39 protein-coding genes, 2 pseudogenes and 1 other annotated feature (1 of these 42 cut by a window edge) are annotated in these 57,671 nt (G+C 54.6%); of the genes and pseudogenes, 33 read left to right on the forward strand and 8 right to left on the reverse strand.

Annotation, left to right across the window (positions count from 1 at the left end; genetic code table 11):
- Positions 1 to 357: 357 nt before the first annotated feature.
- Positions 358 to 657: pseudogene (locus AC6RNO_RS06165) on the forward strand (GMC oxidoreductase); the annotation flags it as partial.
- A 329-nt stretch (positions 658 to 986) separates the two neighbouring features.
- Here the strand turns inward: AC6RNO_RS06165 and AC6RNO_RS06170 are convergent.
- From AC6RNO_RS06170 to AC6RNO_RS06180, 3 genes and pseudogenes are all read right to left on the reverse strand, one after another.
- Complete coding sequence (locus tag AC6RNO_RS06170; protein ID WP_497104955.1) at positions 987 to 1,442, reverse strand: hypothetical protein; 456 nt, start codon at positions 1,440 to 1,442, stop codon at positions 987 to 989.
- A 270-nt stretch (positions 1,443 to 1,712) separates the two neighbouring features.
- Positions 1,713 to 1,835 (reverse strand): annotated as a pseudogene (locus AC6RNO_RS06175) (SDR family oxidoreductase); the annotation flags it as partial.
- A gap of 318 nt (positions 1,836 to 2,153) precedes the next feature.
- On the reverse strand, positions 2,154 to 2,453 hold the full coding sequence (locus tag AC6RNO_RS06180; protein ID WP_488436578.1) for a hypothetical protein: 300 nt from the start codon (positions 2,451 to 2,453) through the stop codon (positions 2,154 to 2,156).
- A gap of 329 nt (positions 2,454 to 2,782) precedes the next feature.
- Here AC6RNO_RS06180 and AC6RNO_RS06185 point away from each other — a divergent pair, with 329 nt between their 5' ends.
- A complete protein-coding gene (locus AC6RNO_RS06185) occupies positions 2,783 to 3,103 on the forward strand; it encodes a reverse transcriptase domain-containing protein (protein WP_497105018.1) in 321 nt (106 codons plus the stop codon).
- On the opposite strand, the gene AC6RNO_RS06190 is transcribed toward AC6RNO_RS06185, so the two are convergent.
- Positions 3,086 to 4,441 (reverse strand): S-layer homology domain-containing protein, encoded by a 1,356-nt coding sequence (locus AC6RNO_RS06190; RefSeq protein ID WP_497104956.1) that lies wholly within the window; start codon positions 4,439 to 4,441, stop codon positions 3,086 to 3,088. The two genes, AC6RNO_RS06185 and AC6RNO_RS06190, sit on opposite strands and share 18 nt — an antisense overlap.
- A gap of 255 nt (positions 4,442 to 4,696) precedes the next feature.
- Here AC6RNO_RS06190 and coaD point away from each other — a divergent pair, with 255 nt between their 5' ends.
- The 3 genes from coaD (at position 4,697) to AC6RNO_RS06205 (ending at position 6,909) form a co-directional block, all read left to right on the forward strand.
- A complete protein-coding gene (gene coaD / locus AC6RNO_RS06195; protein ID WP_474681670.1) occupies positions 4,697 to 5,185 on the forward strand; it encodes a pantetheine-phosphate adenylyltransferase in 489 nt (162 codons plus the stop codon).
- Positions 5,186 to 5,187: 2 nt separating this feature from the next.
- Positions 5,188 to 5,940 (forward strand): MBL fold metallo-hydrolase, encoded by a 753-nt coding sequence (locus tag AC6RNO_RS06200; protein ID WP_497104957.1) that lies wholly within the window; start codon positions 5,188 to 5,190, stop codon positions 5,938 to 5,940.
- Between the two features lie 87 nt (positions 5,941 to 6,027).
- On the forward strand, positions 6,028 to 6,909 hold the full coding sequence (locus AC6RNO_RS06205) for an SPASM domain-containing protein (protein WP_497104958.1): 882 nt from the start codon (positions 6,028 to 6,030) through the stop codon (positions 6,907 to 6,909).
- A gap of 111 nt (positions 6,910 to 7,020) precedes the next feature.
- Here the strand turns inward: AC6RNO_RS06205 and AC6RNO_RS06210 are convergent, their stop codons facing one another.
- Positions 7,021 to 7,464 (reverse strand): MarR family winged helix-turn-helix transcriptional regulator, encoded by a 444-nt coding sequence (locus AC6RNO_RS06210; protein ID WP_474681667.1) that lies wholly within the window; start codon positions 7,462 to 7,464, stop codon positions 7,021 to 7,023.
- Between the two features lie 215 nt (positions 7,465 to 7,679).
- On the opposite strand from AC6RNO_RS06210, the gene AC6RNO_RS06215 reads away from it, so the two are divergent.
- A complete protein-coding gene (locus tag AC6RNO_RS06215; RefSeq protein WP_497104959.1) occupies positions 7,680 to 9,446 on the forward strand; it encodes an ABC transporter transmembrane domain-containing protein in 1,767 nt (588 codons plus the stop codon).
- Positions 9,424 to 11,208 carry an ABC transporter transmembrane domain-containing protein gene (locus AC6RNO_RS06220; protein ID WP_497104960.1) on the forward strand — a complete coding sequence of 595 codons (1,785 nt, stop codon included), beginning with the start codon at positions 9,424 to 9,426 and terminating at the stop codon, positions 11,206 to 11,208. The genes AC6RNO_RS06215 and AC6RNO_RS06220 overlap by 23 nt, the downstream gene beginning before the upstream one ends.
- 868 nt (positions 11,209 to 12,076) lie before the next feature.
- Here the strand turns inward: AC6RNO_RS06220 and AC6RNO_RS06225 are convergent.
- Positions 12,077 to 12,478, reverse strand: coding sequence for a VOC family protein (locus AC6RNO_RS06225; RefSeq protein WP_497104961.1), 402 nt, complete (start codon positions 12,476 to 12,478; stop codon positions 12,077 to 12,079).
- 536 nt (positions 12,479 to 13,014) lie between these two features.
- On the reverse strand, positions 13,015 to 14,469 hold the full coding sequence (locus tag AC6RNO_RS06230) for a DNA/RNA non-specific endonuclease (protein WP_488436584.1): 1,455 nt from the start codon (positions 14,467 to 14,469) through the stop codon (positions 13,015 to 13,017).
- A gap of 311 nt (positions 14,470 to 14,780) precedes the next feature.
- Between AC6RNO_RS06230 and AC6RNO_RS06235 the strand changes: the two genes are divergently transcribed.
- From AC6RNO_RS06235 to AC6RNO_RS06260, 6 genes are all read left to right on the forward strand, one after another.
- A complete protein-coding gene (locus AC6RNO_RS06235) occupies positions 14,781 to 15,059 on the forward strand; it encodes a heterocycloanthracin/sonorensin family bacteriocin (protein WP_474681665.1) in 279 nt (92 codons plus the stop codon).
- Between the two features lie 171 nt (positions 15,060 to 15,230).
- The gene (locus AC6RNO_RS06240; protein WP_497104962.1) at positions 15,231 to 17,192 is read left to right on the forward strand and encodes a putative thiazole-containing bacteriocin maturation protein; all 1,962 of its coding nucleotides are present in this window, start codon (positions 15,231 to 15,233) and stop codon (positions 17,190 to 17,192) included.
- Positions 17,193 to 17,203: 11 nt separating this feature from the next.
- A complete protein-coding gene (locus AC6RNO_RS06245; RefSeq protein ID WP_497105019.1) occupies positions 17,204 to 19,132 on the forward strand; it encodes a TOMM precursor leader peptide-binding protein in 1,929 nt (642 codons plus the stop codon).
- Between the two features lie 71 nt (positions 19,133 to 19,203).
- The gene (locus tag AC6RNO_RS06250; RefSeq protein ID WP_497104963.1) at positions 19,204 to 20,784 is read left to right on the forward strand and encodes a SagB family peptide dehydrogenase; all 1,581 of its coding nucleotides are present in this window, start codon (positions 19,204 to 19,206) and stop codon (positions 20,782 to 20,784) included.
- Between the two features lie 408 nt (positions 20,785 to 21,192).
- Complete coding sequence (locus AC6RNO_RS06255; RefSeq protein ID WP_497105020.1) at positions 21,193 to 27,630, forward strand: rhamnogalacturonan lyase family protein; 6,438 nt, start codon at positions 21,193 to 21,195, stop codon at positions 27,628 to 27,630.
- A 343-nt stretch (positions 27,631 to 27,973) separates the two neighbouring features.
- Entirely contained in the window at positions 27,974 to 28,258 is a 285-nt protein-coding gene (locus tag AC6RNO_RS06260; RefSeq protein ID WP_497104964.1) for a hypothetical protein, read from the forward strand.
- Positions 28,259 to 28,570: 312 nt separating this feature from the next.
- Here AC6RNO_RS06260 and AC6RNO_RS06265 read toward each other — a convergent pair whose 3' ends face one another.
- On the reverse strand, positions 28,571 to 28,987 hold the full coding sequence (locus tag AC6RNO_RS06265; RefSeq protein WP_497104965.1) for an exosporium protein C: 417 nt from the start codon (positions 28,985 to 28,987) through the stop codon (positions 28,571 to 28,573).
- 210 nt (positions 28,988 to 29,197) lie between these two features.
- Between AC6RNO_RS06265 and AC6RNO_RS06270 the strand changes: the two genes are divergently transcribed.
- The 20 genes from AC6RNO_RS06270 to AC6RNO_RS06365 all read left to right on the forward strand — a co-directional run.
- On the forward strand, positions 29,198 to 30,064 hold the full coding sequence (locus AC6RNO_RS06270; RefSeq protein ID WP_497104966.1) for an EamA family transporter: 867 nt from the start codon (positions 29,198 to 29,200) through the stop codon (positions 30,062 to 30,064).
- 122 nt (positions 30,065 to 30,186) lie between these two features.
- Positions 30,187 to 30,423: a binding site (T-box leader), on the forward strand.
- Positions 30,424 to 30,473: 50 nt separating this feature from the next.
- The gene (gene argS, locus AC6RNO_RS06275) at positions 30,474 to 31,151 is read left to right on the forward strand and encodes an arginine--tRNA ligase domain-containing protein (RefSeq protein WP_497104967.1); all 678 of its coding nucleotides are present in this window, start codon (positions 30,474 to 30,476) and stop codon (positions 31,149 to 31,151) included.
- Entirely contained in the window at positions 31,144 to 32,421 is a 1,278-nt protein-coding gene (locus AC6RNO_RS06280) for a DALR anticodon-binding domain-containing protein (protein ID WP_497104968.1), read from the forward strand. Before argS ends, AC6RNO_RS06280 begins: the two co-directional genes overlap by 8 nt.
- 191 nt (positions 32,422 to 32,612) lie before the next feature.
- Positions 32,613 to 33,602: an ABC transporter ATP-binding protein gene (locus tag AC6RNO_RS06285; RefSeq protein ID WP_474681658.1), complete on the forward strand. Its 990-nt coding sequence runs from the start codon at positions 32,613 to 32,615 to the stop codon at positions 33,600 to 33,602.
- Positions 33,599 to 34,693, forward strand: coding sequence for an ABC transporter permease (locus AC6RNO_RS06290; protein WP_497104969.1), 1,095 nt, complete (start codon positions 33,599 to 33,601; stop codon positions 34,691 to 34,693). The genes AC6RNO_RS06285 and AC6RNO_RS06290 overlap by 4 nt, the downstream gene beginning before the upstream one ends.
- 439 nt (positions 34,694 to 35,132) lie before the next feature.
- Entirely contained in the window at positions 35,133 to 36,215 is a 1,083-nt protein-coding gene (locus tag AC6RNO_RS06295; RefSeq protein ID WP_474681656.1) for an ABC transporter substrate-binding protein, read from the forward strand.
- Positions 36,216 to 36,242: 27 nt separating this feature from the next.
- Complete coding sequence (locus AC6RNO_RS06300; RefSeq protein WP_497104970.1) at positions 36,243 to 37,613, forward strand: amidohydrolase family protein; 1,371 nt, start codon at positions 36,243 to 36,245, stop codon at positions 37,611 to 37,613.
- Positions 37,614 to 37,637: 24 nt separating this feature from the next.
- The gene (gene wrbA, locus AC6RNO_RS06305) at positions 37,638 to 38,348 is read left to right on the forward strand and encodes an NAD(P)H:quinone oxidoreductase type IV (protein ID WP_474681654.1); all 711 of its coding nucleotides are present in this window, start codon (positions 37,638 to 37,640) and stop codon (positions 38,346 to 38,348) included.
- Between the two features lie 1,550 nt (positions 38,349 to 39,898).
- Positions 39,899 to 40,720, forward strand: coding sequence for a creatininase family protein (locus AC6RNO_RS06310; RefSeq protein WP_474681653.1), 822 nt, complete (start codon positions 39,899 to 39,901; stop codon positions 40,718 to 40,720).
- 6 nt (positions 40,721 to 40,726) lie between these two features.
- Positions 40,727 to 41,533 carry an ATP-binding cassette domain-containing protein gene (locus AC6RNO_RS06315; protein ID WP_497104971.1) on the forward strand — a complete coding sequence of 269 codons (807 nt, stop codon included), beginning with the start codon at positions 40,727 to 40,729 and terminating at the stop codon, positions 41,531 to 41,533.
- Between the two features lie 22 nt (positions 41,534 to 41,555).
- Complete coding sequence (locus AC6RNO_RS06320) at positions 41,556 to 42,893, forward strand: FAD-binding protein (RefSeq protein ID WP_497104972.1); 1,338 nt, start codon at positions 41,556 to 41,558, stop codon at positions 42,891 to 42,893.
- A gap of 110 nt (positions 42,894 to 43,003) precedes the next feature.
- Positions 43,004 to 43,807 (forward strand): ABC transporter permease, encoded by an 804-nt coding sequence (locus tag AC6RNO_RS06325; RefSeq protein WP_474681689.1) that lies wholly within the window; start codon positions 43,004 to 43,006, stop codon positions 43,805 to 43,807.
- A 30-nt stretch (positions 43,808 to 43,837) separates the two neighbouring features.
- Positions 43,838 to 45,091, forward strand: coding sequence for an amidohydrolase family protein (locus AC6RNO_RS06330; protein WP_497104973.1), 1,254 nt, complete (start codon positions 43,838 to 43,840; stop codon positions 45,089 to 45,091).
- 106 nt (positions 45,092 to 45,197) lie between these two features.
- Positions 45,198 to 45,830, forward strand: coding sequence for a hypothetical protein (locus AC6RNO_RS06335; protein ID WP_488436597.1), 633 nt, complete (start codon positions 45,198 to 45,200; stop codon positions 45,828 to 45,830).
- Positions 45,831 to 45,865: 35 nt separating this feature from the next.
- Positions 45,866 to 46,177 (forward strand): hypothetical protein, encoded by a 312-nt coding sequence (locus tag AC6RNO_RS06340; protein WP_488436598.1) that lies wholly within the window; start codon positions 45,866 to 45,868, stop codon positions 46,175 to 46,177.
- Positions 46,178 to 47,088: 911 nt separating this feature from the next.
- Positions 47,089 to 49,086, forward strand: coding sequence for an efflux RND transporter periplasmic adaptor subunit (locus tag AC6RNO_RS06345; RefSeq protein ID WP_497104974.1), 1,998 nt, complete (start codon positions 47,089 to 47,091; stop codon positions 49,084 to 49,086).
- Positions 49,083 to 52,235 carry an efflux RND transporter permease subunit gene (locus tag AC6RNO_RS06350; RefSeq protein WP_474681647.1) on the forward strand — a complete coding sequence of 1,051 codons (3,153 nt, stop codon included), beginning with the start codon at positions 49,083 to 49,085 and terminating at the stop codon, positions 52,233 to 52,235. Before AC6RNO_RS06345 ends, AC6RNO_RS06350 begins: the two co-directional genes overlap by 4 nt.
- A 26-nt stretch (positions 52,236 to 52,261) precedes the next feature.
- Positions 52,262 to 55,126: an RCC1 domain-containing protein gene (locus tag AC6RNO_RS06355; RefSeq protein WP_497104975.1), complete on the forward strand. Its 2,865-nt coding sequence runs from the start codon at positions 52,262 to 52,264 to the stop codon at positions 55,124 to 55,126.
- Positions 55,127 to 56,450: 1,324 nt separating this feature from the next.
- A complete protein-coding gene (locus tag AC6RNO_RS06360) occupies positions 56,451 to 57,089 on the forward strand; it encodes an ATP-binding cassette domain-containing protein (protein ID WP_497105021.1) in 639 nt (212 codons plus the stop codon).
- Positions 57,077 to 57,671, forward strand: partial view of an ABC transporter permease gene (locus AC6RNO_RS06365; protein ID WP_474681644.1) — the 5' portion only. Its footprint extends 161 nt past the window's final position; the window shows 595 of its 756 coding nt (coding positions 1-595); it begins with the start codon at positions 57,077 to 57,079; its stop codon lies beyond the right edge, outside the window. The genes AC6RNO_RS06360 and AC6RNO_RS06365 overlap by 13 nt, the downstream gene beginning before the upstream one ends.

Below are 57,671 nucleotides of genomic sequence, written 5' to 3' on the forward strand. Positions count from 1 at the left end.
GCGAATCCCGGGCGCGCGTTGTGCCGCCGGGCACATGGCGGCGGCACAACGCGCGACGGTAGAAAGCCTGCACTTTCGCAGGCTATGGAGAAACCCGCGCGCCAGAGCCGGCCGGTCGCACCATCCGCCTGGTTGCGTGAAGAAAACCTGCAAAAGTACAGTTTTTGCTCGACGGATGCGCCGGCCACGGCATATTCCTGCAAATGTGCAGGCTTTTCGCCGCGAACATGGGCTCAGGTTCATTTTTGGCGAAAATTCCTGCACTTTCGCAGGCTTTTCGCTAAAATGAACCACTTTCCTGGAGAAAACCTGCACTTTCGCAGGCTTTTTCCCCGGGGAGCCGCCTTATCCCCCCAGTTCAGATACGGAGATAATGACCGGAAACTCATCGACCATGCGGTAGGTAAAATGAGAGAAATACTCGCGGCTGCGGGAGGCACAGTTGAATTCGTCATTCCTGACACCGCTCATATGATGGGGGGCTGCCGGATGGGGAATGATCCCAAATCCTCAGTCGTTAATTCGTTTGGACAAACTCACGATATTCCCAACCTTTTTATTTGCGATGCGAGCATTTTTGTCACGTCAGGTGCCGGAACTCTTACGAATACGGTCATGTCGCTAGCGCTCCGAACGGCAGACTATATCAAAGGAGAAAGCGAAGATGCATACGAGCGGAGTTTTTTTCCATCATGGTTACTCAAGTGGCGTGAAGCATCCAAGAGATGGAAATATTCATGAAAGAAAATAAAATAGGGCAGGACATTTGCCGTAATTGAATATCGGGACATTTCCGATCTATAATGACGGCCCCGCCATAAAACGGCCCTGACGAAACACGCAGCGTGCAGGGTATGGCGGGCGAAAACCGGAGAGTGATCAGCTGTAATTGTCGGAGCAGTCTTTTTTCCCAAACGAGAATCCGCAGTTAAAATACAGGAAGCTGCACAACTGCAGGCCTTGTGGGCCGCCGCATCGCCGCGAACCTAGATGCCGAAACCTTTCATCAGCGGCATAACGAATTTAAGCACGCCCATGCCTATTTTCATAAAACTGCCGATTGATCCGAAAAAGTTTCCGCCCCCCAAACCGCCTAATCCTCCGGCTCCCCCAAGACCGCCCAAAAGCCCGCCTAAATCGCCTAAACCTCCGGATTTGCCGAGCAGATTGCCCAGACCGCCTAACGCGCCCAATCCGCCCAGCGACGAAATTTGCGCTTTCGCTCTGGCCGGATTTCGGGACAGCTTCCGCTTGCCTTTTACGCCTTCGATCAGCAGTTCCCCGTCCTGCGCTTCCCGGACAATTCCGCAATAGCAGCTTCCGTCTTTCGTTACAATTAGAACAGGCACTCTGTTCATAACCGCCTGAATTTGCGCCATCGTTTGCGGTTCCGGGCGGCTCCCGGCCCTTTTATGGTTGGATGTTCCCGCTCTTTTTTTCATAAATGCTTGCACGCCCTCTCGAATGTCTCGTCCTCTATTATTTATGTTATGACGAGCGTGCCGCCTTTGACTGCGCAAGTATGGAGAAATGCGCCCCATTTATTTCCGCTTAGGGGGGGCTAAACGGAAATAAATTCACAGGGGGCACCTCACGAAACGGAAAAATCGTACGCTAAGCAATTCATTGCATGAAAAACCGGCCCCTTTATTCAAAAAGGAATCCGGTTTTTGGAATCGTCGCAACAACAATTGCTGTAATAATGCGTGACTTTACAAATGAGAGCCCCCACTGGCATCAATCAATTGCCCGGTTACCCAACGGCTGTCGGGAGAAGCTAGAAAAGCAGCTATATCCGCGACATCTTCTGGTTGACCCCACCTTCCAAAGGTAGCATCAATGGGGAAAAAATCAGGACAACAGCCACTAAAGTATTCTTCTATTTTAATTTTAAAAGGAGAATATAAAATTAATTGTTCTACCCACCCAAGTACGCCAAAGCCAATAACCAAAAAAATGACTATCCGTAACAGTTCCAATAAGAATAAAAAAGGTTTAGACAGACTAATCAACCTCCCCCTGGTTGAAGATTGTTGAAGCAGGGATTATCACCTATATATTACCATTCGACGGATCCGAAAGCACTCGACATCCTTGCGATTGAAGATTTGCTTCTGCTTTGGCAAGCCGATTCAAATCGTTCTCGGCTAGGTTCACAGTAGTTTTTCCTTGCCTATTTGTTGAAGATCCTCTTCAAGAAGAAGATTTGCCCTATCCAAAATGTCATTTGCAAATTCACGCAAATCACGCAATTCTGAGGAAAACACTATTTTTTTCTTGAAATCCAAATTGACTATTTCTTGAATTCTCAGCGAAGACTCATTTTTGGCAATAATGGCCCATGATCCGCTTTTGGTTATCTGATTGGTTTCCCATAATTGTGACGAAACATGTATGATCTGACGGTATAACTCCTGCAGCTCCAGGATTAATTCTTGTTTATCTTTATTCATATTATTTGTCGTCCTTTTCAATCAATATATCAGCTCCGTAGTCTCCAGAAGTGGCAGTTCCTTTCACTCTACGTAACACTTATCGTAAAAGTCAAATCTATACTTGACCGGTGGATAATGCCGAAGATGAAACTGCTCTTTAAATAGCGGTTGAAAGCTATATTTTTGAATAACTTCGTTCACATCATATTTAAGCTTTCTGACTCAATTATACCATCAATGTATAGAGAAAACTTGCAGAATATGGGTTCGTATTGAATTGGGAACGGTGCGTACTCTCCGGAACCTAAAACCCTAAAGGGTAAGATCTGAATGAGCTGGATTGGGAGCTGGAAAAAGAAAAAGTACGATTCGTCCGCTATGCGGACGATTTCGTACTCTTTGGACGAGAGGAAGATGAGGTACGACGTGGGGAAGATATCGTTCAATCGACCATGATGAAATTGCGATTGGAACTTTCCCCCGAAAAAACCATGACGCTTCACCTGATCGAGAAGACTACGCCCGAGGGAAGGATTATTCCTGAGCTGGAATATCTCGGCGTAGCTATCCAAGGCTGGTTTCGAAAGCGAGATGGGGCATGGAGCTTTGGATTGAGATGTACCTCGGAAGCGCTGAAGAATTACCGCGACTTACTTGTAGCCGCCTAACAAGTAGTTGTAAAACGGCTCGTCCACCCAAAATTTATAGCTGTCCACCTGCAGGCTCGAATCGATCTTGTTGATGCCTGCCGCGAGATCGGCGGATTTGTCGTTCAAGGTAAAGGATTGCGCGTAATAATGGCCTTTAGTAATTTTGTTGTTGGAAATTTGTTTATAATCCGGAAGCTCGGTCAAAGAATAGTAGAGCGGCTGCCACCAGGAGGCGTAAATCAGGCCTTTCGCATCCTCGCTGTTCTTTTTGGCATATTGGAAAATGACGGATTGGAACTTATTCTTTTGCTCGGCATTGTCAAACTCGAACTCGATATCGTATTCTTTGGAATAAGCGATATAATTGCCGTTCTCGATCTGCACCACCTGGTAATCGTCCGTTTGCGTCGGCTCGCCCCATTCCTTCAAATAAATGAAGGCCGACGTCTTGGGCTCCAGCTGCACTTTGGCCTGAATGCCTTCGCTGCGCAGCAAGCCGATCAGCTGAACGGCATGCGTAATGTCGGAATGCCCGTAGGTGAGCGACAGCTTCGGATCGAAATTCGCGTCATACCGGGTATCCTTCAAGTTGTAGCCGGTCACGAGATTTTGCCTCAAAGCTTTGTCAAAAACGGCGCGCAGCTCCTTGGCGGAAATAAGATCCTCCGTCTTCCAGGCTTCCTGCACTTTGCCGAAAATGTCATCGTCCGTCGTCAAGCCGAGATAATGCTTGTAATGGCCCTGGAAATCGAGGATTTTGACTAGCAAATCGCTCGTAAAACGCTTATCGGCAGCTGCTTCAGGCTTGAAATCGGCGTACCGCTCTTTGGCGAGGAGCCCCGTATCTACAGCGGCAGCCAGCTCTTGCGCAGCTTGCTCGGTGAGCGCCCCGGTCTGCCCGGCGTCCAGCTTAAGCTTGGCCAGCGCGGTTTTGATTTTGTCCTGGGGATATGTATAAGCCAGTTCCTTCAAACCGGCCGCTTTGACCGCGATAAAAGTCGCTTGCAGCTCGGTAAGCGGCAGCTCGCCCTGCAGCTGTTTTTCCGTAATGATTCCGTTCTCGTACAGCGCCCGGGCCGCGTCATAATAAGGGCTGCTCTTTTGCACATCGGTAAAAGGATTGGACTGATCTTTGGGCTGCAGCTTCAAAATGCTGTTGACCGCATTGACGAAGTCGCCTTTGGTTAAGGAAGCAGCCAGGCTGACGTTGTAATGATCTTTCAAAAATTGCTTGTATTCCGCGTTCGCTTGACCGGATTGCGCAGCGAATGCCGCCTGATGAACCGTACCGAACGATAATAGAGCGGCGGATAATGCGATGGCGCGTATGGTTTGGGCAGATTTCAATAGTTTCATAGATGACGTGCACCTCCGTTTATTAATTCACATGGGAATAGTATGAATTTGACGCATAATATATCATTATTCGGCGGGACTGTCAATGCGATTTTCGCTCGTTCCTTCTTCTTTTCTCAAAAGGAATCCGCCGACCGACCGCGAATTCATACATAGGAGTCTGTCCGATGAACCACGTATCTCCGTCGGACAGACTCATAGATGCCGGAAAACCGTACATGCAACGAGACTGGATTCGAAAAGGAAGGTGTTGTCATGAAAGCCGTATACGCCGGGAGTTTTGATCCGATTACGCTGGGTCATTTATCCGTTATTGAGAGGGCGCTGAAAATGTTCGACGAAGTCCACGTCGTCATCGCCAACAACCGTTCGAAGAAGCACCTGTTTACGATCGAACAAAGGACCGAGCTGGTCGGGGTATCCATTTCCCCCAGGCAGCAGGAGCGGACGAAGATCGTGCCTTATGAAGGAATCGTCGCGGATTACATTAATGCCCACGGCATTCATGTCGTCATTCGCGGCATCCGCAATGCGACAGATCTCGATTACGAGCTCCAGATGGAGCAGTACATAAGAAATACGACCGATGCGGATACGGTATACTTGTCGCCTTTTACTCCTAACATGCAAACGAGCAGTTCGCTTGTGCGCATGTTTTTGCTCTCGAATAAAGCGGAATTCGCCAGAAATTATATGGCGCCCGCAGCCTTTGAAAAAATCCAAACCTATAAGAAAGAGGGATAGCGATGAAATTTACGGTGATCGGCCAATGGGGCGCCTATCCGAAAGCGGGAGAAGCTACGGCAGGCTATTTGCTGGAGCATGGGCAGGAGCGCATCCTGATCGATTGCGGGAGCGGCGTGCTGTCCTGCCTGCAAAAGTATGCCAAGCTCGATCAGCTTACCGCCGCGATCATTACGCATACGCATCACGATCATATCGCCGATTTCGGCTGCCTGCAGTACGCCTGTCTGATCGACACCGATTTGCAAATAAGGACGGCGGATCTGCCGGTTTATATAGCTCGCGACCCGAAGCCGGCGGAGCAGGGCGGATACGCCTCGATGAAAGGCACAGCCGTCCGCGCTGTGTCCGCGGCGGATACGCTGCGTTTCGGCGACATGGAGCTGTCTTTTTTCCAAACGTTTCATGAAGTGTACTGCCTGGCGGTGAAAGTGAAAGTCGGCGGCCAAGTGCTGGTCTATACCGCCGACACGTACTACGACGATTCGTTGATCGAATTTTGCCGCGGGGCGGACGTGCTGATCGCCGAAGCTTCCTTTTACGCCGGATTCGATCAAGCGCGGAAATACGGGCACATGAACGCGCACGAAGCGGGGCGTCTGGCCGAGCAGGCGAGTGTAAAAAAGCTGGCGCTGACGCATTTGCCGCATTTTGGAGACGTAAGCAGGCTGCCTGTAGAGGCGGGCGAAATGTACCGGGGCGAGATCGTTTTGGCCGCGCAGGGGACGGTTTTTACGTTTGCCGCCGAAGGTTGAGCAGGATCTGACATTGACATGCATGCCCGGCCATGTGTAAGTTTAAAGTAAAGGAACATGTCTGATCAGAACTGGAGTATCCGCATAATGAAGAAGTTTAAAAAATTTTATATTGAAATTACGAGCGTCTGCAATTTGGCCTGCACGTTTTGCCCTCCGACGCAGCGAAAGGCCAACTTCATTGCCGTCGACGATTTTGCCAAGACGCTCGATCAAATCAAGCCGCATACGGACTATATTTATTTTCACGTAAAAGGGGAGCCGCTGCTGCATCCCAAAATCGACGAGCTGCTGGACCTGAGCCACGAACGCGGCCTTAAAGTCAATATTACGTCCAACGGCACGCTCATTGCCAAAAACAGGCACAAGCTGCTGAACAAGCCGGCGCTCAGACAGATGAATTTTTCGCTGCACAGCTTTGACGGGCACGAAGGTTCCAAAGACAAGGCGGGATATTTGGCCGGCATTCTCGGCTTTATCAAGGAAGCCGCCGCCACCTCGTCCGACATCATCTTTTCGCTGCGCCTGTGGAATCTGAACCGGGACAACGCGACGAATCAGGAGCGGCAGCGAAACCGCGAGCTGCTCGGCATGATCGAGCAGGAGTTTAATCTCGACTACAAAATCGAGGAGCAAGTCGTGCGCGGGAAAGGAACCCAAATTGCCGACCGCATCTATATCAATCAGGATTACGAGTTCGTATGGCCTGCTCTGAAAGAAGAGGAGGACGAGGGCAAAGGGTTCTGCCACGGCTTGCGCAACCAGGCCGGCATTCTTGTGGACGGTACCGTTATTCCTTGTTGTCTGGACGGAGAAGGGGTTATCAATCTGGGCAATATTCATCAAAAGCATTTCTCGGACATCATCGAGGGCGAGCGCGCGACCCGGTTGTACGACGGCTTCTCCCGAAGGGAAGTCGTTGAAGAGTTGTGCCGCAAATGCGACTATCGGCGAAGATTCAGCCTGTGACCCAAAGGCGCGGCCAAAGCTTGGGGGCATGGTCCGCGGTCGCGGCGGCTCCGAACCGAAGCCGGCGCCCGGTCGCTAACGCCGCGGCTCGGGCAATCCCTGCGAATCTGCTTACTGCAGGTCGGAGGGATTTTTCTTTTCGATATTTGCGTTGATTTGATCGAGCGCTTTGCGCAAAACCGCAACCTCATCCTTCGGAATGTCCTGAAGGACGCTTTGCACGAGCTCGGCCTCGATCGGCGCCAGCAGTTCGCTTAGCGCGCGGCCGCTGTCCGTTGCATAAGTCAAAAAGGAGCGGCGGTCTTCCTCGTTCGCGACCCTTTTGACCATACCCTTGCGTTCCAGTTGGTCGAGAATGCGGGTAACGTTCGTCGGGTCTTTTTCAATTCGGATCGACAGCTCTTTTTGGGAAATTCCATCGTCTTCGGCCAGTTTGTTCAGAACCGACCACTGTTCGGGGGTAATCTCGTAGGGTTGGAATCGAAGGGTAAGCAGTTGATTCAGTTTCCTTGCCGTTTTGCTGATGATGAAGCCCATGGAATCGTTTACAGTCACTTGAAGTTTTCACCTTCTTATTTATGAAAATGGGAACGGATCGAACCTGCCGATCACTTTATTATCGCCTTCCGGGCGGTCCGATGTCAATGAATCCCGGACGATCCAAGTTCCAGGAGGACACAATTTCCCTGCGATATCGCCTATTTTAAAACGAATACCGTATAATGACAGTAAAGGGCAACGTGATCACAAGCATAGGAAGTGACTCTCTTTTGAACTCTACACGGTTATTAAGCGATTATCTCAAAGAGAAATGGTTGATGTATGCTGCCGCGGCGCTAATGATTTCGGTGGGAAATATCGTGTACTCGTACTACCCCAAGATGCTCGGACAGTTCACGGATCATCTGCAGCAGGGCGACTTGACCCGTTCGCGCATCATCGAATACAGCCTGGGGCTGCTCGCGATCGGCGTTACGTACGGGTTACTGATCGCCATCGGACAGTATATGATCATGCGGTTCGGCAGGCGGTTCGAATATGTTGCGCGGAATCGCCTGTTCGAGCATTTTACGAAGCTGAGCGCAAGCTTTTACTCGAAGCATGGCGTCGGGAAGCTTCTCAGCTATGTGGTCAACGATGTGACCGCCGTAAGGGAATCGATATCGATGGGCATCAACCAGATCGTGAACTCCACGATTTTGATCGGGGCCGTCATCGTTTCGATGCTGTTCAGCTCGATTCCCTATTACCTGATCGCGGTTTGCGTCGCGCCGATGGTCTTGATCCCGTTCATCGTCGTCCGGTTCAGCCCCGTGATCCGAAAGCGGTCGCTGCTCGTGCAGGAGGCGCTGAGCAAAATGACGGAATCGGCGGAAGAGCAATTCGGCGGCATCCGGGTCGCCAAAAAGTTCGCCGTCGAATCGATTATGAACCGCAGGTTCGGCGATACGGTCGACCGCATTCGCGACAGCCAGCTCCGCCTCGTCCGGCTGTCCTCGCTGTTTGAGGCGCTGATTCCGTTTCTCGGCGCACTGTCGCTGATCGTCACGCTGGCGTATGGCGGCTATTTGACGATTCATCAGCGGATTACGTTGGGCCATTTTGTATCGTTGACGCTGTACATCCGCATGATGGTTAACCCGCTTCAGCAAATCGGCCGGGTCATCAATACAATGCAGCGGTCAAGAGCGTCGCTGGAGCGGATCAACGATTTGCTCGATCTGAAATCGGACATTCAGGAGCTTGAAGAGCCCGAGGAAGCGGATTTCGAGCATTCGGCCATACGCATCGAGCACCTGTCGTTCGCATATCCCGGCGAGGAAGACGAAGTGCTGCACGATATCAGCCTGCGGATTGAACCGGGTAAGTCGCTAGGCATTATCGGCAAAACGGGCAGCGGCAAAACGACGCTCGTCAAGCTGCTGCTGCGCATTTACGATCCGCCGGAAGGCACGGTCTGGATCGGCGACAAAGATATCCGCGAGCATACGCTGGAAAGCTTGCGCAGCCAGATCGCCTACGTGCCGCAGGAAGGCTTCCTGTTTAGCACGACGATCCGCGACAACATCGCGTTTTACCGCAGGGATACGCCGCTCGATCAGGTGGAGCACGCCGCGCGCAAAGCGGAAATATTCGCCAGCATCGCGTCGTTCCCCGAGCGGTTCGAGACGAAGTTGGGCGAGCGGGGCGTCACGCTGTCCGGCGGTCAGCGCCAGCGAACGAGTCTGGCGAGAGGCATCATCAAAGATTCGCCGCTGATGATTTTGGACGACAGCGTCAGCGCCGTGGATTCGGTGACGGAGAAGCATATCATCGATACGATCCGCCGGGAGCGCTCGGCGAAAACGACGATCTGGATCGCGCACCGGATCAGCGCCCTGAAGCACACGGACGAGATTATCGTGCTGGACGAAGGGCGGATCGTGCAGCGCGGGACGCACCGGGAGCTGCTTGAGCAGAACGGCTTGTATGCCAAGCTGCACGCCATCCAGGAAGGAAGGAGGATGGCGGACGATGACGAAACCTCCTTCGAATAAAGCCGGCATGTCGGCATTCCGCATGTTATCCTATTATGCCAAGCCGCATAAATATACGTTCCTGCTCGTGCTCTGCTGCACGCTGCTGGGCATTGCGGCGGATTTGCTTCAGCCGTATTTGGTCAAAATCGCCATCGACGACAATCTGATGAGCGGCCGCAACGATTACCGCTCGCTCGTGGTCATCTGTCTGTTTTACCTTGGCTTGTCCGTCGGCAGCCTGTTTTTCACCTATGTGCAGAACAATTTGCTGCAGTTTGCCGGCCAAAGCGTCGTCGCCCGCATACGCAAAGATTTGTTCGCGCATATTTTCCGCATGTCAATGTCCTACTACGACCGCACGCCGAGCGGAAGCCTGATTACGCACGTATCGAGCGATACGGAGACGCTGAATCAATTTTTCACGCAGGTGTTGCTCAGTTTGATGCGCGACGGCATGACACTGGTCTTTATTATTGTGCTGATGTTCCATCTCGATCCGCAGCTTACTTTATACAGCATGATCGTAATCCCCGTAATAGCGGTTATCGCGATCGGGTTTCGCACATATATGCGCAAAACATACCAGCTGTCGAGATCGCAACTGTCCCAGCTAATTGGCTTCGCCGCCGAAAATTTGTCCGGCATGCACCTGATTCAAGCGTTTCACCAGGAACGCGAGCAGAACGGCCGGTTTTCCGAGCGCAATTTGGGGTATTTTCGCGCCAACCTGCGGGAAGTCCGGACGAACGTGCTGTTCAACCGCTCTTTTGATATGCTGGGCAATCTCTCGGTAGCGTTCATTACCTGGCTGGGCGGCATGGCGGTCTTTCATAAAACGATCGAGTTCGGCGTGCTGTATGCCTTCATCACTTATATTCGGCAATTTTTCCAGCCGATCAACAGCATCACGCAGCAGTGGAACACGCTGCAATCCGCAACCGTATCCGTGAACCGGATCTGGAACGTCTTTTCGACGCAGCCGGACATTACCGACGCGGAGCGCCCGGCGAAAGTGGATCTAGCGCAGGTGAAAGGGGCCATCGATTTTAACGGCGTCAGCTTCGGCTACCGGGAAGACGCGACGGTGATCGATCATTTGAACCTGTCGATCCGGCCGGGGGAAATGATCGGCATCGTCGGCACGACGGGCGCGGGAAAAAGCTCGCTCATCAGCCTGCTGTGCAGGTTCTACGATGTGCGGGAGGGAAGCATCGAAATCGACGGCACCGATATTCGCGATATCCGGCAGGCGGAGCTGCACCGCATCGTCGGGCTCGTGCAGCAGGAGCCGTACTTGTATTCCGGCAGCATTTTGGACAACGTCCGCATGTTCGACGAAACGATCGGACGGGAGGATGTCATGCGCGCATGCAGGCTCGTCGGCGCCGATCCGCTGATCATGCGGATGAAAGACGGCTACGATACCCGCGTATCGGAGCGGGGAAGCGGGCTGTCCGCCGGCGAGCGGCAGCTGATTTCTTTTGCCCGCATCATCGTGTTCCAGCCGAAGGTGTTGATCCTCGACGAAGCGACGGCGAATCTTGACTCGCACACGGAGCAGCTGATTCAAGCAGCTCTGCAGGTCGTAGCCGAGGGCAGAACTTCGCTCATCATCGCGCATCGCATCTCGACGATCGTCGGCGCGGACCGCATCATCGTGATGCGCGAGGGCCGGATCGTCGAGGAGGGCACGCACGGCGAGCTGCTGCAGCGGCAGGGCTACTACGAGCAGCTGTACCTGCATTCGCTGGGCGAGGCGGCGTCCGGCGGCACGGTTTGAGCCGGCGGCATGGGTGAGACCGGGCCGGGCCGTTGCGGGCCGGGGGTACAAGCCGCGGCGGTCTGGGACGCGAAGGTCCCGGACCGCGGGCGCTCTTCCGCCGGAAGCCGGAAGGCGCGAGTTATCGCGGAGCGATTATGGCCCGGCGGAAGGGAAGCCCCATGGCAGTCCCATGGGGGGCGCATGGCGCCGATCCGGCGACCATGTCTAGTTTCGCCGCCCAAGTTAGCGCAGCCGTTCATTGAAACGGCTTGGCAAGCCAAAAACCTGCGAAAGTGCAGGTTTTTTCCATGGATGCGGCCGGAATGGCGGGAAAGCCTGCAAATGTGCAGGAATTTCTCGGACATGACGGGGCGTAGCGTGACTTTGGGCCGGAAAACCTGCACATTTGCAGGAATTTTGCGCTGCAAGCGGATCAACGGGAAAAAACCTGCACTTTTGCAGGTTTTTGCCGTATCGGCGAGTAGAAGACCGTGCCCATGGCGATGCATTACTTTCGTCTTCATAGATACCGCCAACGGCATAGGGGCTTTAGCAGGTTTTCTCCGCGTCGGCGAGTAGAAGACCGTGCCCTTGGTGATGCATTACTTTCATCTTCATGGGTACCGCCCAACGGCATGGGGGCTTTAGCAGGTTTTCTCCGCTGTTGCCCGCGCCCTTACCGTTGCAAGCTTGTCTCCACGCGGAAGCACTGTGGATTTTGCGATTCACGCATCGTCGGAATTAAGCTTTATAGCAGGCGTATTTCCAGCGTTAGTGCGTCTGCCGACCGCCGTCATGCGGCGCAATACCGCGCACCGGGGGGCCGCACGGACCAAAGGCCGCCGGTTGACTGGCGGCCGTAATATTTTTGCGCATGTCAGGCGGTTTAATCGGCGGTGATCATCCAATTGACACCGTATTTATCCGTGAGTTCTCCGTAGAACAAGCCGAAAGGCTGCAGTTCAAAAGGCTTTTTCACACTGCCGCCTAACGCAAGCTTTGCGAATGCTTCGCTGGCTTCTGAATCTGTTTTGTAGGATACATTTAGCAAAATACCAGAGCCTTGCGTCAACGGCTCCAATGAATCAGCCATGAAAATTGAATTTCCTCCGGCAACAGCCAGGCATAAATGCATGACTTTGTCCTTAAGCTCGTGTTGTGCGCCCATTGACTGCTCATGCGTCATAACAGACAAGATCTCTCCGCCTAGCGATTGCGTGTAGAACTCAGCTTGAGAACGCGCATCCTCCGATAAAAGAAAAGGCCTCAAATGTCCCAATGTCGACACATCCTTTCAATTTGGATTTTAGAATTGTACAAGTTTTATTATACGTGAATTGCACATGCCGCCTTTCTTATGGATTGCTATATCCGCGTAGCTGCCGATCATCCGCAGCAAAAAAAGCCTGTGACCTGCAGTTCCAATAGGGAACATGCAGATTCGCAGGCTAATCACATCGTTCTTCTCTTTGGCGCCCCGCTGAATAAACTCGGCCGGGCACAATTGAACGACAAGCGTCGCGTTTTGGTAATTTACAGGTAAAAATTGAATTGCTGCAATTTCTACGGAATTTCCGCATAGGCCGGATAGGCGAGCTCTTCGTTTGCGCCGGTGGCGGGACGAATCAAATGCTCCTTTGACATGCGCACCGCGGTTTTTCGCGTTTCGCGTTGCCTGTATCCTGCTGATTAACAATGATTGTAAATTTGTTGCGCATTAACGGGCTGCGATTTTCCCTGTGACACAAAGAATGAAGGATCGATTGACTTTATTCCAACGATCCTTATCTTTAAGCTTAAATATGTATTTGGGCAATTATTATATTACTTCGTAGGACCATTATCAACACTGGCCTTAAGGACATTTCGGATGCTGGTAGGTACTGAAGAAAGGAAATTATAGCCAGTCAAAGACTCAATATCATTTACACTTACTCGATAGTTGCCCCATGGCTGACTAGAAACCGTCTGATCATTTGGCATCAGAACAGAAATGACTCTGGTTGAAGATGTTATTCTGCTAATATCATTATTTCCGTTAGGCAGCACTACGATTATTTTCCATGTCTTTGACGGTACCACAACACCGTTCCCTACAGTAGTCATGTATCCATTGGACCCGGTGCCTCCGCTTCCGTAACCTCCGGCTATAATATATACCTCGTTGCCGGACGTAACAAGCGAACGTTCATAATCCTCCAAGTTTGCCCAGGTAACCTCGTTGTTATTTGGCGCTTGAGGAATCATATTATCCATCAGGAATGTTGCTGAATTGTTGGCAACGGAAGATGTACGGTCTCCGGAAGGGCACATGTGTCCTCTGTCGAATCCAGTCCCCGAAAATTCACTCGCTTTAACCTCATACCATCCTGACGGCAGTGTGGTGTCCGGGCGAAAATCATCCTGTCGCGCTGTACTGCTAAGATCAGCCGAACCCAAGTGCCAACTGGTCCAGTTAGGCTCGTGTTTGCTGTTATTGTAAGAAAAAACATATTGTGATTTAATCATCAAATAATTATTGGAATTGGATATATCGCTGGTTGCACCGCTTGGATTGCCTAATCCCATATTATCGTCATCATTAGGTGGCGCTAATGGCGGCTGTGCTGCGTTTGAGGAATTATGAGGATTTATGCTGCTTGTAATATACAGGTCGTTTGCATTATTGGCAGTGTCCCAACCATTACCTTGATCCTGAGCTGTTCCGCCGTTGTTATCTTTCCGTTCTGCACTTGTAGTATTTGAAAGTGTGCCTACAGGAGAAGTTTCTGAATCATTTGCAGAACCGTAGCCTACAAAATCCACAACATTTGAATCTGTTGAGCCGGATACCGATGTAGTGACTTTTGCCAATGCAACTTTTCCGCTGCTTGCGCTTAAGTTTATAGTGCCTGTTATATCAGGTGACGGCAGGTTAACTGTTCCGCTGCCTCCGCTTGCTTCTGCGATTAAAAAGTATTGATGAGCGTCAATGCTGCCCGATATATTTGTGATGTTACTAAATGAGCCGCTTGCAGAAGCGTACTGAACGGACCATCCGGACAAGTTTATGCTGGAATTCGTAGGATTGTAGAGTTCAATAAAATCATTTTTGTACGACGAACCACTGTTCCCGCCGCCACCATAAATTTGACTAATAACAACATGAGATGAAGCAGCAGCATTTGCATGCGTATTGAAAAAAATTCCTGAAAAGCAGAAAAACGCAAACCACACGCCTAACAAAATTGCACCCTTTTTTTTCACAAATCCCTTTCTTCTTTTTAATAATTTCAACATGAGCCACATCCTTCTTGTAGTATAGTCTAGGGTTGCCGTAAACCCTTACTAAGAATAGAACGGATTTATTAACTCGCTGTTAGCTAGATATTAAGTCTATTTGTAGATATTTAGTTAGGAAAAGCACTAAAATATAGGCATTTTGATCAGTAACAAGAGCGGAACTGAGTTCATATGTTGTCATGGGGGTAATCGAATAATGGGCGGATCTCATAGGGGAAGTTGTTTCCTGATTATCTTGGTTCTGTTCATTTTACCAGTGCCAGAGCATGCTGCCGGCACAACAATTTATTAAACGGAGGTTTTAGCAAATGAATGATTTCCAAAATGATCTACAGAAGTTGAATGTTTCCGAGTTCAGTGCGACAGAGGTGACGCCTTGGGACGCGCAGGGCCAGCAAGATGCTCGATTATGCGTCTTCTTTTGCTCTACCTGTACCAACTGCTCTACCTGCACCAACTGCTTTAATTGCACCAATTGCTTTACCTGCACCAATTGCTTTAACTGTTCCAATTGCTTCAATTGCTCCAATTGCTTTAATTGTCACCGATGCCACAATTGCCATCGCTGTCATCACTGCCACCGTTGAGGACATTGAATTGGTTCTTGCCGATAATGGAAAGCCCCTCCAGCAAACCGAGGGGTTTTTCCCATGTCTAGCTTCTCTTAAAGAATAAGACATGAGGGACAATTAGCTGTACATAAGATTATTTGTGAAGAGGTGAAGCAGATTGAGAACAGCTTACGGAGGAGGAATAGAATGGCAAATTTGAGCCCTTCGATGCGACCGAAGATGAATAGAGATACGTTTTTTCTCCCTGATCCAAACGGTAGTGTGTATTTTCGTAACAATGTAAGCTCGTTCCGCATGGAAGGAGAATCGATCGATCAGTGGATTGAAAAGCTGATACCGATATTCAACGGGGAGCATAGGTTGGCGGATTTGACAGACGGATTGCCGGACGGACACCGGAACCAGGTATATGGAATTGCAGAAATGTTGTATCGTAATGGGTTTGTTCGGGATGTGAGTCAAGACACTCCACATCAACTGTCTGAAGAGGTTCTTCAAAAGTATGCTTCTCAAATTGAATTTTTGGACCATTTCGGTGATTCGGGTGCGTACCGGTTTCAATCCTATCGTCAGTCCAAAGTATTGGCGGTCGGCTCCGGCCCATTTTTGATCTCGCTCATTTCCGCGCTGCTTGAATCCGGATTGCCCAAGTTACACGTGCTGGTCTCGGGCTCAGAGCCGACTGATCGGCAACGGATGCTGGAACTGGCGGCACATGCCCGTAAAACGGACCCCGAGGCAGCCATAGAGGAGGTTACCCTGCAGAAGGAGGGGGTTCGTAGTTGGCGGGAGGCTGTTAGGCCGTTTGATTCGATTTTGTTTGTGTCACAGGAGGGTGATATCGAGGAACTGCGGGTTCTACATGGGGTGTGCAGAGAGGAGAAGAAGGTGTTTCTTCCCGCTGTTTGTCTGCAGCAGGCGGGTATGGCGGGCCCTCTTGTGCATCCGGACTCTGAGGGCTGCTGGGAGTCAGCGTGGCGCAGCATACACGAATCCGCGATTTGTAAAGACCCGGAGCTGCACGCCTTTTCTTCCACAGCGGGAGCGCTGTTAGCGAATGTGGCCGTGTTTGAATTATTAAAAAAGATTACAGGAACGAACGATTCGGAACCAAGCAATCGATTCTTCCTGCTTAATCTGGAGACTCTGGAAGGAAAATGGCATTCGTTCATGTCCCATCCGCTTGTGACCGGACGCACCGCAGTTGAATGGATTCACGATTTCGAACAGCAGCTCGAGCGGAGATCAAGCAAAAGTGAGAGCGGCTTGCTTCCTTACTTCAGCCGGTTGGCATCGGCGGAATCAGGGATTTTCCATATTTGGGAGGAGGGGGACTTAAAGCAGCTGCCGCTCTCTCAGTGTCGCATCCAGCCAATCGATCCGCTATCGGAAGGGCCGGCTAGGCTGCTGCCGGACATTATTTGTACCGATCTGACGCATGAAGGAGCGCGGCGGGAAGCAGGGCTGGCTGGGATTGAAGCGTATGTGTCGCGAATGGCAGGCCTGCTCGTCGCGGCGCTTTCCTCCCATCAGGAGGCAGAGGGCAGCAAGATAGAACCGCAGCAATTTATCGGCGTCGGAGCGGGAGAAACGGTTGCGGAAGGCATTGGCCGGGGGTTGCTAAGGTGTTTGGCTGAGGAGATGGGCAAGCAACTGGCGTGTCAGGAGCCGTCTGTCTTTCGAGTACAATTGTCTGCGATAGAAGATAAACATTGCCAGTTTTATTTGCAGGCTTTGACGACGATGATGGGAGCGCCGATGATTGGCTTGGGAGAGACAGTGTCCGGTTTCCCAGTGGTTTGGGTCGGTACGGGTGATCGCTGGTATGGCGGTGTAGGCTTGAATGTAACTTTTGCGTTGCGGGATGCTTTGCAACAGGCTCTATTGGAGGCACAAAACCAACCGGCTAGTCTCACATCGCAACATTTGGAGGTATCGTCCGTAAGTCTGGCGGAACAGTTGCCGCTAAGCCTTGAGATTCCATCCTGCGAAGCGACGGTAAAATCGGAGGTTCTGCAGTCCGCCTTGCAGGTCTTGGAACGGAACTGTAAACGGCTCTTGGTCTTCGATCTGGCCGTAGAACCATTTTCGAAAGAAGAAATGGCAGGAGTGTTTGGCGTGTTGCTGCGAGAGGAGGAATCCCGGTGAGCGCCATCGTTATGATTGTGGGAGACGGGGTGTTGGCGGACTGTGTTTACGAAGAACTGTCAACCCGATTCGAAGTCGTACGTCAGAACGATTTCCAGGCAGGAGTACCGGAAACGGTGGATTTGGCCCTGGTGCTGCACGATGCTTGGCATCCTTATGTTCATCAAAAGGCGGAAGAGCTGCTGCAGCCAGCCGGCATCCCTTGGCTGCGCGGCTTCGTTTCATTCGGCGAGGGCGTGATCGGGCCTCTGGTTCGCCCGGGTTCACAAGGGTGCTCCCAGTGTGCGGACACGCGGCGCCTCATGGCGGGACGCGACCGCAGGGAGATGCGGGCGCTGCAGCAGAGGCTAACGGCGCACGGGGGAATACCGCGAGATGCGTGGGCTTCGCGTACGGGACTTTTGCAAGCCGCTCATCTGATGGTGGCGGAGGCAAGGAGGATGCTGCAAGGCAAACCGGTTCAATTGGCAGAGAAAGTGTCTGTGATCAACCTGAAAACGCTGGAAAGCACACTTCACTTCTTTCTCCCTGACCCGCTGTGTCCGGTTTGCAGCCGATTGCCTGACGATTCATCGGCAGCAGCCCAAATTTCGCTGAAGCCAAGTCCAAAGATCAGCTTGGACAGTTACCGCTCGCGCCCGATGGATGATCTGAAAAAAGTGCTGACTAAAGACTATCTGGACAACCGGACCGGTTTTTTGAATGGGAAAATGGTTGACCTTGCGTCGCCGTTTGCCGATGTGAGCGTGAATCTGCCGTTGATCGCTGAGGACGTAGGAACGGCAGGTAGAACTCATTCTTACGCGGTGAGCGAGTTGACCGCCATTTTAGAAGGATTGGAACGGTATTGCGGTCTGGCGCCCCGAGGCAAACGGACGGTCGTTCATGGCAGCTTCCGCAATCTGGAAGATCAAGCGCTCGACCCCGTCAAGGTAGGGGTGCACACGGAGGAGCGGTATGCTCAGCCGGGGTATCCGTTCACGACGTTCGATCCTGACCGCCCCATTGATTGGGTATGGGGCTATTCGTTTCTGCAAGAGCGTGCGATTCTGGTTCCGGAGCAGCTCGCCTATTACAGCATGGGCTGCGGTCACTCTTTCGTCTTCGAGTCTTCCAACGGATGCGCGTTAGGAGGAAGCTTGGAGGAGGCTATTTTGTACGGCATATTGGAAGTAGTGGAGCGAGATTCATTTCTGATGACTTGGTATGCGCAGCTGCCTCTCCAGCGCCTTGACCCTTATTCTGCTAACGACCGGGAATTGCAGCTGATGATCGATCGTTTGCGAGCTGTGGCGGGGTTCGATGTGTATTTCTACAACTCGACGATGGAGCACGGGATTCCCAGTGTTTGGGGGATAGCGAAAAACAATAAACAAACAGGAGTTAATCTCATTTGTGCGGCCGGAGCTCATCCTGATCCGGTGCGGGCGGTGAAAGGCGCGGTTCACGAGTTGGCCGGCATGGTATTGAATCTTGATAAGAAATTTGAAGCGAACCGGGATGCGTATGATCGGATGCTTCACGATTCCTCCCTGGTGCATCAGATGGAGGATCATTCACTGCTGTACGCTTTGCCGCAAGCGCAGGAGCGCCTGCAATTTCTGCTGGATGACAATCGCCCGCTGCGATCGTTTGAAGAGGAATTTAAGCGGGAGGCCAGGCATGCTGATTTAACGGACGATCTGAAAGATGTTCTTCAGGCGTTCCACCGATTGAATCTTGATGTGATCGTGGTGGATCTGTCATCGCCGGAAATCATTCGAAATGGACTGCATTGCGTGAAAGTGCTGATCCCTGGGATGCTGCCGATGACATTCGGACATCACTTTACCCGTGTGGCAGGGCTTGAGCGGGTGTTGAGGGTACCGGTGGAACTCGGGTATGCGAAGCAGCCCCTGACGCTGGAACATCTCAATCCATACCCGCATCCGTTCCCATAAGTTGTCACTAGGGTAGCCAAAATTGAAGCGTGGAGTGGTTTACACCCTCGTTCCTATCAGGAGGGAAAAGTATGAATCTGGAGGCATTTCTGCACAATTTGCATTATGACATTGACAAGACCAAACCGCCGGACGCAGTGGTGGATTGGGAAGACGGACCGCTTGCATATAAGCTCTACCGCGGTTTGCCTGTGGTTCCGTTATCGCCGGAAGTACCGCTGACGCTTGATGGCGGTGAAGCGCAGGTGCTGCCTGACCTTCGCCATATGGGTCATTTTCTCTGGTACATATTCGGACTCACTCAATTGTCCCAGTCCGTCCCTACCTCGAATTCCATGATACAAAACATGGGCCTGCTGCAGTTGTACCGGCGGTTTGCCCCCTCGGGGGGAGCGTTATATCCAAGTGAATTATACGTGTATCTGAAACTGGAGGATTTGCCCGAGGGGGTCTATCATTATGATGTGGCGCACCACCGCTTGGTGCTGCTGCGCAAAGGCAGCTTCGATGCCTATTTAGCTCGGGCTCTTGGCAATCGCTGTGACGTTTCGGCTTGCTTTGGCGCTGTTTTTGTATCGACCCTGTTTTGGAAAAACTTCTTTAAATACAATAACTTTTCCTATCGTCTGCAAGGACTGGATGCGGGTGCGTTAATCGGGCAGCTCTTGGAAGTGGCGAAACGGTTCGGCTTCTCGTCGGGCGTGTATTTCCAGTTCCTTGATCGAGCCGTGAATGGTCTTCTCGGGATATCGGAACGAGAGGAGAGCGTGTATGCGGTGATTCCGCTATCGATGGAGCCTGCGAACCAATGGTTCGCGGGTAGGAATGAGGGAGAGCGGGAGTGCTCCGCCACCGAATTGTGCCGGGAGTTGAGAGCGGTTCAGCATGATCACTACGTCCGATCCCGGAGGGTCAAGGAGTTTCCGATGCTCATCAAAATGAACGAAGCATCCTTGCTGGAATCGTTTCGGCCGTTAGGGCATATTGGCGCAGAGAAGATCGTTCGCTGCGAGGATCAAGCGGTGGCTCTGCCCCGCGTGAAGCGGTTGTCGTATGATCTGGCGTCAATAAGCCGAAAACGGTTTTCGCCTGACGGCGATTTTATTATGGGCAAGGTAAGCCAAGAGCAGTTGGCCTTGCTGCTGCAGGAGGCAACGGCCTCCTGCAGGTACCGGAATGATTTGGATGGAGCTCATGAGAACCCCGTTTCTCGCGTCTCGCTGTACAGCTGCTTGTATAACGTTGAAGGCATTCCGGACGGCGCTTACCATTATGATAGCGCTGCTCATACGTTGCGGCCGGTACGCCAGGGAGATCATCGGCTCAAGCTGCAGCAGGGCATGCCTTCCGACAACGTGAATCTGTCCCAGGTTCCGCTATGCTTTCATGTGGCAGGAGACAAAGATCATCTCGTAACAGCACTGGGGTATAGGGGATACCGCATCCAACAGATGGAAGCGGGGATGCTCGTGCAGCGTTTACTGTTGGCGGCATCTGCAATCGGGCTGGGGGGACATCCGCTCCTCGGATTTGATGTCAGATTGTGTGATGAGATCTACAAGATGACTTCGCAAGGAATAACCAGCCTGATCCAAATCCCGGTTGGACCCTATCGTCATTGCCCCCGATTAGTTGGGGGGGTGCATGGCTAGGAGTCTGTCCGACGGAGTTACTTTTGTGCATGCCCACTGAATAATGACTGCATATATTGCCGCTTACGCTGCATAATTACTGTCATTTTGTATATATACCTTCTACGTGGTTCATCGGACAGACTCCTAGATGCTCTTTAATCGCTTTATGACCGCCAAAAGGCGGTCTTTTTGTTGTCATGAGCCTTTAGTCATGGCTGAATTTGTCGAATGGAAAGGCGCATCGGGACTGATACGAAATGTATCTGATTTTTGAACAAATATAACGGTATTTTGTGTGGGAAACGGAGGGGCCGAAAAAGTAAGATCATAGTTGTGAAAGCACTTTCAATCGAGGGAGGGTTCAGACCAAATGAACATCATCGTCCATGGCAAAACGAAACAGAAAGAGAGGTATCTATGCTGATGATGCGAAGAAAAGCGAAGCAAGCTTTTATGACGGTTCTAGGATTGCTCGTACTTGCGTCTTCCGTCCTGCCTTTGTCTCCGTCAGGCGTTCGGACGGCTAAAGCGGAAACTGCGCCCGCCGTCAAAAAGTTCGACTTCGGCACGAAGACAAGCCCTGTTATGGCGGGCTTTACTCAGGTTCACGAAGAGCTTTTGTATACGCCGGAATTAGGATACGGGCTCGATAAAACGGTCGTTTCCAGGCTCCGTTCGGGCGGGGACGATCTGTTTAACGATTTTGTGCTGGGTCCGTCCTACACATTCATGGTCGATGTGCCGAACGGCGAATACGATGTGACGGTATACTCGGGCGATCTGCTGGCGGGCACCTCCACGACGAAGACGACAACGACGCTTGAAGGCGTGACGGCGGGAACGATTACGACCAAGCAGGCGGTGGCGCAGGCCAAATACCATACGGCCGTCAATGACGGCCAATTGACCGTCGGCATTACCGGGACGGGGACCGGCGGGTATTTGAACGGACTCGTGATCGAGCAGGTGATCCCGCAGCCGCCCGCCGTACCGCAAGGGCTGTCCGTCACGGGAGTAACGGCGGCGGAAGGCTCGGCCTCCGTGAGCTTGCAGTGGAGCGCCGCAGCGGATGCCTCCAGCTACAATGTGTATCGGGCTCCGGCCGGGAGCGGCGCATACGTCAAGCTTGCGGCGGTCAACTCCGCAGTCTATACGGACACGTCCGTCAGCCTGAATGCGGGCTACTCCTACAAGGTCTCGGCGGTCAGCGTGAGCGGCCTTGAATCCGCCCTCAGCGAGCCGGTCGCAGCGGAGGTGAAGCCGGCGGTCGAACTGCCTGCAGCGCCGTCGCAAGTTGCGGTCAGCAGTGTGACGGCAAGCTCGGTCGCTCTGGCCTGGACGGCCGCCGAGCGGGCGACCGGCTACGCGATTTTCCGGGCTGCAGCTGCGGACGGGGAGTTCGCCGGGATCGGTACCAGCGAATCGGCGGGTTATACGGATACGGCTGCCGACACATCGGCTGCTTTATACTACAAAGTGAAAGCCGTGAACAGCGCGGGCTCGTCGGATTTTTCGAATGTGGCGGCAAGCGCGCCGTACAACGCTCCGCAGCCGCTTCCCGAAGGGGCGCCCATTCGGTTTGACTTTGGGCCCGGCGCCGTAGCAAGCGGCTACATCGGCGTCTCGGCCGGCGTCGCCTACTCGCCGCAGCTGAAATACGGCTTCGCCGACCCTTCCAAAGTCGGCTCAGGCGACAGAAATAGTTCCGATCCGTTGAAATCGGATTTTGTTTCGCCGGCGGGTACGTCTTTCATCGTCGATCTGCCGAACGGAGACTACACGGTTTCGCTTATTGCCGGGGATCAGGCGGCGGCGACCGATATCGCGATCAAAGCCGAAACGATCCAGAAAGTTCAGCAGACGAGCAAAGCCGCCGGCGAATACCTGGAGATGAGCTTCGACATCGCGCTTGTGGACGGCCAGCTAAATCTTGATTTTACCGGCTCCGCACCCAAAATCAATGCGCTTGTCATCACGAGGCTGCCGGACAGACAGGCGGGCGAAATTCCGGCCGTCTATATCGCGGGCGATTCCACCGTACAAACCTACGATCCGTACTGGAAGCCGGAAGCGGGCTGGGGACAAATGATTCCGCGGTTTTTCACCGACGGCGTGCAGTTCGTCAATCATGCGATCGGCGGCAGAAGCTCGAAGTCGTTCATTGTGGAAGGCCGTTTGGATGCGGTGCTGCGCGCGATCAAGCCCGGCGATTACTTCCTCGTCCAGTTCGGCCATAACGATGCGACGATCAGCGTTCCCGAGCGTTACGCATCCGTTCCCGATTACAAAAATTATTTGAAAACGTATGTCAACGGAGCGCGCCAGCGCGGAGCGACGCCGATTCTGGTGACGCCGATGGGACGGCGCGACTACAACGAATCGACCGGCAAGTTCAACGTCAGCTTTCCCGAATACGTAGCGGGCATGAAAGAAGTGGCGCAGGAGCTGAATGTGAAGCTCGTCGATTTGAGCGCCCTTAGCGTCGCCTACTACGATTCGATCGGCCCGGCGGCCACTTTATCCGTATTCCTGCATGTGGAACCGGGCATGTACGGCGCGTTCCCGAACGGTTCGGCGGACAATACGCATTTTCAGGAATACGGGGCGATCCAACTGGCGCGTATGCTTTCGGGCGGCATCAAAAACCTCGGCCTGCCGCTCTCGGCTTTGGTCAAAGATATCGAAGTGCCGGCCCAAGTTCCGGCCAAGCCGACAGGACTTGCCGCAGGCAGCGTCAGCAATGCCGGTGCGGTTTTGAAATGGGATGCCATAGAAGGGGCGGACATTTACAAAATATACCGCAAACTGGCGGCGGATGCGGATTATGCGATGGTGGGTACGGCCACCGTTCCGACCCTCAGCCTCGGCGGAATGTCGGAAGGCAAGACGTACAGCGTTCGCGTGACGGCCGTCAACGGACGTGGCGAATCGGAGATGTCGGACGAGGTGCTCATCAGCACGAAATCCGCCGTTTACCGCTACGATATGGGGACGGCTTCGAGCCCGGTGATGGAAGGCTATAAGGCGGTTACGCTCGATACGCTCTACACGCCGGAGCGCGGTTACGGGCTGACGACGAACGCAGGCATGATTACGCGCGACCGGGGCAGCGGCGGCAGCGATCTGATCCGCGATTGGATCGGCTATTTTAACAACACCTGGGAATTTAAAGCGGACATTCCGAACGGCGCGTATGCGGTTAAACTGTACGTTGGCGATTTGCTCGGTTCGGCAAGGACGACCGTGCAGATCGAAGGCAAAGATTTCGGAACCGTATCTGCCGGCAAAAATACCGTCGTGGAAAAAGTCATCAACGAAGTTCAGGTCAAAGACGGCCAAATGAATTTCATTTTCGGCGGCGCCTCGGGCATCGTCAACGGCATTGAAATTACGCCGATTTTGCAATCGCCCACAGGGCTCAAGCTGGACGGCATGCAGCTGGATCAGGAGCCTCCGTCGGTTCAGCTATCTTGGACGGCGGTGAGCGATGCCGCCAAGTACCGCATCTACCGCAAATCGGCCGGCGCCGGGAGCGCTGAACGGATCGGCGAGACAGGGACGGTTGCTTTCACGGATCTTACGGCGGATGTCGGGATGACCTATGTGTACACCGTCACATCGCTGGACAGCTCCGGCTATGAGACGGTTCCGTCCCAGCCGCTGGAAGTGGCGGTCATCGACCCGGCGAAGCCTGCGCCTGCGGTATCGAACCGTCCGGCATTGACTTCGATTCATAAAAACGAGATCAGCTTCGTCTGGCCTGCCGTCGATCAAGCGGTCACCTATAACATTTACCGGGCGAAAAAAGCCGGGGGCGCATTCGAGCTGATCGGCAAAACCCGCAGCGCCTCATATACGGACACGACCGTGCTTACGACAATTCCGTACTACTATAAAGTAGCCGCCGTGAACGCGGGAGGCATTTCCGGGCTTTCCGAGCAAATGGCGACGGAGGCAATTACGGTGCTGAGCAGGCAGATGGAGTATATCGACCGCGCGCCGCTTGCCGTCAAATCCGATGCGGGCGTATATATCGGGTGGAGAATGCTCGGCACGGATGCCGATTCGATCACTTTTAACGTGTACAGAGACGGTGTCAAGCTGAATGACGCCCCAATCGTGGGAAGCACCAATTTCCTCGATACTACAGGGACGAACGATTCCAAATACCAGCTGTTTACAGTGGAAAACGGTACGGAAAAAGCCGCATCGGGCGCGATTTCCGTATGGCAAAACAATTATTTGGCCGTACCGCTGCAAAAACCGGCCGATTCCTACACCAAAGACGGGCAGCCTTACACGTATTCGGCCGGCGATGCGAGCGTTGGCGATCTCGACGGCGACGGCACTTACGAAATCGTCATGCTGTGGTCTCCGTCGAACGCCAAGGACAACTCGCAAGCCGGATACACGGGTATCGTGTACATGGATGCATATAAGCTTGACGGAACACGCTTGTGGAGAATTAACCTGGGCCCGAACATCCGCGCGGGCGCTCACTATACGCAGTTCCTCGTCTACGATTTCGACGGTGACGGGAAAGCGGAGGTCGCCTTTAAGACGGCGGACGGAACGGTCGACGGAACCGGCCAAGTGATCGGTTCGGCCGACGCCGACTACCGGAACAGCAGCGGTTACGTGCTGCTCGGCAGCGAGTATTTGACCGTGTTCGAAGGGCTGACCGGCCGAGCGCTTGCGACTGTGGATTACGATCCCCCACGGGGAGACGTATCGGCATGGGGCGACGCTTACGGCAACCGCGTCGACCGCTTTTTGGCCACCGTCGCGTATTTGGACGGCGAGCGTCCGAGCATGGTTTTCAGCCGTGGATACTACACCCGCACTGTCCTCGCCGCCTACAACTACCGCGACGGCCAATTGACGAAGGTGTGGCGCTTTGACACCAATGACGAAGGCAACGCCGCCTACACGGGCCAAGGCAACCACAACCTGTCTGCGGGCGACGTCGACGGCGACGGCAAAGACGAAATCAACTTCGGAGCGATGGCGATCGACGATGACGGCACCATTTTGTACAGCACGGGGTTGGGGCATGGGGATGCGCAGCATTTCGGAGATTTGGACCCGGCTCGTCCCGGACTGGAGCAGTTCGACGTCCATGAGCATGTCGATTCCCCGTACGGCATGGAGCTGCGCGATGCGGCGACCGGAGAAATCATTTGGGGCATCCGCACGGGAATCGACACGGGGCGCGGCATGTCCGCCGACATTGATCCGAACTATTTGGGCGAGGAATTTTGGGCCGCTACGATTACGAACGCCCAGCATATACCTTTGACAGGCCTGTACAATACAAAAGGCGAGTTGATCAGCCAGACGATTCCTTCTTCCACGAACTTCGGCGTTTGGTGGGACGGCGATCTGCTGCGCGAGCTACAGGATGCCAACCGTATCGATAAGTGGGACTACGTCAATCATAAAACGGATAACCTGTTCACAGCGGTCGGCGCCGCCTCGAACAACTCCACCAAAGCGAATTCCAGCTTGCAGGCCGATTTGTTCGGCGACTGGCGGGAAGAAGTAATGTGGAGGTCGGAAGACAACTCCGAGTTCCGGATTTATTCGACGACGGATTTGACCGATTACCGTATTCGCACTTTGATGCACGACCCTGTCTACAGATTGGGCGTAGCCTGGCAAAATGTCGCCTACAACCAGCCTCCGCATCCGAGTTTTTACTTGGGCGCAGGCATGACGGCTCCTCCTGCACCGCACATGTATACGGTCGGCGGCGGGTCACCGTCCGGCGATGTTACGGCACCGGTCGTCTCCGGACTGCCTCCGGAGCGCATGACGGAATCGCAAACCTTGGAGGTGCAGGTAACGGCTGAAGACCCGGAATCAGGCGTGCAAACCGTTACGATCACCTTTGACGGAAATCCCGTAACCAACGGGCAAAAAATTCCGCTCCTCGGCTTGCAAGGCGCGCATACCTTTACAGTTACGGCGGTCAATCATGCCGGGCTGACGACAGTGCGCACCGTGAACATTCAAGTAACGGCTGCAGATGCCATTGCGTCCACGCTAACGGGGCCGTCCTCGGCCGCTGCCGGGCTGCCGTTCGATCTGGCGTACGGATTGAGCAATGTGACGAAAAGCGTGTACGCGCAGGATTTGACGCTGTCCTACAACCCGGACCAGCTTGAATTCGTATCCGCCGAGTCCGTCAGAGAAGGCTTCCGGGTGTTGGCCGTTTCGGACCCCGCGCAGACGCCGGGGCAAATCCGGATCGTTGCGGCTGCGCTCGGCGAGGGCAGCGCCATTCACGCCGACGGCGAATGGCTCAAGCTGAGCTGGAAAGCGAAGCCGCTTGCCTCCGCTGCGGAAGCCGCCGTGTCGGTCGCCGGCTCCACCGTAGCCGACGGCGCAGGAGCGGAGAAGCAGGTGGAAGGCGCCTCCTTCCGCATCCGCGTGCAGCCGGAGGCGGATAAAACCGCGCTTCGCGCAGCGATCCTGGACGCTCAGGCCAAGCACGATGCGGCGGTTGAGGGAGGCAGCGCCGGACAATATCCGGTTGGCGCGAAGGCGGCTCTGCAGTCGGCGATCGACAAAGCGAAAGCCGCAGCCGACAATGCTTCCGCGACGCAAGCGGAAGTCGAGCAGGCCGTGAGCGATCTGGCGGCGGCACTGCAAGCGTTCGCTGCCTCCGTGCACACGGCGGCCCCAGGCGATGCGAACGGCGACGGCAAGTATTCCATCGGCGATCTCGGCATCGTGGCGGCGGCATACGGCAAAACGTCCGCCGATCCGGACTGGAGCCAGTACCAAAAAGCCGACATCAACAACGACGGCAAAGTCGATATCGTCGACCTTGCTGCCGTAGCAAGGAAAATTTTGGAGTAGACGGATGGATGGGGCCGCCCCACTGCGCAGTTTAGTTGCCGAAGGGGCGGCCCCGCTTGACAGTTCGTAAAACTGCGAAGCACGGACTATTGAAAAAACTCGCCCGCCAGAAGCAGCGCATAGAAACCTGCAAAAATCAGCTTGTTGATAAAGTGAAGGAGTGTGGAACCAGAGGGGCACAGGCGTTCTACCCCAACCGAGGCCTCATACACGAGTTGCGGAGCCGTCTACCCCAACCGACACCTCTCATACACGAGTTGTGGAGCCGTCTACCCCAACCGACATCTCTCATCTCTCATACACGAATTGCGGAGCCGAAGTGTGGGAGGGGGGCCAAGGCGACTTGGCAGAGGAAAAAACTGCGAAAGTGCAGTTTTTTTTCCTGAAAAGGGTTCATTTTGGCGAAAAGCCTGCGATTGTGCAGGAATTTTCGGCGAAATTGAATCAGAGCCCATGTTCGCGGCGAAAAGCCTGCACAATTGCAGGAATTTGCCGTGGCCGGCGTTTCAACCGAGCAAAAACTGTATTTTTGCAGGTTTTCTTCGCGCAACCAGGCAGATGGTGCGGCCGGCTCCGGCCAGCGGGTTTCCGGCAGCCTGCACTTTCGCAGGTTTGTTGGCTTGCCTAACCGTTCATTGAACGTCAGCGCCGTCTTTGCTGCATTGGTTGCATGTCAGCAGCAGCGGCGACGGACCGCCGTCATGCAGCGAAACACCGCGCGTAGGGAGCTGCGCGAGGTGCGAAAGAGACAGTCACATCGCTGTCGCAGGTTGGAATCATTGCAGAGCAGCCGCAAATTGGCCTCCGTCATAGCGCTGCCGCAAATTGGGCGGCGGGCAAAGCTTGTGAGGACCGAAAGTCCTCTCCGGTACGAATTGTTGCAAAAAAACGCCCCATTCCGCTTGTATAGCGGTTTGGAGGCGTTTTTTCAAGCGGATTATTAGGGTTTTTTTATAGCTAACGCGCTGAACGAGATCGGCCCAACGACATCGGCTCTTGTTCCTTTCGTCAAATTTTCGGCTGTTAACGTATATTGATGAGAGCCGGATTTTACGTCGAAATCAATCGCTTGGAACGTAACGATGTAATTTTGCTCGGATCCTGTAGACTCAATACCTTGTATCGTGTTGAAAATTTCTTTTCCATCCCGGAAAATTCTGAATTTAATCTGGGCGATACCTGTGATACCGCGCACGCCGACGCTCGCAATCAGCTCGACCCGTGACGCTTTGCGGGAAAGATGCAGCCGGAGTTTTGCAAGCTGGACTCTTTTGGGCGAGAACGGTATCGTAAAAGACTTGGCCAAATTGAATTTATTAAGCGGCTGTGTCGCTTGGTAATCAACGATGCGAACCATTCCATCAGCTCCTCTAAACTATTAACTTACAATACTATGAATATGCAATCCGAAAGCAATGCGATTGCACGGTTGTCCGAATCCATGAAACCATTTTCGCATCATGCGGCCTCCGCGATGCTCTTGATGCTGCATAAATTTCGTTGTAGGAAGCCTTAAGATGTGGTAAACTTTCCACCGGAAACGGAAATGAAAGGAGTACGCATCTTCATGTGGCTTATTTTCTCGGTATTCGCTGCGATCAGTTTCGGTTTGCGCGGCATTTTGTATCACTGGACAAGCCAGCAGTCGTTGAACCGCAATGCTTTGCTGAGCGGTGCTTTTTTTATGGGCGCGCTGCTTAGTCTTGCGTGCAGCATCATATACAAGCAAAGCTGGACGGCGTCCTCCTTGATCGGCCTGCAAATGGGGCTGTTCTCCTTCGGCGCCAACGCCAGCATGTTCAAAGGCTTCGCCGTTGGCAAGGCGTCGCTTGTGGCGATTTTGACGGCGCTGCCTTCCGTCATCGTCGTTGTGGCCGCTTACGGACTGTGGGGGGAGAAGCTGAGCGGCATGCAGGTTATCGCCTTCGTCGTCATCGTCGCGGGAGTGCTGCTCGTCCGCTACTCGAACGACATTTCCATAAACAATCTCCAAGGAGCCCAGTGGGGATTGCTCTCGCTATTGTTGTTCGCCTGCAACGATTTATCAGGCAAATGGTCCACGCTTCAGGCGGCGCCGATGTTTCCGACGCTTTTTTGCATGTTTGCGATGGGAACCGTCTGCTTCGGCGGCTGGTGGCTGAAGGACCGGATACACTCGGTCCGTACTGAAGCAGCCCCTGCCAAATGGGGAGAGTGGCGGACGTTCGGGATAGGGATGGCCGTCGGCATTACGAATGTGGTCGGCATGATCCTTATTTTGCGAGCTTTCGACGTAGGCAAGGCGGGCCTTGTATCCGCGGTCGTAGCGCTTAACGTTCTGCTTGTTTTGCTTTATACGCGCTTTGTCGTTAAGGACAGGTTCAGCCCTTTGGAGCTGTCGGGAATGTCCATGGCTTTTGGCGGCATTATGATCATTCGGTTATTTGCAGGCTGAGGCCGGGAACCGGCAAGCGGCAGGGCGGCAGCACGGCAGCTCGGCAGCTCGGTGAGAGCCCGCTTGACAACCAGGCGGCGTTCCTGTATAAATGATTTTAAATATTCAGCCAATTACATATGTGAGTATTGATGAACGGGGAAGTAGTTTTTGACGTCCAGTCTCAGCGAGCCGGCTATGGTGGGAACCGGTACGGGCGCCTTGAATGAAACGGTCCCGGGAAATGGTCTTCTGAAGCGGATAAGCCGACAGTAGGGAGATCCGGCTTTTGCCGTTATCGATCGAGAGGTTTATTTTGCATATGCGAAAATGAACACTTAGAGTGGTACCGCGGGAACTGTTGAGCTCTCGTCTCTTGTTTAAGAGACGGGGGCTTTTTGATTTTGCGCAAACCGAAGGAGGAATTGGCATGATTCATATTTTGTTGTCCGAAGAGATTAAAAAGCAGGCAAACGCGCTGCTGGAACGTTCGGGGACGATTTGGCCCGATGCGCTTAAAGTGGTCATCGAGCATCCGCCGCATCCGGATCACGGGGACTATAGCTCGAACATCGCCATGCAGCTGGCCAAAGTTCTCAAGCAACCGCCGATGCTCATTGCCGCAAACTTGCAGGAGCTGCTGGAGGAGGCGGGCGGCATGGAAGGGTTGTTCCGGAAAATCGCCGCTGCGCCGCCGGGTTTTCTTAATTTTTATGTCGACTGGCAGGCATGGGCGGCAAAAGATTGGCGCACGGCCCCCGCTGCGCCGCAGAAGCGGACGAAAGTGCTGGTCGAGCACACTTCGATTAATCCGAACAAATCGGCCCATATCGGCCATTTGCGAAATTCCTGCATAGGGGACACGCTGGCCCGCATGCTCGCGCGTACCGGCTGTGAGGTGGAGGTTCACAATTATATCGACGATCTCGGCAACCAATTGGCGGATACGGTGGTGGGTATACTGCATGCGGAGCCGGAACAACCGGAGCAAACGGAACAGTCAGTGCAGTTGGAACAACCCGGACAATCCGTACAGCCGGAACAATCGCAGCGGGCGTTCAGCCGTTTCGGCGACTTTTGCTGGGAGAACGTATGCCTGGGTGAATAAGGAGTACAAGGCGAACCCCGCCTTGCTGGAAAAGCGCTCGACGGTGCTTCATGCGCTGGAAGCGGGGAACTCCAATCTGGCGTGGATCGGCTCGCTGGTGGCGGAGCGCATCGTCCGCGAGCAGCTTGAGGAGATGAAGCAGTTCGGGATTGAATACGACGTACTCGTCTGGGAAAGCAGCATCGTGCGGGAGGGTTTATGGCAGGCGGCGTTCGAAATGCTGCAGCGCACGGCTGCGTTCGGCAAAGTGACCGAAGGCAAGCTCGCCGGCTGCTGGGTGCTGAAGCATAGGGAGGAAGCGGAGGACGAGGCGCATGCATCCGATTTTCAAGCCGATAAAGTGCTGGTTCGGGGAAATGGTATTTTAACGTACACGGCCAAAGATATCGCCTACCATTTGTGGAAATTCGGGCTGCTGCCCAAAGATTTCGTCTACAAGCCGTTTGCCGACGGCATCTGGTCGACCGCGCCGGAAGGCTGCGGCAGGCCGGTCGGCCAAGCCGACATCGTGATCAATGTGATCGATCACCGGCAGGAATATCCTCAAGCGATGGTAAAGCTGGCGCTTGAATCGCTCGGCTGCGCGGAGCAGGCCGCCAGGCTGCGGCATGTGAGCTACGGCGTCGTTTCGCTGAGCCCCGATACCGCTGCCGGTCTGGGGATTGACGTTTCCGACGGCAAAAGCTCTTACGCGATGTCCGGCCGCCAGGGCATCGGCATCAAAGTGGCCGATTTGCTCCGTCGCATGGAAGCGGCCATCGGTGCCAAGCGTTCCCGGAACGAGGGCATATCGAGCCGGGAAATCGCTGCGGCGGCGATCCGCTACCACCTGCTCAAATACAACCTGTCAACCGAGGTCGTATTCGATTTGCAGCAGGCCACCGAGGTGACGGGCAACTCCGGCGTTTATTTGCTGTACGCCTGCGCGCGAGCCAGCCGCATCATGGAAAAAGCCGGAGAAGAGCGGCTGCAGCAAGCTTCTTTCCTTGCGGACGCGACGCTGCTGCGGCCGCAGGAGCTCAGTTTGCTGCGGCATATCGCCTACTGGCCGGAGACGCTGGACACGGCGATACAGCAGTTGGCTCCGAATGTAATTTGCGCCTATGCCTTTGAGCTGGCTTCGCTGTTCAGCCATTTTTACAGCTCGTGCCCGATACTGAAAGGCCCGGAGGAAGTTGTTTCCCACCGCCTGTGGATCACAAAAACATATATGGAGGCGCTTGAGGAAGCGCTCCGCGTGCTTGGCTTGCCGACTCCCGGGCAAATGTGACACGGAATTAACATACTCATAATTTGATCTTAATTTACAACTGATTTTGATTCAAGTAGCTTAATCCACCAAGCTATGACGACCGCGCCGGCGTGGCAAAATGCCGGCCAACGTCGCCCTTCACTTGCTGTGGCGGGAAGGTATTGATATGCTGGAGATAGTAACTAAATTCAAAAAGGCAGGGACCCACAATGGAAACCCGTATAGAGTACGAGTCGGTACCTCCAGCTACCGCGAAGCCCATCATCACGGTTGAGGGGTTAGTAAAGCGGTACGGCGATTTTACGGCTGTGAACGGTGTCAGCTTCGAGGTGAGGCAGGGCGAAGTATTTGGCCTGCTCGGACCGAACGGAGCGGGCAAAACGACAACGATGGAAATGATCGAGGGCTTGCGCAGGCCCGACGGAGGCTCCGCCAAGGTGGCCGGATTCGACACGATTAAGCAGCTCAATAAAGTGAAAGCGGTGATCGGCGTACAGCTTCAATCGACTTCACTGTTCGATCTGCTGACGGTGAAAGAAATTACCGAGATGTACGCAAGCTTTTACGAAAGCTCGGTTCCCGTCGAGCCTCTCCTTGACAGCATGATTCTCCGGGATAAACTGAACGCACGGGTCAAAGGTTTGTCCGGCGGCCAAAAGCAGCGTCTCGCCATCGCGCTCGCCATCGTGAACGATCCGCTCGTGCTGTTTCTGGACGAGCCAACGACCGGCCTCGATCCCCAAGCGCGAAGGACTCTGTGGGATATCATTCTGCGGCTAAAAAAGGAAGGAAAAACGATTATCTTGTCTACGCATTACATGGATGAAGCGTATATCCTTTGTGATCGTATCTGTCTCATGGACCGCGGACAAATTATCGCCCTCGATACGCCGCAAAATCTCATTCGCAGCCTGTCCTCCGAGAACGCTATCGAATTCCGCGTCCCGGATTGGGATGAGCGAAGCCCGGACGAGCAGGCCCGGTTGAAATCGTTTCTTTCCTCTGTGGAGCATATCTCCAGTATGGAGGAGCGTAAAAACATGTTCGTCCTTTACACCGACAAGCTTCAAGCGTCGCTTATCGACCTGATCCAACAAGCCGACGCCGAGGGGCTAAGGCTGACAGAGCTGAGCACCCGCACCGCCACGCTTGAAGATGTGTTCATCCATATGACGGGAAGGGGCTTGAGGGAACAATGAAAGCCTATTTGAAGCTAACGCAGGCGCAGCTTCGCCTTTTTTCGAGAAACCGGCAGGTGCTGTTCTTTTCCCTTTTATTTCCTATCCTCCTGATGGTTGCTCTCGGCTCCTTTCTCGGAAATGGAAATTCCGGCAATCTGAACGGCGTCGTCATCGATCAAGACAACAGCCTGGCTTCGAAGAAGGTTGTCGAAGCGTTTCGCGCTCAGAAGACGTTGAATCTCGATGCGGCGTCATCGGAGCAAGAAGCGCTGGATGCGCTGAAACGGGGCGACGAGCAGTTGGTTGTCATTGTTCCTAAAGGATATGCCGGCCAGCTGCAGGCGGGCGGTGGAAACCCGGCTAAGCTTAAGGTCTATTACGACGAAAAAAATATGGCCGTCTCCCAGCTCGGACTCGCCTTCGTGAACGGGGTCGTCGACGGCATCAGCAAGTCGATCGTTAGTTATGTTCCAGCCGTTACGGTCGACGCCCAGCCGCTTCAATCGCTTGGCCTGCGGTACATCGATTTCCTCGTGCCGGGTATCGTCGCCATGATGATTATGTCCAGCAACCTGAACGGCGTAGCCGGACAAATCTCCTCCTGGCGCGAGCGCGGCGTCCTCCGCCGCATGCAAAGCACGACGCTCAAGGCGCGCACGTTCATTGCCGCGCAAATTACGGCCCGCTTGCTGCTCAACGGAACGCAGGCGGTAATCGTGCTGCTGATCGCCCGGCTTGTGTTTGGAGTCAAGGTTATGGGGTCTTGGCCGCTTCTGCTGCTGTTCGTCATTCTGGGGACGCTCGTCTTCATGTCGATTGGCTTCATCATCGCCGGTCTGGCAAAAACGCCGGAGAGCGCCGGGCCGATCGCTGGGTTCATTTCGTTCCCGCTTATGTTCCTTGGGAACGTATTTTTCCCAGTGAAGAACATGCCTTCGTTCCTTCAGCCGTTCGTCAAGGCGCTGCCGATTACACACCTGTCGGACTCGCTTCGTGAAGTTATGAACGTCGGCACCGGAATCGGCGGCCTGTGGGGAAATGTGCTTCTGCTCGGTGCATGGGTCGTCGTCGCGTTCATAGTCGCTAGCTTTACTTTTAGGTGGGACTAGGGGTATGCCCTTAAGGTGCTGTCCGACGCCTGTATCAATGCGGATCCTGAGGTTCACCTTGTTCTCATCGAGAAGGTGTTCCCTCATCAGGCCGAGGTGGTTTCGGTCGATACGTGGGTAGAATCTTTAGATTAGGGCTTTGTTCAAGTGCATAATCGTTTGAAAGGGGCACCCGATCGGGTGCCTCTTTCGATTCGCTTTATAGAGAGGCCGTCCCACAAAGGATGGCCTTACTATCGTTCCCATTGGCTTAATGCTGCACTCAGTCAAGACAGTGAAGGCAGGCGTCTTTTCTTTTGATGGAGTATTCACAAAATTCAATCAAAAACATTGTGAAATCAACCAAATAAATGTGAGGTTTATTGACTTGTATATGACATCGATCATATATTTTAAATGAATTTAAACAGAGCCTAACATATCGGAGGGGAAGTTGAGTATGAAAGTATTAAACCGTGCTGACAAAATTTCGTCCAAACGCCTTGCAGTTGTCTCGTTTTGTCTCCTTTCCGCGACGAGCGTATTAGCCGCTTGCGGGAATACGTCATCGACAGCGCCAGCAGCTTCACCGACACCGGCGGCCGGTACGCCAGCAGCTTCCGCTTCCGCCCCGACGCCGGCAGCCGCCAAAGAGCTTGTTCCCGCGACGCTCGTCCTGAACTGGTTCGCAGAACCGGAACACGGAGGCAACTTTGCCGCGCTCGCAAAAGGCTTTTACAAGGATGCCGGGCTCGACATGACCCTGACCCCCGGAGGTCCGCAAGTATCGTCCACGCAAATCGTCGCTTCCGGCAAAGCGCAATTCGGGCTGTCCAACGGCGACGACATTCTCGTGGCCAGACAGGAAGGAATTCCGATCGTCGCGATCGCCACGGCGTTTCAAAAAAGCCCGCAAGTCCTTATTTATCACAAAGGCTCGGGCATTAAAGATTTTGGCGATTTGAACGGCCATAAGGTGTACGTCGCCTCATCGGCAAGCTACTGGCAGTACATTAAGCAAAAATACAAATTGGATCAGGCGCAGGAGATGAAATATACCGGCCAACTGGTCAACTTTATTAACGATAAAAATGCGGTGACGCAAGGCTACATCACATCGGAGCCGTTCACTCTGGATCAGCAAAAGGTCGATTTCGAAACGAAGCTGATTGCGGATTCCGGCTACGGCATTTATGCCAATACGTATTTTACGACGGAAAAAATGATAAAAGAGCATCCGGATCAAGTGAAGGCGTTCGTTGAAGCGACTGTCAAGGGCTGGGAGTACTACAAAGATCATTCCGATGAAATCAACCCGGCCATTAAAGAAAAAAATCCGGACATGGGCCTGGACATGATGAAATACAGCGCCGAAAAGCAAAAAGATTTTGCTTTCACCGGAGACGCTGCGACGAAAGGCGTCGGCATCATGACCAAGGAGCGCTGGGCCGAAGCGCAAAAGCAGCTTGTCGACGCAGGCGTGCTTAAAACGGCGGAAGATACGGATAAAGTGTTCACGACGCAATTTTTGCCTAAAAAGTAACGGGCGAGCAAACGGGAGGTGGAGGTATTGGCTTCGTGGATGAATGTGGATTTGTGGAACGTTCGCTTGCCGACGGTGGATGAAAGTTGTTTGTATCAGCTGTCGGTTCGCGACGGTGTGTGGACGCAGATTCAGGCGCAGCAGGCCCGTGTGCAGCGGCCCGACTCGATACCGCTTGAAAAATGGCATCCGCAGACGGCGCCTGCTGCGGCTGTCGCGATTTTGGATGCCGAAGGAAAAATGCTGCTTCCGGGACTCGTCGACTCCCATATGCATCTCGATAAATCGTTCTCTTTGACGGCCGTCGGCAACATCAGCGGCACGCTGGAAGAAGCGGTCGGCAATTACTCAGCGGCCGCCCCTTATTTTACGAAGGATGAAATCAAGTCGAGAATCGTCCGCTCGGCGATGCAGGCTTTGTCTTTCGGTACGACGCATATCCGTACGCATCTCGATTTTAATCTGAAGCATTCGCGGGAAGTTGCGCTGCGCACCGTAGAGGCGGCGCTGGAAGCGAAGCGGATGCTGGCTCCCTACATTAGCCTGCAGCTGTTTCCGATGTGCCCTTACTACATGGGCGCTGCGGACGACGAGGCTGTGGAAGAAGCGATCCGCATGGGCGTAGACGGAATCGGCGGAGCGCCTCATCTGTCTCAGACGCCGCAAGCGGACATTGACCGGGTTTTCAGGCTCGCGGAAAAACACGATCTCCCGATCGATCTGCATGCGGACGAGACGGACGATCCGGCGGTCCGCACGGTCGGGCACATTGCGCAGCGGACGAAAGAATACGGATTTGCGGGGCGCGTAACCGTCGATCATTTATGCGCGCTGGCTTCCATGACGGAAGAGGACGCGGCCCGATTGATCGCGCAAATGGCGGACAGCGGTTTGAAAGCAGTGTCTTTGCCGGCTGTGAATTTGTATTTGCAAGGACGGCGGGACCGGTTCCCGGTTCGGAGGGGCGTAACCCGATTGCGGCAAATATGGGAAGCGGGCATCCCGATTGCGGTAGCTTCCGACAACATTCATGATCCGTTCCATCCTTTCGGACGCGGCGATCTGGTGCAAATTGCGCTTGTCGGCTCCTACGCTGCCCACATGGGCCGTCCGGCCGATCTTCGCACATTGCTAAGGATGATTACCGACGTTCCGGCGGCTGTGCTCGGACTTGCGGATTACGGCCTCAAAGCCGGCCGCAGGGCGAATTTCGTTATTGCGGACGGCGAATCTCCGGAGGAGTTGTTCACCCTGCTGCCCGAACGAAGATGGGTGTACAGCCAAGGGCAATGGGTGCGAGTGCCCGCAGCCAAAGCAGGGTGGCACGATCCGCAGCTGGCCGGCTATTGGGAAGCCGCCGCCGAAGCGGTCTCTTTTCGGGGGCGCGAGCTGGTATGAGCGGAGGGAGGCTCGGGCGATGCGATGGCTAACATACTGATCGTGTATTACAGCGCCTTCGGGCACGTTTACGAAATGGCGCAGGCCGCCGGGGAAGGCGCCGCCCGGTCGGGCGCGAATGAAGTGCGCATCGTGCGGATTCCGGAGATGGCTTCCGCCGAAAACCGGGTGATCCGGGACGATCGCAAGCAGGATGAACCGGCTGCGCCCGAATCCGCGGTTGCCGGGAAATTTCGCCTTCAGGACCGCTATGACAAATATACCGCCGCCCTTGAGCGGCAAAGCGGGATTCCTGTCGCGACGAACGGGGATTTGCGCTGGGCGGACGGGATTTTATGGGGCTTCCCGACGTACTACGGGACGATGCCGTCGCAGGTGAAGCTGTTCCTTGAGCTTGCCGGGGAGCTTTGCGCCGACGGATCGCTGGAGGGCAAGCCGACGGGCATTTTTAACAGCACAGCTTCCATTCATACGGGGCATGAAGCGACCATTTTGACCTCGATGGTTCCTTTGTTCCACTTCGGGATGATTTTTGTAGGATTGCCGTATACGGCAAATCCGGAATATTTGACGGCGGACGCGATCGGCTGCTCGCCGTACGGCGCCTCGACGCTGGCGGGACCGGACAGCTCGCTGTCGCCGGACCCGCGCGAGCTTGTGATGGCCGCCCGGCTCGGCGAGCGGGTCGCCAAGGTGGCATCCGCATTAAAACGTGCGGACGCCGGGCGATTTTAACGGAATGCAGCTTGTTAGCAGGCTGCCCAGAAACTCGCACGCTAGGCAATAGCGAGCGCATTTACTTGAAGCGCTGAGAAAGCCTGAGAAACCTGAGAAGGCCTGGGAAGGCCGAAAAAGCCGAGAAACCTGGGAAAGTTCGGGAAAGCCTGAGAAGGCTGAGAAAGTCTGAGAAAGTCTGAGAAAGTCTGAGAAAGTCTGAGAAAGTCTGAGAAAGTCTGAGAAAGTCTGAGAAAGTCTGAGAAAGTCTGAGAAAGTCTGAGAAAGTCTGAGAAAGTCTGAGAAAGTCTGAGAAAGTCTGAGAAAGTCTGAGAAAGTCTGAGAAAGTCTGAGAAAGTCTGAGAAAGTCTGAGAAAGTCTGAGAAAGTCTGAGAAAGTCTGAGAAAGTCTGAGAAAGTCTGAGAAAGTCTGAGAAAGTCTGAGAAAGTCTGAGAAAGTCTGAGAAAGTCTGAGAAAGTCTGAGAAAGTCTGAGAAAGTCTGAGAAAGTCTGAGAAAGTCTGAGAAAGTCTGAGAAAGTCTGAGAAAGTCTGAGAAAGTCTGAGAAAGTCTGAGAAAGTCTGAGAAAGTCTGAGAAAGTCTGAGAAAGTCTGAGAAAGTCTGAGAAAGTCTGAGAAAGTCTGAGAAAGTCTGAGAAAGTCTGAGAAAGTCTGAGAAAGTCTGAGAAAGTCTGAGAAAGTCTGAGAAAGTCTGAGAAAGTCTGAGAAAGTCTGAGAAAGTCTGAGAAAGTCTGAGAAAGTCTGAGAAAGTCTGAGAAAGTCTGAGAAAGTCTGAGAAAGTCTGAGAAAGTCTGAGAAAGTCTGAGAAAGTCTGAGAAAGTCTGAGAAAGTCTGAGAAAGTCTGAGAAAGTCTGAGAAAGTCTGAGAAAGTCTGAGAAAGTCTGAGAAAGTCTGAGAAAGTCTGAGAAAGTCTGAGAAAGTCTGAGAAAGTCTGAGAAAGTCTGAGAAAGTCTGAGAAAGTCTGAAAAAAAGCCGGAGAAGCTCTGAGAAGCCTGGGGAACCCAGGGAAAACCTGCAAAAGTGCATCTTTTTTGCTCGTTGAAACGCTGGCAGCAAAAATTCCTGCAGAAGTGCAGGTTTTTCATCAAACTTGCGGGTTCAGGCCCGTTTTCATCGGAAATTCCTGTACATTTGCAGGCTTTTTGCTAATATGGGCTGCTTTGACGGAAAAAGCCTGTACATTTGCAGGTTTTGCTGGCTGCCCAGCCGCTTCACGAACGGCTGCGCCCCAAGTCAAAGCCTTCCCTAACTATGTGTCGCGACTTTCTCGGGTAATCAGCCAATCGCCTGCAGGACCTCCGGATTTTTTCGACAACTTGTTGTTATTTGGGATTTTTGGAGGCGTTAGGAGGCACGTCACGTGGAAGCGGATGGAGGCGCATAGCAGAGGACGGAAGTAAAGGGGATTCCGTGGTGGCATAGAAGCGAATAGTAGCAAGTGGAAGCTCATGGGGTTCATAGAAGTGTATAGAAGTAGATGGAAGTAAATGGGGTTACATGGATGCATAGAAACGAATGGAAGTGCATGGAAGCTCAAGGAGGTGCTTGATGAAATGAATGGACGATACGCAGGAAAAGCCTGGGATCGGTGCTTCTTCCCTCGTTTAAGCAAGCTTGAAGCGGCTCAATTGCCGAAGGACACGACTTTGCTCGTGCTGCCTGTCGGTGCCGTCGAGCAGCATGGCCCGCACATGCCGGTGTTTACGGATACGCTCATAGCGGAAACGTTCCTGACCGCAGCTTTCGACCAGCTGCCGGATGACGCAAATATATGGCTGCTGCCCGCCATTCCATATGGCAAAAGCACGGAGCATCTCGGCCATGCGGGAACGATCTCGCTGTCGGCGACTACGTTGATGGCCGTCGTAATGGACATCGCCAAAAGCATCCGCACAAGCGGGTTCCGGAAGCTGGTGATCGTGAATTCGCACGGCGGCAACACGGACCTTTTAAATATGATGGCCAGAGAAATTCGCATCGAAACCGGGCTCGCCGTATTCCGGCTGGACCCGGGCGGATTGGGCGGGGCGGACGAATGGATAACGCCGCAGGAAAAGCAGTACGGCATTCATGCCGGAGACATGGAGACATCGGTCGTCCTGTCCGCCAGACCGCATTGGGTGCATATGGAGCTTGCGCCGACCGAATTTCCGAATTACCCCGATTCGCGCTATTTGCAGCTGCGGAGCCGGGCTTTTGCCTGGGTGATGGACGATTTGTCCCATACGGGCGTTTCCGGCGATGCGGCCCTGGCTACGGTTGAGAAAGGGGAAGCGATGGTGCGGAAATACGGCGCGCTAATCGCGGAAGCGCTACTGGACATATCGAACTTTGAGATGAGTTCTTTGAAAATTCCGATAAATGACGGGAGATGAATCCGAATGCGTCTTGAATCTGCACCGGCGGGAGTATCCAATCCGGACGGCCTGTCCGATCAAAGTTTTGTTTATATGAAAAATTTATCCAAAATATACCCGAACGGCACCATCGCTTTGCAGGATGTCAACCTGACGATACGGGAAGGCGAATTTCTTTGTTTTGTCGGGCCTTCGGGCTGCGGAAAATCGACGATTTTCAAAATGATCACCGGTCTCGGCGCTCCGACAAGCGGCAGCCTCCAGGTGTTCGGCATGAGCCCGAAGGAAGCCCGCAAGCATAGCGACATCGCCTTTGTGTTTCAGGATCATACGCTGCTGCCCTGGTCAACGGTCGAGGCTAACGTGAGACTGCCGCTGGAACTGCGCGGCATCGATAAAAAGACGCAAAAGGAAGAAGCTCAGCGCGTGCTTGAGCTCGTCGGTCTGAAAGATTATATGAAAGTGCTGCCCAGACAATTGTCCGGCGGCATGAAGATGCGCGTTTCGATTGCCAGGGCGCTCGTGTCCAGGCCGAAGCTACTGCTGATGGATGAGCCGTTCGGCGCTTTGGACGAAATTACGCGGCAAACGCTGCAGGCCGAGCTGCTCAACATTTGGCAGCAAAACAAGTCGATGACGGTTCTTTTCGTGACGCATAACGTGTTTGAATCGGTGTTTTTGTCCACCAGCGTCATCGTCATGACGCCCCGTCCCGGCAAAATCGCCGCGCAAATCGATATTCCGGTGCCGTTTCCGCGGGATGAAAGCTACCGCACGGCGGCACATTTCGGCGACCTTGTCCGCGAGGTGTCAGGCGCCCTGCATCATTAAATCGGAGGGAGTGAGGAGAATTATGGCGACGGAACTCAAGTGGAATCAGGAAATGATCGCCAGGCTTGGCGAAGACATCGTTGCGCTGGATGCGGATACCCGGACCAAGCTTTCCAAGGACTACTACTGGTACTCGCCGGTGCTGGACAGCAGGTTAAAAGGAATCGAGGCCGCCGAGGCGGTCGTGCTCCCGCGCAGCGAAGAGGAGGTTGCCGCCGCTCTCGCATTCGGCTACCGCCATCAAATTCCCGTAACGGTCCGGGGGGCCGGCACAGGCAATTACGGCCAGGCCGTCCCGCTGAAAAAAGGGATTGTGCTCGATGTCAGCCGCATGGATCAAATTGTTGAAATCGGCGACGGCTTTGCCCGCGTACAATGCGGAGTCCGGCTCGGCGCGGTTGACAAGGCCGCCCGCGAACGCGGACAGGAAATCCGCATTTATCCGAGCACCTTCGTGAAGGCGACGGTCGGCGGTTTTGTCAGCGGCGGTTCAGGAGGCATCGGCTCGATCACGTACGGAAACCTGTGGGACGGCAACGTGCTGGAAGCGGTCATTTATACGATGGAAGAAACGCCGCGGCGGTTAACGATCCAAGGCGCGGAACTTTACGATTACATTCACAGCTATGGCACGACCGGAATTATGACCGAGGTGACGATTCCGCTCGCTCCCCGCACCGAATGGGTGCAGGCGATCGCGCAATTCGCTTCGTTCGAGCAATCGGTAAAGTTCGGAGAAGCTTTGGCGCTGGACGAATCGATCCGCAAGCGGCTGATCAGCCCGATGGAGTGGCCGATTCCGTCCTATTTCGTCCCTTTTGCCAAAGTGATCGAGCCCGGCGCGGCGGCGGTCATGCTGGAAATTGCCGAAGGCATGCTGACCCAAGCCGAGACGCTGGCGCACAGCTTCGGAGGGGCCATCGGGCATGTCATTGAATCCGATAAATACCGCAAAGGAATCGGGGTATCGGATTTTACATGGAATCACACGACGCTTTGGGCGATCAAAACGGACCCGGCGCTCACTTATTTGCAGGCCGGATTTTCGCCGACTCGCTATATCGAACAAATTCGCGAGATCAAAGCGCATTTCGGCGATGAAGTGCTGCTGCACTTCGAATGGATTCGCAGCGGCGGCGCTCTTACACCGTCTTGTCTGCCGATCGTCCGCTTTGAAAGCGAGGAACGGCTGTACGAGATCATCCGCTTTTTCGAATCGGTCGACGTGAAAATTTTCGATCCCCATACGTGGGTGCTGGATCAGGGCGGGCGCGGCGAAGTCGGAAGCATGGGGCGCAGAAAACGGCTTAACGATCCGCAGGGGCTGTTGAATCCGGGCAAAATCGTTTACGAATCATAAATGAAAGGAGAATGGTTATGGCCGTGGATCATGTGTATTCGCAGATTTTGCCGGACGAAATTTATCCGTCGCGGGAGCGGGCGGCTTGGACATATAGGCTGGAGGACGGGATGGCGCTGGGGCACCCTTTTTCCGCCATCATGAAGCGTCTGCTGCCGCCCCTGGTCGCTTTCATCGTGTTTATCGGCGGATGGGAGCTTATATGCTTGTGGTTTAACGTTCCGGCTTACCTGGTGCCGAAGCCGTCGGATATCGTCAAAGCGGCCGTTGAGAACAAGAGCGAGCTTTGGGTTTCCGTTTCGACGACGACGGTCGAGGCCGTGCTCGGATTTTTGCTGAGCATCGTTCTGGGCGTCTCCGGCGCGATTTTGTTGGCGAGCAACAAGCTGATCGAAAAGAGCGTGTATCCTTATGCGATTATTTTACAAACCATTCCTATTGTGGCGATCGCTCCGCTGATCGTGATCTGGTTCGACGCCGGGATGAATTCGATTGTCATTATCGCGTTTTTGATCGGATTTTTCCCGATGCTGTCGAATACGCTGATCGGGTTGAACTCTACGGACCACAATATGAGCAACCTGTTCTACCTGTACAATGCGAACGCTTTTCAAACGATGTGGAGGCTCCGCATCCCGGCAGCGCTGCCTTATGTGGTCGCCGGCTTGAAAATTTCCTGCACGCTGTCCGTTATCGGCGCGATCGTAGGTGAATACATCGCCGGGATCGGAGGCGGCAAGGGCGGTCTCGGCTATGCGATCACTTACGCGGCGGCCCGCCTGAAAACGCCGTATTTGTTCGCCTGCGGGCTGTCCGCCTCGCTGCTCGGCATCTTGTTTTTCCTATTGGTGAACGCCTTCTCCAAATGGATGCTCAGCTCCTGGCACGAATCGGAAATGAGCCGCGAAGGTTGACGGGACAACAGCGGGAGAGGATGATCGAAGGTGTATGATCTTGTATTTCGAAATGTCCGGCTGACCGGACCGGCAGACGTGCGATCGGTCGATCTGGGCGTGAGCGGCGGGAAACTCGCAGCCATCGGCGCGATTCCGCTGCAAAGCGGCCGGCGTGAAATTGACGGGAGCGGGCTTTTGGCGCTTCCTCCTTTTGTAGAGTCGCACATTCACCTGGACACGGTGCTGACTGCGGGAGAGCCGGCCTGGAACGAGAGCGGCACGCTGTTCGAAGGCATCGGCCTCTGGCAGAAGCGCAAGCAATCGCTGACCCGCGAGGATGTGCTGCGGCGGGCGGAGGAGGTGCTTCGCCTGCAGATGGCTCACGGCATTCTCCATGTGCGGACGCAAGCCGACATATCGGACCCGGGGCTCGTCGCGCTGCGTGTGCTGCTGGAACTGCGGGACCGCGTGAAGCCTTGGGTGAATCTGCAGGTAATCGCCTTCCCGCAGGACGGCCTTCGCGCCTGCCCGGACAATGAGCGCCGCCTGGAGGAGGCGCTTGCGCTCGGCGCCGACGGAGCGGGGGGGATCCCGCACCTGGAGCCTACGCGCGAGGAAGGGCTGGCTTCGCTGGACATCTGCTTTCGCCTCGCGCAGCAGTACGGCCGTTTCGTCCATGTGTTCTGCGACGAAATCGACGACGGCCAGTCGACCTTTCTGGAGGCGGTCGCACATATGGCCCTCCGCACGGGGCTTCGCGGCCGCGTGACGGCAAGCCATGCCAACGCCTCGGCCTACTATGGCGAGGCTTATTTTCAAAAGCTGCTCGGCCTGCTGGCGCGCTCCGGGATCAACGTCGTCTGCTGCCCGCTGATCAACAGCACGATGCAGGGACGGTTCGACCGCTTCCCCAAAGGGCGCGGCATCGCGCGAATCAAAGAGATGCTGCAGGCCGGCGTGAACGTCAGCATCGCGCATGACGACATCCGCACGCCGTTTTATCCGCTCGGCAGCGGGAACATGCTGCAGGCCGCGCACATGGCGGCCCATCTTGCGCACATGACCGGCCGCGAGGAGCTGGCCGAGCTTGTGCGCATGGTGACGCACCGCCCGGCGCAAGCTTTGCAATTGGACGGCTACGGGCTCGAGGAAGGCCGTCCGGCGGACTTCGTTCTGCTTCCGGCGGATGACGCGGCGGATCTTTTGCGGAGGCTGCCGGTGTGCCGGTATGTGGTCAGCAAGGGGCGGATCGTATCGGAAACGCTGCCTGCGCGGAACACTTTGTACGAGCCGTTTGGCTGAGGGTTCGGATGCATAAAAAGGAATGCTTTCTGCAAGCGCATAATTGAGGTACAATGTAAAAGAAGTATTTGTGCCAATTATGAATATGCAGGAGGCTACAATTGCAATGACCGAAAAAGATATCGAAACCCAAACGGACAATGAGCAAGAACAGCTTGATCCGGAACAGGAGCAGGCGCAGATCATTATGATCTGGTTCCAGCACATCCAAAAAGTATTGGCGGATTATTTCCAGGAATACGAAGTGGAAGGCCAGATCGGCAACAATCCCGCCTACGGCCCTATGCTGGCATATACGCTTAGCAAAGACGGAAAATCGTGCACCTGCGGTTTTTTCCTCAATGAAGTGATGAGAAATTTCCAGAACAATCCGAACGCCGTACTTTGGCTGACTTCGTTTTTTGTCGAATTGCTGCGCAGTCCGGAAAGCCATCCGCTGCCGGCGCCGCCGCAAACGGAAGACGAGGCGAAAGCTTTGTTTGATCAGCATATCGTGCCTTATTGCGCGAAAGCCGTTCGCGAGGAGTTTGCCGACCAAAAAGTGTACGTCGATCTTGAGCTCCATCCGGAGCACGGCCCCGTTCTTGAAACCGGGTTCGTCGCCGTGGATGAAGGGAACAACACCTGCGCGCTGCCGCTGCAATATTTGCTGACGCTGTATTTGCTGAACCGCGATCCGGCGGAGCCGATTATACAGGCGATGGACAAGCTTTACGAGGAAAACAATTTGGGCAAATAATTTCATTATTGACGGAAAAAGGACGCATTTCTTCTATGAAGAAACGTCCTTTTTTGGTTGTTTTGGCGGACGATGATGTTCGGCTGCCGGGCCGTGCAAAGAAAGCCTGCACACAAAGGTGCACAAAAGTGCACAAAGTGGGAGGCTTTTTCAGCGGAACCGGGCCTGTTTTAGGGAGAACGTGCGATTGTCAGGCTGCCCTGATACTCGCACGCCAGAGCCTGCTGCTCAATCTGCTTGTTTGTGCGGAGAAAACCTGCAAAAGTGCAGCTTTTTGCTCATTGAAACGCTGGCAACGAAAAATTCCTGCAAAAGTGCAGGCTTTCCGCCGCGAACATAGGCTCTGACTCATTTTAGCCGAAAATTCCTGCACAATTGCAGGCTTTTCGCCAAAATGAATCATTTTTACGGAAAAAGCCTGCACTTTCGCAGGTTTTCCCCTGCCAAGCCATGCTATGCCCCCACTTCAGCACCACAACCTATGCAGGAGAGGCGTGGGTTGGTGAAAAGCTGCCGCGTCCTTATGGTTCCTCTAACCGGTTACTTTATCTACAATCTGATTTCTTCACTCAGCTGGGAGCCTGGCGGGTGAACGCATTAGAAGGTATGTGTATGCAAAATGACGGATGCAATGCAATGCAGTGCAGTGTTAGCGGTAAGCAGCCTCCGCCCGCCAGACACCTAGGCAGATTATGCTGCCGCTCTGGTGTGTGGGTTTCTGGGGGGATCGCACAATTGTGGGAGTTACGGTGCTTAAAGCTGAATGTTTGGAGGCTTTCTGTCGCGCACAGCCCCCCAACACGCGGTGTTGCGCTGCAAGACGGCGGTCGTCGATCACGTGCACGTCGGCATAGTGACACCAGCTCTAGCGGGTTTTCGCATCGCGCACAGCCCCCCCCCAACGCGCGGTGTTGCGCTGCAAGACGGCGGTCGTCGATCACGTGCGCGTCGGCGTGGTGACCCTGTCACCAGCGGGTTTTGCACCGCACACAGCCCCCGCGCATGGTTTGCCGTCACATGACTGCGGTCCGTCGAACCACCGGCAAGTTTCCAATGCCTCGCTCCACGACGATGAGTCGCCCCTCCAGCCCCCGATCGGGCAAAAAGCTTCCTCCTTTTTCACTCGTAAAGCGGCCAGTCGTATGATTTTACAATTAATTCATAGATGCATCACAGTTCTATCATAAATGTGCGCTATTTTGAGAGTAAAAGTGTTTGCCCATTTTATTTAAAAGATGTAGACGGAGGTTTCGATTTCATGAGGACGCTCAAAAGTATTTCTTTCATCGCAGTCATCACTGCGATAACCGTCACTGTGGCCGGCTGCAGCACTGCGGCCGATACTGCAAAAACAGGGGCAAACAACCGCTCAGGTACCCGCCAGATGACCGTGGAAACACAATCGGTCCAACTTTCCGACATTGGCGGAGGACAAGTATTTACAGGCTCTGTCACACCCGCATTTACGACGAACCTTTCTTCCAAAATAAGCGGACGGGTGACCTCGATGAAGGTGAATGTCGGGGATCATGTCCAGGTAGGCCAGGCTTTGGCGGAAATCGACACATCCACTTTGCGCCAGTCGCTGGAACAATCGCAGACCGATTACGCGGTGACGCAAGCCCAGTACAATAAGGCCGTCAGCGATCAGGCCAACTCGGTGGCAACGGCGCAAAAAGCGCTTGCCGTGCAGCAGGCCGCTTACGACAAAACGGTTAGCGACCAGAAAAACGCGGTAGCTCTGGCTCAAATTCAATTGAACAACGCGATAGCCGCGCAGCAAAATACGGTGGAGAGCGCGAAGCAGGACGTAGCCGGAGCCCAGGCGAGCTTCAGCAAAGCCCAGGCCGATGCGAATACAGCGGTCACGGTCGCGCAGACGAATCTCAATTCGCAGCTGGACAGCTTATTGACGACGCAAAACAACAATATCGACACCTACACGCTTGCCGTGCAGCAGGCGGTCGTAGCTTATAACAACGCCGCGTCGGGCGGAGGCGATGCTTCTTCGGCGCTTGCCAAGCTGCAAAGCGCGCAGCTCCAGCTGCAGCAAGCGCAGCAGGCGCAGTACAAAGATACGCAAAGCGCGCAGCAGTCGCTGACCAGCTTGCAGAACGCGCTTCTTTCGGCGCAAAGCTCGCAGGCCGTACAGGTCGCGCAGGAATCGCTGAATTCCACGCTGGTGAAGCTGGCATCCGCGCAGGCAGCGGCTTCCGCCCAGATCGACCTGAGCAGGCAGCAGCTCGCTCAGAGCCAGTCGGGCCAGCAGACGGCGCTGAACAGTGCGGAAGCTTCTCTGGATCAATCGAAGCAAAGCGTTCAGACGGTGGGATCTACGGACGGGCTGAAAGTCAGTGCATCACAGCTTGAGCAGGGGCAAACGAAAATTAAAGTGATCAGCGAGCAGCTTCAGGACGGTGTGCTGACGAGTCCGGTGGAAGGCGTCGTCACGTCCATCCTGACGCCTGTCGGCCAGAACGCCGGGCAGTCCGCGGTTCTTTCGATCGCCGCAACCGATCCGGTCATCGCGACAGTGAATGTGTCCGAAGCATCTATCGGCAAATTCAAGCCGGGCTTGTCGATGGCGGTTAAAGTGCCGACGCTGAACAAAAGCTTTGACGGCGAAGTGATGGTCATTCATCCTGCGATGGATGCGACGACCAAAACGTACCTTGTCGATATCAAGGTGAAAGACGATAACCACGAACTGCTGCCGGGCATGTTCGCCGAATCCTCTCTGAAAAGCGAAGGCAAGAAGTCGATCGTCGTGCCGGCCGATGCGGTTCTCAGCCAATCCAGCGGCAACGCGGTGTTTATCGTCAAAGACGGCAAGGCGAAAAAAGTGCTTGTCAAAGTCGGCGTGATGACCAGCTCTTCCTTTGAAATCACAAGCGGACTGAACGTAGGAGACGAGCTTGTCGTAAAAGGCCAGGAGCTGCTGTCCGACAACGTTCCGGTGCAGGTGGGCCAAGGCGCACAAGGCCAAGGCGGCGGGGCAGCCGGAGGCAAAGGGCAGGGCGGTCAAGGCCAAGGCCAAGGCGGCCAGGGTCAAGGCGGTCAAGGAAATAGAGGCCAAGGTCAAGGTCAGCGCGGCCAAGGCCAAGGTCAGGGTCAAAGCCAAGGCCAGGGTCAAGGCCAAGGGACGCAAGGCGAAGGCAAGTCCGGCGCCAAAGAAGGTGGAAGCGATTCGGCCAACGCCAGTCCTAAGCCGGGCGGAGCGGATACGGGAGCTCAGAAAGCGGGGGCGGGACAGTGAAATTAGCTAATTTCTCCGTACATCGTCCCGTCTCGATCTTCATGATCATGATTGCGCTCGTCATTGTCGGAGGGATTGCGATTCCGCTTTTGCCGGTGGATCTGTATCCGAATTTGGAAATTCCTTCGGCAACGGTTTCCGTTTCCTGGAGCGGCGCATCCCCGGGGCAGGTTGAACAGCAAATTACGAAGCCTATCGAAAATGCGATGGCGACCGTAACCGGGGTCACCAGCATCACCTCAAACTCGCGTACCGGTTCGGCCAACGTAACGCTGGAATTCAACTACGGCACGAATATCGACCAGGCGACGTTAACGATGCGCGACAAGCTGGACAGGGTGCGAAGGTCACTGCCGTCCGACGCCGATGCGCCCGTCGTCTCGCGGGTCGATCCGAACAGCTCGCCGATCATGACGCTGGCGCTATACGGCGACAAGGATCTGATCACCCTCCGCGACTTGGCCGACAATATCGTCAGCCCGGACGTCCAGCGCGCGGACGGCGTCGCTTCCGTCGGCGTGTCCGGGGGCCGGGTCAGACAGATTCAAATATTGGTCGATCCGAGCCGGCTGCAGCAGTACAACATTTCGTTCAGCACGTTAACATCGGCGCTCGGCAGCGACAACTCCTCGACGGACGCCGGTCTAGTGAACAAAGGCCAGCAACTGGTTCCTCTGCACATTGACGGGGATTTTAAATCGGTTGCCGATATCGGCAAAGTCCAGGTCCAGCTCGGCAAAGGGCAGACGATTGCGCTCAGCGAGCTGGGGCAAATTATCGATACGTACCAGGACGTTACGCTGGAAGCGAGAAAAGACGGCCAGGCGAGCGTCAGTCTGTCGGTTTTGAAGCAATCGGACGGCAATACGGTTTCGGTATCGGACAACATTCAGAAATCGCTGAAAGACATTCAATCCAAGCTCCCCGACGGCGTGAAAATCGCGGTGCTGAGCGATCAGTCGAAATTCATCCGGCAATCGCTCAACACGGTTGTGGAGCATACGCTCATGGGCGGCGTTTTCTCGGTCATTATTTTGCTTTTATTTTTGCGCAGCATCAGAGCGACCCTGATTATCGGAATGGTTATCCCGATTTCGATTATCAGTACGTTCTCGATGATGTATTTCGGACATCAGACGATCAATACGATCACTTTGGGAGGTCTCGCCTTGGGGCTCGGCTCCCTGGTCGACTTTGCCGTCGTCGTGCTGGAAAGCATTTTCCGCAAAAGGCACGAAGGCTTGTCGCCGGAGGAAGCGGCCAAAGTGGGCACCGCCGAAGTGGGCACCGCCGTAATGGCTTCGGCGCTGGCGCAAATTGCCGTATTCCTGCCGACGGCGTTTATCGACGGGCTGGTCAAGCAATTTTTCTGGCCGATGGCGCTGACAGTTTGTTTCTCCCACATTGCGGCATGGTTTGCCGCCGTTACGCTCGTTCCGATGCTAGCGGCCAAATTTTTGCGCGGCAAAGTGGACGAGGAGCTTCCCGAAGGCAGATCGGCGAACCCGATGGTTTGGTTCGGGCGTTTTGTGAACCGTTTGACCAGCGGCTACAGCCGGCTGCTGCGCTGGTCGATGCTGCACCGCTGGATCATTATTCTCGTCACCGTCGTACTGTTCGGCGGCAGCGTGTATGCAACCCGGTTCGTAGGCAGCGAGCTGACGCCGAAGACGGATCAGGGACAAGTTAACCTGAATGTGAACATGCCGCAGGGCACGGCTTTTGATGTGACGAACAAAGTTGCGGCAACGCTGGAGGACCGGCTCAAGTCCGTTCCCGAGATCGATTCGGTGTTTACTTCGGTCGGTTCGTCGGGCGGCGGCGCATTCCAGTCGTCGGCGACGAACTCGGCGAGCATCCAAATTGCGCTGAAGCCGCTCAGCGAGCGGAAAAAAAGCACCGACCAGGTAGCGGAGCAAATCCGCGGGCTGACTACAGGTTTCGCGGGCGCGCAAATTAACGTCAGCGTTCCTTCCGGAGTGCGTCTTCCCGGACTGGGAGGCGGCGGCAACTTTGGCGGCGGAGATATCCAGGTGAACCTCTCGGGGCCGGACCTCGCCATTTTGCAAAAGCTGGGCGATCTCGTCGTGGAGGAAATCAGCTCCGTGGACGGCACGCGGAACGTACAAAATACGCTGGACCGCTCCATTCCGCAGTTCAATCTGACGGTTGACCGCGATGCCGCGGCACATTACGGGGTTTCCTTGCAAAGCGTTATGACGGCTCTGCGCACGGCTTATCAAGGCAGCGTGGCGACGCAGTTCAAGACAGCCAGCTCGCAGATTTCGGTTTTGGTGAAGTATCCGAACGATTTTACGAATAAATTGGAAAATTTCAACAATATTACCATCACTACGTCTTCCGGCGCTATCATTCCCGTAAGCCAGATCGCCAAGGTAGAGCCGGGCACAGGGCCTGCGCAAATTCGCCGTCAGGATCAAAACCGGGTCGCGACGATTCAGGCTTCCGTCTTCGGCGCTTCGGTCGGGGATGTCTCTGCGAAAGTGCAGGCTAAAATCGACGCGATTCAGCCTCCGGACGGCTATCAGGTGAAAATGGGCGGCCAGCAGACGAGCCAGGCTTCATCGTTTAAAAGCTTGTATCTCGTATTGATCCTGTCCGTAGTGCTCGTCTACATGGTTATGGCCAGCCAGTTCGAATCGCTGTACGGCCCGTTCATCATCATGTTCTCGTTGCCGCCGACGTTTGTCGGAGCGATACTGGGACTGCTCGTTACGCATCGAACGATCAATATGAACTCGATTATCGGGATGATCATGCTGATCGGTATCGTCGTCAACAACGCGATCGTGCTGATCGATTATACGAACCAGCTGCGCAAGAAGGGAATGCCTTTGTTCGATGCTCTTATTGAAGCGGGCAAAATAAGGCTGCGTCCGATTTTGATGACGACCGCGACGACCGTACTGGCTATGGCGCCGCTGGTCATCGGCTTCGGCGAAGGCGCGGAAACGCAAGCTTCGATGGCGACCGTAGTCGCATTCGGATTGACATTATCGACGCTTGTTACTTTGGTGCTCGTTCCGGTTATGTATACATTGCTCGACGGCTGGATGGAAGGCATTAAAAAGAAATTCAAAAGAACCCCGGCCAAGTTGCGCGATTCGGGGGAACCGGCATCGTCTTGACGACAATTAGCTTAAGGAGAAGGACCATGAAAACAGGAAAACGTAGCATTTCATTGTGGCTGTGCCTGATGCTTTTGGTCAGTGCGGCCGGCGGCTTTCCCCTGAAAGTTTCGGCGGACGAAGCCGCCGCCGCTGCAGGCGGAACCGGCAGTACGCCGGCGGTTGTCACGCAGATTGCCGGCGGTAAAGGGTTTACGGTTCTGTTAAAGCAGGACGGGACCGTGTGGACATTAGGTGACAACTTGCGCGGGAAGCTTGGCGGCGGTCTGGAAGGCCGTAAAAATCCGGCTCCCGTGAACGGCTTGACGGACGTCACGGCGATCGCAGCCGGACAGTCGCATACGTTGGCGTTGAAAAAAGACGGCACGGTGTGGGCGTGGGGTCAAAATACGTACGGCCAGCTCGGCAACGGCACGAATGTAGACCAGAACACGCCGGTGCAAATTGCCGGACTACAGCATATTACCGCGATTTCGGCGGGCAACTTTCATTCCGTCGCGCTGCAGGACGATGGCACGGTGTGGACGTGGGGCGACAATACGTACGGCCAGTTGGGCGATTCGACGACCGATTCCAAAAATAAGCCCGTACACATTCAAGGCAATATGACGGGTATCAAGTCGATCGCGAGCGGAGCCTATCACAACCTGGCTATCGACGGCGACGGCGTCGTGTGGGGTTGGGGAGACAATTATTTCGGGGAACTCGGTTACGGTTACGACCAGAACCACCTCAGCACCCCGATCATGGCGACAAGCCAATCCTGGAAAATTACGCAAATCGCCGCAGGTCTCGATTTTTCCCTGGCGGTTAAGGACGACGGGACGCTGCTGACCTGGGGGCTGATGAGCAAAAAAACGAATGCGGTCGTGTATTCCCACGGCAACTCCATCAATTATGACGAGCACAAAATTCCGGTGCTGGTCAACGGCATCCAGGATGTCACGCAAATTTTGGCAGGCACTTCTTTTGCCGCGGCGCTGACCAAAGACGGGACCATGTATACTTGGGGAGACAACAGCGCCGGCCAGCTTGGCACGGGAACCGACGCCGACGGAAAGACCTGGGACCGCACTTTGCCTAATCCCGTGAACGGGATTTCCGATATCGCGCGGATCGGCGTAGGGCCGAATTTCACTTTTGCCATAAGCAAAGACAACAAAGTGACGGCTTGGGGGAACAACAGCTACGGCCAACTGGGCGACGGAACGAACAATAATCAGCCATCTCCGATCGCTACGAACTTGGCCGAAGCGTTAAACCCGGTCATCGCCAAGCCCGGAGAAGGCCCGGTGCTCATTCATAAGCCGCGGTCGTCTCTGCTGGCCGCCGGCGACAGCGATACGTTCGCGATACAAAACAACAGCCTGTACGGCTGGGGTACAAATACGTACGGCCAGTTGGGCAGCGGGACGAACGATTCGTCGCAATCCGCGCAGCATATCGCGCTGCAGGATGCCGTTTCCGTCTCGGCCGGCAATTCCCACACGCTGGCGGTGAAGGCGGACGGGACGCTGTGGAGCTGGGGGCAAAATTATTTCGGCCAGTTGGGCGACGGGACAACGGCGAACCGGAACGCGCCGGCGCAGGTTAGCTCCCTGAGCGGGGTCGTTGCGGCGGCGGCGGGAAGCAATCACTCCATTGCTCTGCTCGGCAACGGGACGGTATGGAGCTTCGGCGACAATACGTACGGCCAGCTTGGGCATGATGCGTCCGCCGCGCCGGCCGCAGTCTCTTCGCTGACCGATATCGTTGCCATCGCCGCGGGCGCGAACTTCAACCTGGCGCTCCAAAACAGCGGTACGATTTGGAGCTGGGGAGACAACACGAACGGTCAACTGGGTGACGGAACGTTCGTCGGCAAGCAGCAGCCGGTGCAAATTACCGGCGTCACCGGCGTCGTCGCGATAGCGGCGGGCAAAAACCACGCGCTCGCGCTGAAAAACGACGGCACCGTATGGGCATGGGGCTACGATGCTTTCGGCCAATTGGGCGACGGCGGTTCGACCAATCAAAATAAACCGGTTCAGGTTGCGAAGCTGAACCATGCGATAGCCATTGCGGCCGGCGCGTACCACAGCCTGGCGATCAACCAGGACGGCAGCGTCTGGTCCTGGGGCCAAAACAGCTTCGGCCAGCTGGGCGACGGCACGACAAGCAACCGCAGCGAACCCGTGCAGGCCAAAGGAATTGCCGCAGCTTCCGCGATTGCGGGCGGCGGCGGCCACAGCGCGGCGCTGCTGAAAGACGGGTCCGTCTGGACCTGGGGCGGCAATTATTCCGGTCAGTTGGGCGACGGCACGCGGACGAATCGCAGCGCGCCGAATGTCGTTACAGGCCTGACGTCCGCAACATTTAACGATATCGCCGGCCATTGGGCGGAAAAAGAAATTTTGGCCGCGGCCGCAAAAGGCTACGTCGACGGTTACGCCGACGGCAGCTTCGGGCCTGACCGCACCGTCACGAGAGCGGAGTTTCTCAAGCTTGAGGCGGGGGCGCTGCAAGTGACGGCGGCGAACGCCGCCGCAGGTTCGGCCTGGTATCAGCCTTATGTCGATGCGGCGCAAAAATCCGGCCTGCTCCAGGGCGGCGATTTGCAAGCCGGCTGGGACCAGCCGATTACCCGCCGGGAAATCGCAACGCTTGCCGACCGTGCCATCGTAGCGGAATGGCAAAAGCCGAACACGGGCCTGCAGAGCAAAAAAGCGATGCTCAAGGCCGTGCAAACGGGCATTCTGCAAGGGCTTGACAACGGGGACCTCGCTCCTGATGCCGCGACTACGCGGGCGCAAGCCGTGATCGTGCTGGAGCGCATCCAGGCAGTCAAGCAGGGAACGACGCTTCCGACGGACGCTGCTGCGATCAAGCAGGCTGAAGCGGCGGCGAATTGAATATGAAAAAGCCATGAATCGGCCGGTTCCAACCGCCGAATCATGGTTTTTTTGCTTGATATAGGGGCCCTGGGAGAGAGAGGCTCCCTTAAAACGGTGCAGCCGTTCTTGAACGGCTTTGGGAGGGCGCAAACCTTGCCCAGAAACCCGCACGGCTGAGCCGGTCGCGCAATTTGCCTGGTTGCGCGAAGAAAACCTGCGAAGCCCGGATCTCGTAGGCTAGAGGCGGCTACAGCTTGACCATGCGGAGAAAAGCCTACAAAAGTGCAGTTTTTTGCGCGGTGATACGCTGTCCACGACAAATTCCTGCAAATGTGCAGGCTTTTCGCCGCGAACGGGGGCTCAGATGCATTTTCATCGAAAATTCCTGCACAATCGCAGGCTTTTCGCCATAATGCGGTACTTTCATGAAAAAAGCCTGCACTTTCGCAGGTTTTCTGCCTGGTTGCGCAAAGAAAACCTGCGAAGCCCGGATCTCGTAGGTTAGAGGCGGCTACAGCTTGGCCATGCGGAAAAAAGCCTGCAAAAGTGCAGTTTTTTGCGCGGTGATACGCTGTCCATGACAAATTCCTGCAAATGTACAGGCTTTTCGCCGCGAACAGGGGCTCAGATTCATTTTCGTCGAAAATTCCTGCACAATCGCAGGCTTTTCGCCAAAATGAGGTACTTTCATGAAAAAAGCCTGCACTTTCGCAGGTTTTCCCCTGCCAAGCCCCTTGTCCCTACCACTTCTACGCTGCACCCCGTATAGGAGAGCCGTGGGTTGGGGAAGAGCGGTTGTGCCCCCTCTGATTCCTTTACCCCGTCACCTTATCAACAATCTGATTTTTGCAAGTTTTTCTGCACGTTAGCCCCCTTTGTCGTGCTCCTCGGCACCTCAGAGAATGAAAACTATCGCCGTGAGCGGTAATAGGATTAACGCGACAAGCTCCGTGGCGCCGCGGAGAATGAAAAGGCGTGGTCGATCGACCGCCGTCATGCGGCGCAGCACCGCGCGCTGGGAGATGCGTGCAATCACGCGTCCGGCGAGGAAGGCCGCGCTCTCTATGGTGCCGCGACCCTAGCCGTCTGGCCGACTCCGTTTTTTTGCTCGTAACGTCCGGTTACCCAGAAATGTAGGCAGCCGGGCTATCCCTTTTTTTCATCGGTGCTGACGTTCTTTTGCTGCATGATACGTGCATGCTATGATATAGTTTAAATATTATTCCATTTATCTCAGTAAGCGGAGGACAATCACCTGCAACCGATTTTTGTTATCGACCGACTGCAAAAAAATCATCCGAGCGGAGGGACGACTCCGCTTTTTGCTTCCATTTCGTCCGTCATTGAGCGCGGTGACCGCATTGCGATACAGGGCCCTTCGGGGCAAGGCAAAAGCACCTTGCTTCGCGTGCTGGCAAGATTGGAGCCGGCGGACGGCGGCACGCTTGTTTTGCACGGCCAGCCGGCGGACAAATGGAGCCCGAACGACTGGCGCAAAAAAGTTTGCTACGTTCCGCAAATGCCCGTTATGCTGCCGGCTACGGTCGAAGACAATTTGGCCGTCGTCAGCAGGCTGCATCAGCGCGAATTCGACCGGAAGCTTGCCCGGCGATTGATGGAGCAGGCCGGACTCGCGGAGCTGGACTGGACGGCCCATGCGGCCGATTTGTCCGGCGGGCAAAAGCAGCGGCTGCAGCTCATTCGCTCTTTGCTGCTGCGCCCCGAATTCCTGCTGCTCGATGAAGCGACTTCGGCGCTGGACGCGCAGAGCAAGCATGCCGTAGAAGCCATGCTGCTCCAATGGAACGAGCAGGAGGGGGCGGCTTTCGCCTGGGTCACGCACGACGAGGAACAGGCGCGAAGCATAAGCAACCGTTCCTGGCTCCTGGCCGACGGCACAATTGCGGACATTCTCCCGGATGACGGCGTTGCAAGCGCCGATCCGGCTGCCCGGAGGGGGGACGAGCCATGTCCACAATAGCTTTGGGCTTTACGCTCACTTTCGTAGCCATTACAATCGCGCTATCCAGATGGCAAAAGCTCGGCCTGGAAAAAGACATCGCCTGGGGCGCGATTCGCGGCGCTTTGCAGCTGCTTTTTATCGGATACGTGCTGCACTTCGTTTTCCAATCGAACAACATCCTGCTGAACCTGCTGATCATTGCCGTCATGATTGCCATCGCATCGCATAACGCTGGCACCCGCGGCAAAGGGCTGAAGGGCGTCCGCCTGCGGATCGCTATCGCCATCGTCGCGACGGAGACGTTGACTATGGCGCTCATGCTGGGACTGCATATTATTCAACCGACATCCCAATACATCATCCCGATCAGCGGTATGACGGTCGGCAATGCGATGGTCGTATGCGGGCTGTTCCTGAATCATTTGAAGCGGGAAGTGGATTCGTCGCGGGGCGAAATCGAGGCGCTGTTGGCGCTCGGCGCGACGGTCAGGCAAGCGATTCAAAGATCGCTGCGCCGGGCTGTCAAATCGAGCATGATACCTACGATTGACGGTATGAAAACGATCGGCCTCGTGCAGCTGCCGGGCATGATGACCGGTA

The organism is Paenibacillus sp. sgz302190 (assembly GCF_059820445.1).

Coding starts and splice junctions, on each gene's coding strand:
- AC6RNO_RS06265 (WP_497104965.1), bottom strand. CDS start 28,987: ATGGTTCGCATCGTTGATTACCAAGCGACACAGCCGCTTAATAAATTC.
- AC6RNO_RS06310 (WP_474681653.1), top strand. CDS start 39,899: ATGAATGGACGATACGCAGGAAAAGCCTGGGATCGGTGCTTCTTCCCT.
- AC6RNO_RS06320 (WP_497104972.1), top strand. CDS start 41,556: ATGGCGACGGAACTCAAGTGGAATCAGGAAATGATCGCCAGGCTTGGC.
- AC6RNO_RS06190 (WP_497104956.1), bottom strand. CDS start 4,441: ATGAAACTATTGAAATCTGCCCAAACCATACGCGCCATCGCATTATCC.
- AC6RNO_RS06325 (WP_474681689.1), top strand. CDS start 43,004: ATGGCGCTGGGGCACCCTTTTTCCGCCATCATGAAGCGTCTGCTGCCG.
- coaD (WP_474681670.1), top strand. CDS start 4,697: ATGAAAGCCGTATACGCCGGGAGTTTTGATCCGATTACGCTGGGTCAT.
- AC6RNO_RS06340 (WP_488436598.1), top strand. CDS start 45,866: ATGAAGAAACGTCCTTTTTTGGTTGTTTTGGCGGACGATGATGTTCGG.
- AC6RNO_RS06355 (WP_497104975.1), top strand. CDS start 52,262: ATGAAAACAGGAAAACGTAGCATTTCATTGTGGCTGTGCCTGATGCTT.
- AC6RNO_RS06250 (WP_497104963.1), top strand. CDS start 19,204: ATGAATCTGGAGGCATTTCTGCACAATTTGCATTATGACATTGACAAG.
- AC6RNO_RS06230 (WP_488436584.1), bottom strand. CDS start 14,469: ATGTTGAAATTATTAAAAAGAAGAAAGGGATTTGTGAAAAAAAAGGGT.
- AC6RNO_RS06315 (WP_497104971.1), top strand. CDS start 40,727: ATGCGTCTTGAATCTGCACCGGCGGGAGTATCCAATCCGGACGGCCTG.
- wrbA (WP_474681654.1), top strand. CDS start 37,638: ATGGCTAACATACTGATCGTGTATTACAGCGCCTTCGGGCACGTTTAC.
- AC6RNO_RS06335 (WP_488436597.1), top strand. CDS start 45,198: ATGACCGAAAAAGATATCGAAACCCAAACGGACAATGAGCAAGAACAG.
- AC6RNO_RS06200 (WP_497104957.1), top strand. CDS start 5,188: ATGAAATTTACGGTGATCGGCCAATGGGGCGCCTATCCGAAAGCGGGA.
- AC6RNO_RS06285 (WP_474681658.1), top strand. CDS start 32,613: ATGGAAACCCGTATAGAGTACGAGTCGGTACCTCCAGCTACCGCGAAG.
- AC6RNO_RS06205 (WP_497104958.1), top strand. CDS start 6,028: ATGAAGAAGTTTAAAAAATTTTATATTGAAATTACGAGCGTCTGCAAT.
- AC6RNO_RS06270 (WP_497104966.1), top strand. CDS start 29,198: ATGTGGCTTATTTTCTCGGTATTCGCTGCGATCAGTTTCGGTTTGCGC.
- AC6RNO_RS06170 (WP_497104955.1), bottom strand. CDS start 1,442: ATGAAAAAAAGAGCGGGAACATCCAACCATAAAAGGGCCGGGAGCCGC.
- AC6RNO_RS06220 (WP_497104960.1), top strand. CDS start 9,424: ATGACGAAACCTCCTTCGAATAAAGCCGGCATGTCGGCATTCCGCATG.
- AC6RNO_RS06180 (WP_488436578.1), bottom strand. CDS start 2,453: ATGAATAAAGATAAACAAGAATTAATCCTGGAGCTGCAGGAGTTATAC.
- AC6RNO_RS06235 (WP_474681665.1), top strand. CDS start 14,781: ATGAATGATTTCCAAAATGATCTACAGAAGTTGAATGTTTCCGAGTTC.
- AC6RNO_RS06295 (WP_474681656.1), top strand. CDS start 35,133: ATGAAAGTATTAAACCGTGCTGACAAAATTTCGTCCAAACGCCTTGCA.
- AC6RNO_RS06245 (WP_497105019.1), top strand. CDS start 17,204: ATGATTGTGGGAGACGGGGTGTTGGCGGACTGTGTTTACGAAGAACTG.
- argS (WP_497104967.1), top strand. CDS start 30,474: ATGATTCATATTTTGTTGTCCGAAGAGATTAAAAAGCAGGCAAACGCG.
- AC6RNO_RS06240 (WP_497104962.1), top strand. CDS start 15,231: ATGGCAAATTTGAGCCCTTCGATGCGACCGAAGATGAATAGAGATACG.
- AC6RNO_RS06255 (WP_497105020.1), top strand. CDS start 21,193: ATGCGAAGAAAAGCGAAGCAAGCTTTTATGACGGTTCTAGGATTGCTC.
- AC6RNO_RS06290 (WP_497104969.1), top strand. CDS start 33,599: ATGAAAGCCTATTTGAAGCTAACGCAGGCGCAGCTTCGCCTTTTTTCG.
- AC6RNO_RS06345 (WP_497104974.1), top strand. CDS start 47,089: ATGAGGACGCTCAAAAGTATTTCTTTCATCGCAGTCATCACTGCGATA.